This is a genomic window from Nocardioides sp., assembly GCF_036401255.1.
Lineage (GTDB): Bacteria > Actinomycetota > Actinomycetes > Propionibacteriales > Nocardioidaceae > Nocardioides.
In genome coordinates, this window is the sequence record NZ_DASWVI010000267.1 from 1 (window position 1) to 51,455 (window position 51,455).

Genomic DNA, 51,455 nt, shown 5'->3' on the forward strand with positions numbered 1-51,455 from the left:
TCGCCCCCGTCGCGCACCGGCTCACCTGGGCGCAGCTGGACCGCACCGTGGAGGCCGCCCGCGCTACGTTCGACCCGGTCGAGGCCGAGCACCGCCGGCTCCGGGCCGCGGAGAGCCGGTTCTTCGACGTCGACACCCACAACCCCTCCCTGGAGGGCACCACCACCGTGCGGGGCGAGCTGGATCTGGCCGACGCCCTCGACCTCGACCACGCGATCACCACCGGTGCTCAGCAGTTGGCGGACCTGGGCTGTGCTGAGACGTTGGACGTGCGTCGGGCGATGGCCGCCGGGGCGCTGGCCCGCGGCGACCTCATGCTCCCCGTGCAGAGTGGCGCAGAGCCGAAGCCGGCCCCGAAGCCCAGGCAGCTCGTGATCTACACCCACCTCTCCGAGGAAGCCCTGGCCGGGGTGGAGAACACCCGCTCCCACGTGCTCGTCGGCCAGGTCGAGGGCTGGTGCGCGTCCGCCACCGGCCCCGTCAGCCTCCGCCCCGTCGTCGACCTGGGCGAGCACCTCGAGGTGCCCGGCTACACGCCCTCACCCCGCCTGCGCGAACAGGTGATCCTCACCCATCCGACCTGTGTGTTCCCGGGCTGCACCCGACCATCGCGGTCCTGCGACCTCGACCACGTCATCCCGTGGGACCAGGGCGGCCCGACCTGTTCGTGCAATCTCGTGCCGGCCTGCAGATTCCATCATCGCTTGAAAACGCACGGCGGCTGGCGCCTCGAACGGACCGGGCACCGGCTCTTCACCTGGACCAGCCCCCACGGCCGCACCTACGCCCGACATACCTGAGGTCCCCACCCCGTCGGCCACGGCCGGCGGGGCCACACCCATGCCCGGACCCGGTCAGCACGCCGGCGGGTGTCACTCCAGCTTGTCGACCAGGTTCGAGGCGAGGTCGTCCATGGTCCGGCCATCGGTGAACACCTTGCCGTCGAGGAGGACGGTGGGGGTGCCGTCGAGGCCGGTGGCCAGCGCCGCCTTAGTCGCCGCGGAGACCCAGTCCGTGCCGCTGCCGTCCTCGAGGCCGCGGCGTACCTTCGCCTCGTCGGCGCCCGCCTCGACAGCGAGGGCGACGAGGTCGTCGTCGGACGGGAACGGCCCGGACTCGCTCGGCTGGTTCTCGTACAGCAGGTCGTGCAGCTTCTTCGCGACCTCGGGCCCGGAGGTGTCGAGCACCACGCCGAAGACGGCGGTCGAGCGCTCGGAGTAGTCACTGATCCGGGCGAGCAGGTTGAACGGGCGGTACTCGACGCGCACCTTGCCGTCGGCGGCGAGCCGCGCCAGGTCGGTGCGGCTCGCTGCCTCGAGCTCACCGCAGTAGGGGCAGAGGAAGTCCTCGTAGATCACGACATCGTGGGGCGCGTCCGCCGGCCCCAGGGTGACGCCGTGCTCGCCCTGCCCGGCACCCGGGGCGTTCACGTCGCCGGAGGTGTCGAGCCCCCGGGAGAGGAAGAAGCCGCCGACGACGATCACCAGCAGCGCGGCGACCACGCCGCCGACCATGCGGTTGCGGCGCCGCCGCTCCCACTGCTCCTGCTGGCGCATGGCGGCGGCCGCGCGCTCGGCGCGGTCGACGGGACGGTTCTTCTTCGACATCACGATCCTTCGGGCTCGGGGGCACGGCCGCCGGCGCGACCGAACAGCGCGGCGTCCAGCGCCAGGCGGGTCGAGGGGAGCCAGGCGACGAACAAGGAAGCGAGCAGGAGTACGGCGTCGCGGGCGATCTCCCACGGGTACTTCGAGGCCGCATCGGCGTCATACCCGCCACCGCCGAAGCAGCCGCAGTCGATGCTGATGCCGCGCGCCCACACCGACGCGATACCGATGATGAACGCGATGAACAGCAGCGCGGAGACGACCGCCGACCCCCGGGTGAGGAGGCCGAGCACCAGGGTCGCGCCGACCACGATCTCGAGCACGGGCAGCAGCTGTCCCACGGGCTCTGCCAGGTTGCCGGGGAGCAGCTGGTAGGCGCGCACGGCCGCGACGCTCTCCGCGGGGTCGAGCACCTTGGCGGCCCCGGCCACGATCCACACGCAGCCCGTCACGAGGCGCGCGAGCAGGCCCACCCACTCCTTCACGTGCCCGACCCTAGGACCAGCCCCTGAGCGCCGGCTGAGAGGCTCGGTCGGCGGGACACACTAAGGTGTCTGCGTGAACGAACGTTTGGTCTGGATCGACTGCGAGATGACGGGCCTGGACCTGAGAGCCGACGCGCTGATCGAGGTCGCCGCCCTGGTCACCGACTTCGACCTCAACGTCCTCGGCGACGGCGTCGACCTGATCGTCAAGCCGCCGGCGGCCGCGCTGGAGCAGATGAACGAGTTCGTCCGCGACATGCACGAGAAGTCCGGGCTGCTGCGCGAGCTCGACTCCGGGATCCCGCTCGACGAGGCCGAGGAGCAGGTGCTGTCCTACATCCGGCAGTTCTGCCCCGACGGCAGCCGTCCACCGCTGGCCGGCAACACGGTCGCCACGGACCGGGCGTTCCTCGCGCGCGACATGCCGACCCTCGAGACGTTCCTGCACTACCGGATCGTCGACGTCTCCTCGATCAAGGAGCTCTCCCGCCGGTGGTACCCACGCGCCTACTTCCAGGCGCCGGCCAAGCGAGGCAACCACCGAGCACTCGCGGACATCCAGGAGAGCATCGAGGAGCTCCGCTACTACCGCGAGGCGGTCTTCGTGCCCTCCCCCGGCCCGGACAGCGACACGGCCCGGGCGATCGCGGTGCGCCACGGCGGGTCGCTCACCGGGCTCTCCGCGGCCGACGAGGCCACCGCCGCCCCGGCACCGGTCTCCACGCCCGAGGCGGATTCGGCGGATCAGCCGTAGTTCCCCTACACTTTCCGTCGGTCCCGGCAGTCTCGGGGATCGTCCATGGTGGGTGTAGCTCAGCTGGTAGAGCACCTGGTTGTGGTCCAGGTGGCCGCGGGTTCAAGTCCCGTCACTCACCCCATGAGAAGGCCCTCCGCCCTCGCGAGAAGCGAGGCCAGGGGGCCTTCTCCCTCGTGTACGCGTCTCGCTACCGAACCCGCGGTGGACGAGACAGCCGCACCACGTTCGAGAACAGCGGCGAGACTGCCGCGCCCTTGAATGCCTGCACGCGCCACTCCACCGCCCGGCCCGGTCGCACCGCCACGGTGTCCGGCTCGCCGACCTCCAGCCAGTCGCCACCCACCGTCGCGTCGCGTCGCCACCACCGCACGCCGGTGGCTCCCAGCGCCCCCGACCACGTCAATCCCGTGGCGAGGCCATGCCGCAGCACCGGTGAGAGCGCCGGCGCGCTCGGCGGTCCGTTCACGACGCGAGGAAACACCTCCGGCGCCGACCCCAAACCGACCTCGGCCAACGCCTCCGCGACCGACCGAGCGATCTTCACCTCGCCCGTCGCCGACGGATGCGCAATGTCGTAGGTGTCGACATCGAGCACGAACACCTCGGCGGCGTCGGCAACCACCACCCGCGAGCTGGTCGTGTCGAGCTCGGACGCAACCTGCTCGAGCAGCACGTTGTACGCCGGCACCTTCGAGATCCACGTCTGCGGCTGCTGCACCAGCACGACATCCGCCGCCGGGTTCACCGCCCGAACCTCACCGACCCACCGACGCGCATCACCAGCCACCGTCTCGGGGTCCAGCCCCAACCACGTCAAGTCGTTCAACCCCAGATCAACGACGACCACGTCCGCTCCGTAGTCCTCGACCAGCTCAGCGGGCGGCTGGTCGGGGAACGACCAAGACATCCCCCACCGGGCCGCATGATCCGTGTCGAACCGGGGATCGGCGTAGGCCATCGCGTTGACCGAGTCCACGGCCGGATCCAACACCCCGACGTTCGGGCCGACGAAGTCCACGTCCGCGCCACCGGGGCCGGTCAGGTTGTTCCACAAGCGGTATCGCCACGTCCAGTCGCCGACCGATCCGTTCGTCACGGAGTCACCGATGATCAGGATCCGCGTCGGGTCGGTCGCCTGGTCACCCGCAGGGGCAACACCCGCGGCAGGACCGGCGAGCCCTGTCAGTGCCGCCAGCGTCACCAGCGTCCGAGACAGCACGCGCCCATGATGCCCCGGTTCCCGCGAGTGGTGTGGGTCTTCGCGGTGATCGACGCTCGTCGCTGCTCAGCGCCGGTCAGCCGTGGGTGTGCGTCGGCTCCTGGTGGACGGCAGCGACGGTGTTCCAGCCCGACGCGCCGAGCGTGACGACCGCGACCGGGAAGATGCCGAGGTTCTCCTTGTCGATGTGCGTCGAGAGCTCGGCCAGGAGCTCGTCCACGCGCGTCTCGAGGTCGGCGTCATCCAGCCCGAGGTCGGAGAGCAGCTCGTCGAAGTCGGCGTGCTCGCCCTCCAGCTCGGCGACCGCGTCGCCGAAGTCGCCCTGGTCCTTCAGCGCCTGGAACAGGCCGCGCTCCTCGCGGTCGACGTGGTGGCCGAGGTCGTGGGCGAGCTGCGCGAGCAGCTGCCACGCGCCGCGTCGGTCCCCGGTCTCGAGGTGGCGCCGGATCTCGCCGCCGAGGTCGAGCAGCGCGAGGTGCTCGTCCATCAGCTGCGCGATCGGCTCGACCCCGCGGCACCCACAGTGCTCACACACGGGTGCGCTCCCAACCGCGCCGGGGGCTGTGGCTGCCGAGCTGGTCCTCCCGGCTGCGGTAGACGATGTAGGGCCGGGTGAGGTAGCCGACCGGTGCGCTGAACACGTGCACCAGCCGCGTGAACGGCCACAGCGCGAAGAGACCGAACGCCACCATCGCGTGCAGCTGGAAGCCGATCGGCGCGTCCGCCATCAGCGAGGCGTCGGGGGAGAACGCCAGGAACGAGCGGTACCAGACCGAGACGCCCTCGCGGTAGTTGTACTCACCGCCGATCGTCATGATCGACCCGGCGATCGTGTTCCACATGCCCAGCACGATCACGGCGGCGAGGAAGGCGTACATCACCTTGTCCATGACGGTGGTCGCGGAGAAGACCGGGCCGACGGTCCGGCGGCGATAGATCAGGATCACCATCCCGACCACCGCCATCACGCCGGCGATCATGCCGCCGGTGACCGCGACGACGTGGTAGGCCTCGTGGCTGATCCCGACCGCATCGGTCCACGACTGCGGCACCAGCAGGCCGATGATGTGGCCGCCGACCACCCCGAGCATGCCGAAGTGGAACAGCGGCGACCCCAGGCGCAATAGCTTGTCCTCATAGAGCTGCGAGGACCGCGTGGTCCACCCGAACTTGTCGTAGCGGTAGCGCCAGAAGTGCCCGACCACGAACGTCGCGAGGCACAGGTAGGGCACGATCACCCACAAGAAGGTGTCCATGTCAGGCTCCTCGTCCGGACGGGGTGGCGGAGGGCATGGCCGGCAGGCCCAGGTCGACCGGTGTCGGCCGGCCCGCCGGTCGGTAGGTGGGGTCGGTCAGGGCGGCGTCGAAGCCGGGGGCGCCGTACGGCGTCAGGCCGACCTCCTCGTCCGGCGGCCCCTCGGCGGCGAGCTTGGCCACCAGCTCGAGGTCATCGCCGCTGACCGGCGGCAGGCCGGCGCAGACCGCGGTGACGACGTCGGCGTACGGCGAGCCGAGGTCGGTGAGCGAGAGACGGAGCAGCTCCAGACCCGCGCGATGGTCGAGCAGGAGCCTGCGGCCCTCCTCGAGATCGGCGGTGGCGGCGAACTCCAGCACGACGGCGAGGTGGTCGGGCAGCTCCGTGTCCTCGAGCTCGAGGCCCGCGGCGAGGTAGGTCTGCTTGAACCTCAGCAGCGCCATCCCGCGCTTGCGGGTGTCGCCGTGCAGGAAGTAGGTGAGGAACAGCGTGCAGCGGCGCCGCGTGTCGAAGGTCTCGACGTACTCGGCCTGGAGGTCGCCGAGCGGGGTGCCGCGGCGATGCTCCAGGAATCGGGCGAGCGGCGACCGGACGACCTCGGGCAGTGCGGCGATCGCCTTGGCGACGACGTCGAGCGGCTGGGACTCGTCGGGGTAGTCGATCAGCAAGGAGGCGACCTGCCAGGTGGCGCGGACCGCGGCGTCGTCCAGCGCGGTCGTCGAGCGACGGCTGCGCAGCAGCGGGGCCATCAGCCCTTCCCCCGTCCCGAGTCCTCCCCCGGCCGGTCGCCCGGCGGGTGGGAGCCCTGGCCGCCGGTGCCGCCGGTCAGCCCCGCGTCGGGCACGTCGGGCTGCGCGTCGGGACGAGGCGGGAACAGGCCGGTGGGCACGCCCTTGCCGTCCCAGTTGAGCAGGTTCACCCGCGTCGACTTGTCCTCAGGCGCCGCGAGCGTGTCCGACGTCTGCCGATCCTTCAGCATCTGGAAGTTCTCCACCGCGACCGGCACCGGCCGGCCGGAGCCCTCGCCGAACGGTCCCGAACCGTACATGCCTGGGCCGCCCTCGAAGTCCAGCGAGCACTCGGTCGCCAGCTCCTCCAGCGAGTGGGCCTGCTCGGCGTGGGCCGGCGGGATCACGTAGCGCTCCTCGTACTTCGCGATGGCCAGCAGCCGGAACATGTCGTACATGGTCTCGCCGTCCATGCCGACCTTGGCGGGGATCGACTCGTCCGGGTCACGGCCGAGGTTGATGTCGCGCATGTAGGCGCGCATCGCGGCCAGCTTGCGCAGCACGCGGTCGACCGGAGCCGGGTCGCCCGCCGTGAAGAGGTTCGCGAGGTACCCGACCGGGATGCGCAGCGCCTCGATCGCCGCGAAGAGGTTGCCGTGGTCCTCGGCGTCGTGACCGGTGTCCTTGATGACGTCCACGACCGGCGAGAGCGGCGGGATGTACCAGACCATCGGCATCGTGCGGTACTCCGGGTGCAGCGGGAGCGCCACCTCGTACTTGTTGATCAAGGCCCACACCGGCGAGCGCTTCGCGGCCTCGACCCAGTCGTAGGGGATGCCGGCCGCCTCGGCGGCGCGCTGGACCTCGGGGTCCTCCGGGTCGAGGAAGCAGGCACGCTGCGCGTCGTACAGCGCGTGGTCGTCCTCGACGGAGGCCGCCTCGAGCACCTTGTCGGCGTCGTAGAGCACCAGGCCGATGTAGCGCAGCCGGCCCACGCAGGTCTCCGAGCACACCGTGGGGATGCCGACCTCGATCCGCGGGTAGCAGAACGTGCACTTCTCGGCCTTGCCCGTGCGGTGGTTGAAGTAGACCTTCTTGTACGGGCACCCGGAGACGCACATCCGCCAGCCGCGGCAGCGGTCCTGGTCGACGAGGACGATGCCGTCCTCGGCGCGCTTGTAGATCGCGCCGCTGGGACACGACGCCGCGCACGACGGGTTGAGGCAGTGCTCACAGATGCGTGGCAGGTAGAACATGAAGGTCTCTTCGAACTCCATCTTCACCTTGTCCTCGATGCCCTTGAGCATCACGTCGCGCGACGCGTGCTCGCGCGAGCCACCGAGGTCGTCGTCCCAGTTCGCGGACCACTCGATGTTCATGTCCTTGCCGCTGATCAGCGACTTGGGCCGCGCGACCGGGAAGTTGTCGGTCGCCGGGGAGTTCGTGAGGGTCTCGTAGTCGTAGGTCCAGGGCTCGTAGTAGTCCTCGATCGAGGGCAGCTTGGGGTTGGAGAAGATCGTGGCGAGCTTCTTCCAGCGGCCGCCGGCCTTGAGCGTCAGCCGGCCGCGCTTGTTGAGCACCCAGCCGCCCTGCCACTCCTCCTGGTCCTCGTAGGTCCGGGGATAGCCCAGCCCGGGGCGGGTCTCGACGTTGTTGAACCAGACGTACTCGGTGCCGGTGCGGTTGGTCCACGCCTGCTTGCAGGTGACCGAGCAGGTGTGACACCCGATGCACTTGTCCAGGTTCATCACCATGGCCATCTGAGCCATCACGCGCATGTCTAGTACTCCACCTTCGCGGTCCGCTTGCGGATGGTCGTGACCTCGTCGCGGTTGTTGCCGATCGGGCCGATGTAGTTGAAGAAGTACGCCAGCTGCGCGTACCCGCCGATGAAGTGGTTGGGCTTCATCAGGATGCGGGTCAGGCTGTTGTGGATGCCACCGCGCTTGCGGTCCCGCTCGGTGAGAGGGACGTCGATGAGCCGATCCTGGGCGTGGTGCATGAACACCGTGCCCTCGGGCATCCGGTGGCTGACGATCGCCCGGGCCGCCACGACGCCGTTGCGGTTGACCATCTCGATCCAGTCGTTGTCCCGGACGCCGATCTTCTCGGCGTCGCGGTCCGACATCCACACCGACTGCCCGCCGCGAGAGAGCGAGAGCATGAACAGGTTGTCCTGGTACTCGGAGTGGATCGACCACTTGTTGTGGGGCGTCAGGTAGCGCACGGCCACGCCCAGCTCCCCCGTGGTCCCGATCTCGGGCTCTCCGAACAGCTGGGTCATGTTCAACGGCGGTCGGTAGACCGGCAGCATCTCGCCCATCCCGAGGAACCAGTCGTGGTCGACGTAGAACTGCTGGCGACCGGTCAGGGTGTGGAACGGCTTCTTGCGCTCGATGTTGATCGTGAACGGCGAGTAGCGGCGCCCGCCGGACTCCGAACCCGACCACTCCGGCGAGGTGATCACCGGCACCGGCTGGGCCTGGGTGTCCTTGAACGTGATCTGCTTGCCCTCGTGCTCGGCGGACAGGTCGGCGAGCTGCTGACCCGTGCGCTTCTCGAGGAACCGGAACCCCTGCGTGGCGAGGTGCCCGTTGGACACGCCCGCCAGATGCAGCATCGCGTCGGCCATGTGCACGTCGGTCTCGAGCTTGGGCTGCCCGTCGCCGGCGCCGCCACGGGCGACGCCGTTGCGCTTGCGCAGGATCTCGACCTCGCGCTTCACGTCGTAGGCGACACCCTTGGTGAGCATGCCGACGTTCTCCATCAGCGGCCCGATCGAGGTCATCTTGTCGTAGACGGCCGTGTAGTCACGCTCGGCGACCGCGATGACCGGCATCGTCTTGCCGGGGATCGGGTCGACCTCGCCGGTGCGCCAGTCCTTCACGACACCGTGCTCGGAGGCCATCGCCTCGGGCGTGTCGTGCCACAGGGGCTTGGCGACGACGTCCTTGCGGGTGCCGAGGTGGTCGACGGCGAGCTCGGAGAAGCGCTTCGCGATCGTCTTCCAGGCATCCCAGTCCGACCGGGTCTGCCACGGCGGCGCGATCGCCGGATTGAACGAGTGCACGAACGGGTGCATGTCGGTCGTCGACAGGTCGTGCTTCTCGTACCAGGTCGCCGCCGGCAGCACGACGTCGCTGAAGATCGTGCTGCTGGTCATCCGGAAGTCGATGGTCATCAGCAGGTCGAGCTTGCCCTCGGCGGCCTGGTCGGCCCAGTGGATGCTGCTCGGCCGCTGGTCGGGCGCCGCCTCCTGCGCGGTCGCGGCGCTGTCGGTGCCGAGCAGGTGGCGCAGGAAGTACTCGTTGCCCTTCGCGGAGCTGCCGAGCAGGTTGGAGCGCCACAGCGAGAGCACCCGCGGGTGGTTCTCCTCCGCCTCCGGGTCCTCGATCGCGAACTTCAGGCGCCCCTCCTTGAGCTCCTGCGCGACGTACGCCGGCACCTCCATCCCCGCGCTCGCCGCGTCGTCGGCCAGCTGCAGCGAGCTGCGGTCGAACGTCGGGTAGCTGGGGCTCCACCCCAGGCGTGCCGACTGGCTCAGGAGGTCCATCACCGACTTGCCGGCGAAAACGCCGGTGCCGGCGTCGAGGTCGTCGGCGGAGAACGTGTCGTAGCGGTACTGCGAGGTGTTGACGTACCAGTACGACGTCTGGTTCATGTGCCGCGGCGGCCGGTGCCAGTCGAGGGCGAACGCCATGTGCTGGAAGCCCATGATCGGCCGGATCTTCTCCTGGCCGACGTAGTGCGCCCACCCGCCGCCGTTGCGGCCCTGGGTGCCGGTGATCGTCGTGAGCAGCAGGATCGCCCGGTAGATCTGGTCGGAGTGGAACCAGTGGTTGACGCCGGCGCCGAGCAGGATCATGCCGCGGCCCTCGGTGTCGATCGCGTTCTGCGCCCACTCCCGCGCCAGGCGGGTCACCTGGGCGGCCGGGACACCGGTGTGCTGCTCCTGCCAGGCCGGCGTGGCGGGCACGGACGGGTCGTCGTACGACGCCGGCCAGACGCCGGGCAGCCCGTCGCGGTGCACGCCGTACTGGGCGAGCAGCAGGTCGAGCACCGTCGTGACGAGCCGGTCACCCACCCGCGCCACCGGGACGCCGCGCCGCTCGTGCGCGACCTTCCCGTCGGCGCCGTCGAAGCGCGGCAGCTCGACCACGACGCTCTCGCTGACGCCGCCCTCCGCGGTCGGGTACATCGTCAGGGCGGGGTCGATGTCACCGAGGTCGAGGTTCCACTGCCCCATGCCCTCCTCGCCGAAACGATGGCCGATCGAGCCCCGGGGGATGCGGACCTCACCGGTGGCTGCGTCGATGACCGCGGGCTTCCACATCTGGTTCTCGCTGCCACCCTCGGAGTGGCCGATGTCGCCGGCCACGAGGTACTTGCCCGGACGGTAGGTCGCCTCCCCCTCCGCACCGTCCCCGCCGCTCGGCTCGAGCGTCACGAGGTAGGGCAGGTCGGTGTACTGCTTGTTGTAGTCGGCGAAGAACTGCGGCAGGGAGCCGGTGAAGTACTCCTTGAGGATGACGTGGCCCAGGCCCATCGCCAGGGCGCCGTCGGTGCCGGGCGCGGGGTTGACCCACTCGTCGGCGAACTTCACGTTCTCGGCGTAGTCGGGGGCGACCGCGACGACCTTCTGCCCGCGGTAGCGCGCCTCGGTCATCCAGTGCGCGTCGGGGGTGCGGGTCACCGGGACGTTGCTGCCCCACATGAACAGGTAGCCGGCGTCCCACCAGTCGCCGGACTCGGGGACGTCGGTCTGGTCGCCGAACATCTGCGGCGAGGCATTGGGCAGGTCGGCGTACCAGTCGTAGAACGAGAGCATCGGGGCGCCGATGAGCTCGAGGAAGCGGGCTCCGGAGGTGTAGGAGACCGGTGACATGGCCGGGATCGGCGAGAACCCGGCGATCCGGTCGGGGCCCCAGCGCTTGACGGTGTAGACGTGCGCGGCCGCGACGATCTCCGCCGCCTCGTCCCAGGTGGCGCGCACGAGTCCGCCCTTGCCGCGGGCGGACTTGTAGCGCCGCGCCTTGTCGGGGTCCTGCACGATCGAGGACCACGCCACCACCGGGTCGCCGTACTGCCGCTTGGCCTCGCGGAACATCTCGAGCAGCACGCCGCGGATGTAGGGGTAGCGCACGCGGGTCGGCGAGTAGGTGTACCAGGAGAACGCGGCGCCGCGTGGGCACCCGCGCGGCTCGTACTCGGGCTTGTCCGGACCCGCCGACGGGTAGTCGGTCTGCTGGGTCTCCCAGGTGATGATCCCGTCCTTGACGTAGACCTTCCACGAGCACGATCCGGTGCAGTTGACGCCGTGGGTGGAGCGCACGACCTTGTCATGGCTCCACCGGTCCCGGTAGAAGTCGTCGGCCTGGCGGCCGCCGGTCTTCGTCAGGGTGCGCAGATCGTCCGAGACTGTCCCCCGGGTGAAGTAGCGCCGACTTCGCACGAGTGCGTCGCTGAGTGCTCCGTCGAGTCCGGGTTGGGAGGTGCCCTCGATCGTCACGCAGGAATCCTCTCGCTGTTGTGGGCGGCCGCGGTCCGGCGGACCACGGTCAGGGTGAGCAGGAGCGTCAGGGCCGCCGTCACCGACAGCATCCACAGGCCGATCGCGTAGGAGTCCGTGCGGCCGTAGACGTAGCCCATCACCAGCGGCGGCGCGAACCCGCCGAGCCCGCCGGCGGCGCCGACCAGACCGGTCACGCCACCGACCCGCGAGGGCTCGGTGACCTTGGCGATCAGCGCGAACGTCGCACCGCTGCCCGAGCCGAGCGCGGCAGCCATCGCGAGGAACACGACCGTGCCGAGGCCGTGCAGCGGCGGGGTGCCGGCGGCGATGCCGGCGCAGACCACGACGACGCCGTAGCCGGCGGCCAGCACGGGGATCGCGCCGAACCGGTCGGAGAGCCAGCCCCCGATCGGGCGCATCAGCACGGCGATGACCACGAAGCCGGCCATCCGGTTGGAGGCGTCGGCCGGGGTGAGGCCGTGGGCGGTCTTGAGGTACGCCGGCAGGTAGACCGAGAACGCGACGTACCCGCCGAACGCGACGGCGTAGAGGATGCAGGCCTGCCAGGTGATCGACAGCTTGGAGTTGGCGGCCAGGCGCGAGGCCAGGGAGGTCGTCGGGACGGTGCGGCCCGGCGCGTCGCGCAGGATCACCCAGGCCGCCACCGCGTAGACCGCCAGCGCCCCAGCCGTGATCAGGAACGGCGCGGTGTCACCGACGTTCTTGTAGAGCTTGACCGTGGTCAGCGCGCTGATCGCGGTGCCGCCCATGCCGGCACCGAAGATGCCGACCGCGAGGCCCCGCTTCTCCGGCGGGAACCAGGCGTTGACGAACGGCACACCCACCGCGAACGCGGTGCCGGCGATGCCGAGGAAGAAGCCGCCGACCAGGATCAGCGCGTAGGAGTCGAGAGCGACGAAGGCCAGGAACAGGATCGGAACGATCGTGACCGCCGAGATCAGCGGGAACATCACGCGCCCGCCGTACTTGTCTGTCAGTGCGCCCACGATGATCCGGCCGAGCGAGCCGACGACGACCGGCACCGCCACCATCAGCGCGACGTCGGACTCGCTGAGCGTGCCGAGCCTGCCGTTGTCGCGGAAGAGCGGTCCGAGCGGGCTGATCAGGGCCCAGGCCCAGAAGTTCAGCGCGAACCCGAGCGTCGCCATCACGAGCATCGTCCACGGCCCTGCTGCGCGCCCTCGGTCTGCCACCTGGTCTCCCTCAGTCGCGGTCGCCCTCGGCCTCTCCGAGCTCGAATCCACGACAACCTTCTCCGAAATCCTTGGCCTTGCCAACTGAGGATCCTCCGAGTCACGTGGCTACCCGATGGTAGCCCTCCGGGGCGTTTTACTACACTGGACTCCGTGGAAAACAGGGGCAGTTGGTCCTCAGGTCCCGGCCCTCGTCCGGGCTCCGGACACCACCCCCTCTCCGCCTCCAGGCAGGCGATCCTCGACCACCTGCGCGACCAGCCGCAGCCACTGACGCTGGCCGCCCTGGCCCGGATCACGGGGCTGCACGCCAACACCGTCCGCGAGCACCTGGACGCGTTGGTACGCCGCGGCCTGGTCCGCCGGCTGACCGGCCGGCCGCGCGGCCGGGGCCGACCGGCGCACCTCTACGAGCACGTCGACGACGGGCACGGCGAGTACGCGCGGTTGGCGGTCGCGCTGACCGATGCCCTGACACTGAGCAGCACCGACCCGACGGCCCACGCGGCCACGGTCGGCGAGCAGTGGGGGCACGAGCTCGCCCGGGAGCGCCGGGTCCGTGCTTCGTCGGCGACGGAGGCCCGGACGGCGGTCGTCGGCCTGCTCGACGACCTCGGGTTCGCTCCCCAGCCGGGGTCCGGCGACGCCGAGGTGCTGCTCACGCGATGCCCGCTGCTCGCGGCGGCGCACCGATCGCCGGGGGTCGTCTGCGGCATCCACCTGGGGATCGTCCGCGGCGTGCTCGAAGAGCTCGGCGCCGACGCGGAGGGCAGCGCACTGGAGCCGTTCGCGGCCCCCGGCCACTGCCGCCTGGTGGTGCCCCCGGTCTGACGCCTCGACGCGAGGACCATTCACTGACTAGAGTCAGCGAATGGCCCTCGACCAGGATGCTCGCCACACGGAGACCCTGCGCCGCTTCAACCGCACCTACACCCAGCGCATCGGCGTGCTCGAGGAGTCGTTCCTCGGCACCGGCCGCCCGCTCGCGGTCTCCCGGCTGCTCTTCGAGGTCGGCCCAGACGGCGCCGGCGTCCGCGAGCTGCGCGAGCGCCTCGACCTCGACTCGGGCTACCTGACCCGGCTGCTGCGCCGGCTGACCGACGACGGGCTCGTCGAGCTCGTGGCCGACCCCGCCGACCGGCGCCGGCGTACCGCCCGGCTCACCGCGGCCGGGCTCGAGACCTGGCGCGACCTCGACCGCCGCTCCGACGACCTCGCCCGCACCCTCGTCGCGCCGCTGACCCCGCGGCAGCGCGACCGGCTCGCCGACGCGCTCGCCACCGCCGACCTGCTGGTGCGAGCGGCGACGATCACCGTGCGCGAGGTCCCCCCGGACGACCCGGTGGCCCGCGACGCGGCCGGGCGCTACTTCGCCGAGCTCGACCGGCGCTTCCCGCGCGGCTTCGAACCGGGCGCACCGGACCACGCGGGCACGTTCCTGGTGGCCACCAGCGCCGGCCGGCCGGTGGCGTACGGCGGGGTGCGAGGGCTGAGCGCCGACACCGGGGAGATCAAGCGGATGTGGGTCCACGACGACTGGCGCGGGGCTGGACTCGGGTCTCGGATGCTGCGCGAGCTCGAGGCGCTGGCCCGGCGGCTGGGACACCGACGGGTCGTGCTCGACACCAACCGCACGCTCACCGAGGCGGTCGCGCTGTACGCCCGGGCCGGCTACACGGAGATCGACCGTTACAACGACAACCCCTACGCCGAGGCGTGGTTCGAGAAGGCGCTGGCGTAGCTCAACCGATGCTCAGGCCGGGATGTGCCCGAACCGACCGGACTGGAAGTCCTCGTAGGCCTGCATGACCTCGGACTTGGTGTTCATCACGAACGGACCGGCCCAGGCCAGGGGCTCGCGGATCGGCTGCCCGCCGACCACGATCACGTCGAGCTTCGGCGACCGGCTCTCCTGGCGCGCGGCCGCGGCGATCGTGAGGTAGTCGCCGGCGCCGAGCACCGCGGCCTGGCCGGTGTGGATCGGCCGGGCATCGGTGCCGACCGTGCCGGACCCATTGAGCACGTAGACCAAGGCGTTGAAGTCGACGTTCCACGGCAGCTCGAGGCGGGCGCCCGGCTCGATCGTGGCGTGCACGAGCGACATCGGGGTGTACGTCGCGCCGGGGCCGGCGTGACCGGCCACGGTGCCGGCGATGACGCGGACCAACGCACCGGCGTCGGCGCTCGTCAGCAGCTGGACGGACCCGGAACGGATGTCCTGGTAGCGCGGATCGTTCATCTTCGCGTCGCGCGGCAGGTTCACCCAGAGCTGGATGCCGTGGAACAGGCCACCCTGCTGGACCAGCCACTCCGGCGGGGCCTCGATGTGCAGCAGCCCCGAGCCGGCGGTCATCCACTGGGTGTCGCCGTTGGTGATCGTGCCACCACCACCGTGGCTGTCCTGGTGGTCGAAGACGCCGTCGATGATGTAGGTGACGGTCTCGAAGCCCCGGTGCGGGTGCCAGGGCGTCCCCTTGGGCTCGCCGGGCGCGTACTCCACCTCGCCCATCTGGTCCATCATGATGAACGGGTCGAGGTGCTGCAGGTCGATGCCCGCGAACGCACGGCGCACCGGGAAGCCCTCACCCTCGTAGCCCTGGGGCGCGGTGCTGACCTGCCACACGGGACGCGGCTGATCGCCCAGCCCGGGAACGGGCAGCCGGGGCAGGACGGTGAGGTCGTCGACGGTCACGGCGGGCATCGGGCGGCTCCTGGCTGGGCGCGGGCGGGGGCACCCGGCTCAACGGTCGTTGAAAGTTGGATATTCCGCCGGCCGTCAGGGTGCCGTCAAGGCCGGCAGGTGCACCCGGAAGGTCGTGCCCTCCCCCGGCGCGGACTCGACGGTCATGGTGCCGCCGTGCTTCTCGACGATCGCATGCGCGATCGAGAGCCCCAGGCCACTGCCGGGGATCGCCTGCTCCTGGGCGAGCGTGGAGCGGAAGAACCTCGTGAACAGTCGCTCCTGCTCCTGGTGGGGGATGCCGATGCCGGTGTCGCTCACCTCGATCAACGAGCCGTCGGGGCCGTGCCGCAGGACCACCCGCACCCGGCCATGCTCCGGGGTGAACTTCACGGCGTTGCCGACCAGGTTGATGACGACCCGCTCGAGCATGTCGCGGTCGCCGAGGAACGGGATCGGCTCGTCGGGGAGGTCGACGGTGAGCTCGAGCGACCGCCGCTCCAGCGTCGGCGCCACGACCCCGGCACCGGCCGCCACCAGGGTGCGCAGGTCGAAGACCCGGTCGACGAAGCCGATCGCGCCCTCCTGCACGCGCGAGAGCGTCAGCAGGTCGTCGATGAGCGAGAGCAGCCGGGTGCTGTTGGCGGCGACCCGGCGTACGGCGTTGAGCTGCTCGATCCGCAGGTCGCCGTACACGCCGTCCTCGAGCAGCTCGATGTAGCCGAGGATGCTCGTGATCGGGGTGCGCAGCTCATGGCTGACGCTGGACACGAAGGCGTCCTTGACCTGGTCGACCTCGCGCAGCCGCTCGACCGCCTGCCGCTCGGCCTCGAGCGACTCCTCGAGACGGCGCTGGGCCTCGACCCGCTCGGTGATGTCCTCGGAGGTGCTCACGTAGCCGAGCACCTGTCCGCGGTCGTCCTCGATGCGGTTGAGCGACATCGAGTGGCTGCGTTCCTCGCCGTCCTTGCGCACGAAGCGCATGTCGGTGGCGCCCTTGCCGATCACCGCCGCCGCCACCGCGGTGAAGTCGTCGGCCACCCCCAGCTCGGCGGCCTTCTCCGAGATCGCCTCGGCGGAGTGGAACTGCCGGGTCAGCTGGCCGAGCACCTCCTCGGCCCGGTATCCCAGCAGCCGTTCCGCGCCGGGATTGAACAGCGTGATCCGGCCCAGCTCGTCGGTGCCGATGATCGCGACGCCGGCGGCGCCGTTGACGATGTTCTGCACCCGGTCCCGCTCGGCGGCGGTCTGGCGGGCGTGCTCGAGCTGCTCGCCCACCGTCAGCACCAGCGGGATCACCACGAGCGCGCAGACCGTGCTGTACGTCGCGAGCAGGACGCCCTGGCCCTCGACGGAGATCCCGTGGCGGCCCCCGGCGTTGGCGAACGGCCCGTGACCCCAGGTCGTCAGCACGATCGCGAACCCCAGCACGGCCAGCAGCTGGGCCACCGCCTCGTAGGGGCTGCTGCGCATCCCGCCCCACACGAGCACCGGGATCACGAGGAACACCATCGAGGGGGAGTCCTGCGGCACGAAGACGACCGGGGTGATCGTGAGGATCAGGACCCACTGGGCCAGCCGCTCCCCGGGCCGCGCGACCGGGGCGTGGTTGCGCAGCCGGCAGAACAGCGGCACCACCGTCAGCTGCGCACCCAGGTGTGACGTGCCGACCGCCAGCGCGAGCATCCAGGGGTCGCCCCAACCGGTCACGAGACTGGTCAGCCCGGTGACCCCGGCGACCGACACCGCGCCCGCGAACCCGCTGCCGAGCCACCGCGCCAGGTCCGAGCTCGTGCGCAGCATCGGGCGCTCGCGCCTGCCCTGCGCGACGACTCGCCACGTCACCCAGACGCCCAGCGCGATCCCGGCGCCGAGCCCCACGGCGACGTCGAGGTCCCGGCCCCCGACCCAGATGCTGAGCGCCGCCAGCACTCCGATGACCCCCACGAGCACCGGGGTGCGTGGGCGCGGCGCCACGAGCAGACACGCCGTACCGAGCCCGGCCGGCCAGATGCCGACCGCGTGCCCACCGTCGGGCGCACCGCGGACCGCGGTGACGCCGATCAGCGTCATCAGCGTGAGCAGGGCGACGACGCGCGCATGCCCCGACCTCGCCACTGACCCACCTCTCTCGAGCGCGCACCCGCACTCACCGTCGCCGGGTACATCTTGGCGCTGCCGTGCCCCGCGTGCAGGAAGACCGGTCAGACTCGCACTACGTTGGTGCGGTGACTTCGTCGAAGAGCAGCTATGACGCGGTGGTCGTCGGGGGCGGGCACAACGGCCTGGTCGCCGCCGCCTACCTCGCCCGCGCCGGCCTGTCGGTGCTCGTCCTCGAACGCCTCGACCACACCGGCGGTGCGGCGGTCTCGGCGCGCGCGTTCGCCGGCAGCCCCGTGCGGCTGTCGCGCTACTCCTACCTCGTCTCGCTGCTGCCCGACCAGCTGATCGCCGACCTCGGGCTCGACCTGCGGCTCGCGTCGCGCTCGGTGGCGTCGTACACCCCGACGCTGCGCGGCGGCCGCCCCGACGGCCTGCTCGTGCAGCGGCCGGCCGGCCCTGAGACGGCCGAGTCGTTCCGCCGACTCACCGGTGGCGACGCCGAGTACGCCGCCTGGGAGCGGTTCTACACCGAGGTCGGCACGCTCGCCGAGACCGTCGCGCCGACGCTGCTCCAGCCGCTGCCGCTCGAGCGCGAGATCCGCGAGCGCGTCGACCCGGCGGTGTGGACCGACGTCGTCCAGCGCCCGATCGGCGAGGCGATCGAGGCCCGCTTCGCCGACGACACCGTGCGCGGCGTCGTGGCGACCGACGCGCTGATCGGGACGTTCGCGTCCCTGCACGACCCTTCGCTGGTGCAGAACCGCTGCTTCCTCTACCACCTGATCGGCAACGGCACCGGCGAGTGGCGGGTGCCGATCGGCGGGATGGGCGCCGTCACCGACGAGCTCGCCCGGGTGGCCCGCGCGGCGGGCGCGGAGATCCTCACCTCGGCCGGCGTGAGCGCGATCCGCGCCGGCGAGGACCGGGCCGAGGTCAGCTGGGACGACGCCGCCGGCCGGCACACCGTCACCGCCCGGCACGTGCTCTCCAACGTCGCACCGTGGGTGCTGCGCATCCTGCTCGGCGAGGGCGAGGAGCCCGAGACCAAGCCGCAGGGTTCGCAGCTCAAGATCAACCTGCTGCTGGACCGGCTGCCGCGACTGCGCTCCGGGGTGGACCCGGAGGTCGCGTTCGCCGGCACCCTCCACGTCGCCGAGGACCTCAGCCAGCTGGAGGCGGCGTACGCCGACGCGGCGGCCGGCCGGGTGCCGAGCACGCTCCCCGGGGAGGTGTACTGCCACTCGCTCACGGACCGCTCGATCCTCGGTGACGCGCCGGCCGGCACCCACACGCTGACCTACTTCGGCGTCCACACGCCCGCGTCGCTGTTCGAGGCCGACCCGGTCGGCGCGAAGGAGACCGCGGTGGCCCGCGCGCTGGCAGCGCTCGACGAGCACCTCGCGGAGCCGATCGAGTCCTGCCTGGCCCGCGACGCCGACGGGGCGCCGTGCATCGAGGCCAAGACACCGCAGGACATCGAGCGCGATCTGGCGATGCCCGGGGGCCACATCTTCCACGGCGACCTCGACTGGCCGTGGGCGCCGAACCGGGCTCGGCTTGAGACGCCGGCCCAGCAGTGGGGCGTCCAGACCGACATCGGTTCCGTGCTCGTCTGCGGCTCGGGATCGCGGCGCGGCGGCGCCGTGTCGGGGCTCGGCGGCCACAGCGCCGCTCAGGCCGTGCTCGCCTCCCGCTGAGCCCGAGGCCCGGGCCACCCCACGATTTTTTCCACCGCTCGCCCGCTGGTAGAGTTCACGTCGCTTCACCGCACGCGCCATTAGCTCAATTGGCAGAGCAGCTGACTCTTAATCAGCGGGTTCGGGGTTCGAGTCCCTGATGGCGTACCACCCACGAAGGCCCCGGTCGCACCAGCGACCGGGGCCTTTCGCATGCGGACCCGGTCAGCGGCGGCGAGCCAGGATGATCGCGAAGTCGTCGTCGGGATCGGTCCAGGTGCGCGCCACCGCGAGGCCGGCGTCGTCGAGCTCCGCGCCGATCCGGTCGAGCCGGAACTTCGTGGAGATCTCGATGCGCAGCTCCTCACCCACGTGCAGGTCGAGCTCGAGATCGGCGCCGGGGATCCGCACCCGCTGCGGCATCTCGGCGCGCAGGCGCAGGTCCATCCGCTCCATCCGGGCGTCCCACAGCGGGGCGTAGCTGAAGCCGTCGGCGTCGAAGTCGGCGTCGAGCTCGCGGTTGAGCACCCGCACCGCGTTGCGCACGAACTCCTCGGTGACACCGGCCGCGTCGTCGTACGCCGCGACCAGCCGGTCGGCGTCCTTGACGAGGTCGACGCCGAGCAGCAGCCACTCCCCGCTGTCGAGGGAGTCGCCGAGCGCGCCGAGGAACGCCCGCCGCTCCTCGAGGTAGAGGTTGCCGATCGTGCTGCCGAGGAACGCGATCAGCCGGCGACCACGCCGCGGCAGGCGCCCCAGGTGCAGGGTGAAGTCGCCGACGACGGCCTCGACGGCCAGTCCGGGATAGCGGTCGGCGAGCGCGGTGGCCGCCTCGCGCAGCGTGCCCTCCGAGACGTCGACCGGGACGAAACGCTGCAGCCGGCCCGACCTGGCGAAGGCGTCGAGCAGCAGCCGGGTCTTCTCGCTGGTGCCGCTGCCGAGCTCGACGACCGTGGTGGCGTCGCACGCGCCGACGATGTCGTCGGCGTACGCCGTGAGGATCGCCCGCTCGGTGCGCGTCGGGTAGTACTCCGGCAGCCGGGTGATCTCGTCGAAGAGCCGCGAGCCCTCGTCGTCGTAGAGCCACTTCGGCGGCAGCCGTCGTGGGTGCGCGCCGAGGCCGCGTCTCACGTCATCGACCAACGACGTCGCCGCGCGCGCCGGGTCGAGCAGCACCGACACGACCGGCTCCACCCGGCTCATCCGGCGACCGCCGTGTCGCGGTGCCCGGCGGTCGGCGCGCCACCGTCGGCCAGCCGCACGCCGGTCAGCGCCCAGCGGGCGCCGTGGGGGAAGAAGTTGCGGTACGTCGCCCGGGCGTGGCCCGGGGGCGTCAACGCGCAGCCGCCGCGCAGCACCATCTGGTCGGACATGAACTTGCCGTTGTACTCCCCGATGGCGCCGGCCGGCGGGTGGAAGCCCGGATAGGGCAGGTACGCCGAGGAGGTCCACTCCCAGCAGTCCCCGTAGACCTGGCGGATCCGGCCGCCAGCCGGGGCTGCGCTCGCCGGCGCCGGGTGGAAGCTCTGCCGGTCGGCGAGGTTGCCGGCGGAGTGCACCGCGTCGGCCTGGCCGTCGGCGACGACCGCGTGCTCCCACTCCGCCTCGGTCGGCAACCGCTTGCCCGCCCAGGTCGCGTAGGCGTCGGCCTCGTAGCAGCTGACGTGGCTCACCGGCAGTCCAGGGTTGACCGGCCAGGTGCCGTGGAGCGTGTGCTCGAACCAGGTCCCGTCGTGCTGGGTCCAGTACAGCGGCGCCTGCCAGCCCTCCGAGCGGACCCGGCCCCAGCCGTCGGAGAGCCAGAGCTCGTGGCGCTCGTAGCCGCCGTCGGCCATGAACTCCAGCCACTCCGCGTTGGTGACCAGCCGGTCGGCGATCCGGTAGGGCTCCAGCCACTGGCGGTGGCGTGGCTGTTCGTTGTCGAACGCGAAGCCGTCGCCGTCGTGGCCGACCTCGACGAGGCCGCCCTCGACGTCGACCCATCCGAGCTCGTCTGGCTCGCAACGCGGCCGTGGCTCCCCGGCGTACGCCGGCTGCAGCGGGTTGCGCGACAAGACGTGCTTGATGTCCATGAGCAGCAGCTCCTGGTGCTGCTGCTCATGGTGGAAGCCGAGCTCGAGGGTCGGCCGCAGCTTGTGCAGCGTGCCGTCGTCGAGCCCGGCGACCAGGTCGCGCAGCCGGTCGTCGACGTTGCGTCGGTAGACGCCGACGTCGTGGGCACCGGGGCGGGTGATCACGCCCCGCTCCGGGCGCGCGTACCGCGGCCCCAGCGACTCGTAGTAGCTGTTGAACAGGAACCAGTAGGTGTCCTGGAACGGCGCGAACCCGGCCTCGTGGTCGGCGAGCACGAACGTCTCGAAGAACCACGTCACGTGCGCGCGGTGCCACTTGGTGGGCGAGACGTCGGCCATCGACTGCGCCGTCTGGTCCTCGTGCGACAGTGGGGCCGCCAGCGTCTCGGTGTAGGAACGGACCGCGTCGTACTGCTCGAGCACGGTCTTCGGGTCGGCTGCGACGGTCGTCATGCGGTACGCCCTTCCGAGAGAGGCGGAGCGACGGCGAACGTGCCGACGCCGAACATCCATGCCGCCGACCACCCTACGTGCGTCGGTCAATGCACTTCCTCAGCACCGCGGGGCCGCGACTTTCACCCTTTCGGGCGTAGCGCCAGACCGGCACCCGGAGCGCCGGGACCGACACCATGTGCACATGCCAGCGCAACCGACCCGGGTGGGGATCGTCGGCCACCAAGAGGTGCTGGCCAAGGGCTTGTTCGCCATGCTCGCCGAGCACCCGCAGCGGGTGGAGATCACCGAGCCGAGCGCCGCGGACGTCATCCTGTACGACGTCCTGGGGGTGCATCGCACGCGCGGCGAGGACCTGCAGCGGCTCGCCCGGGAGAACGCGGCCGTGATCCTCGCCGTCAGTCGCGACCTGCGCCCCGACCTGCGGGCGCGGGCCCTCGTGGCCGGCGCCCACGGCTGGATCTCGATGAGCGTGGGCTCCGAGGAGCTGGTGGCCGCCGTGGAGGCGGCCGCAGCCGGCACGGACCTGCCCGGCCAGGGCGATCGGCTGGGTCAAGACGTCGGGCTGACGCCGCGCGAGGTCGAGGTGCTCGCGCTGATCACCCAGGGCATGAGCAACCAGGAGATCGCCGAGCGGCTCTACCTCTCCATCAACTCGGTGAAGACCTACATCCGGTCTGCGTACGTCAAGATCGGTGCCACCTCACGCGCGCGCGCCGTCGCGTGGTGCCTGCTGCACGGCTTCGCTCCCCCGGACTGAGCGATCTGCGGCGGGGTGTCCTTTCGGACGGTGCGGGTACCCGGGCGGGACCACAGTCGTCTCGGGGAGGTCACCATGGATCCGAAGCAGATCGCGAAGGACGCCTTCGACAAGGTCGTCGCCGGTATCGCCGCCAAGGCCGCGGAGCTCGCAGAGCCGGCCGTGCCCGGCGCACCCGGCAGCGAGCCGCCCACACTCGAGGAGCCGACGCAGCCGCGCCAGCCGCTGCCGCCGACGCCCGACCAAACCGCGCCCCAGGTCCGCACCGCGACCGGTGTCGACACGGGCGCCGCGAGCGCCGACCGCGCGCAGCAGGGGGCCCACCTGACGACCTCGCAGGGCGCCCGGGTCCGCGACACCGACCACTCGCTCAAGGCCGGCGAGCGCGGACCGACGCTCCTGCAGGACCATCACCTGCGCGAGAAGATCACCCACTTCGACCACGAGCGGATCCCCGAGCGCGTCGTGCACGCCCGAGGCGCCGGAGCCCACGGCGTGTTCATCGGCTACGGCACCGCCGACACCGTGACGCGCGCGGGCTTCCTGGCCGAGGACGTCGAGACGCCGGTGTTCGTGCGCTTCTCCACGGTGCTGGGATCGCGGGGGTCGGCCGACACCGTCCGCGACACCCGCGGCTTCGCGACGAAGTTCTACACCGAGGAGGGCACCTTCGACCTCGTCGGCAACAACATGCCGGTGTTCTTCATCCAGGACGGCATCAAGTTCCCCGACGTGATCCACGCCGGCAAGCCGCACCCCGACCGGGAGATCCCGCAGGCCCAGAGCGCCCACGACACGTTCTGGGACTTCGTGTCGCTGCACACCGAGGCCCAGCACCACACGATGTGGAACATGTCCGATCGGGGCATCCCGCGCTCGTACCGGATGATGGAGGGCTTCGGGGTCCACACGTTCCGGTGCGTCAACGACGCCGGCGAGACGTCGCTGGTGAAGTTCCACTGGAAGCCGCGCCTCGGGGTGCACTCCCTGACCTGGGAGGAGGCGCAGCTCCTCGGCGGCATCGACCCCGACTTCCACCGTCGGGACCTGTACGACGCGATCGAGGCCGGCGCCTACCCGGCCTGGGAGCTGGGTCTGCAGGTCTTCCCCGACAGCGCTGACCAGATGTTCGGGGGCATCGACCTGCTCGATCCGACCAAGGTCGTGCCCGAGGAGCTCGCGCCGGTGCAGCCGGTCGGCCTGATGGTGCTGACCGGCAACCCGACCAACTTCTTCGCCGAGACCGAGCAGGTCGCGTTCCACGTCGGGCACCTCGTGACCGGGATCGACGTCACCGACGACCCGCTCCTGCAGGCGCGGCTGTTCTCCTACGTCGACACCCAGCTCACCCGGCTCGGCGGACCGAACTTCTCCCAGATCCCGATCAACCGTCCCCACGCGCCGGTCAACGACATGCTGCGCGACGGCCTGCACCAGCACGCGGACCACGTCGGCGTCGCCCCGTATCGACCCAACTCGCTCGACGGCGGCTGCCCCTTCCATGCGGGCGCGGACGACCGCGCGCTCGAGGACCTGGCGGTCCGCGTGGCCGAGTCGACCAAGGTGCGCGCCAGCCCGGCGTCGTACGACGACCACTACAGCCAGGCCCGGCAGTTCTGGCTGAGCATGTCGCCGGTGGAGCGCGAGCACATCGTGCGCGCCTACACCTTCGAGCTCGGCAAGTGCTACGAGCAGGCGATCAAGGAGCGCCAGCTCCAGTCCCTGGCCAACATCGACCCGGTGCTGTGCGCCGAGGTGGCCACCGGGCTCGGCCTGCCCGCTCCGGAGCCCACGATCCCTCTGGCCGACGCGGAGCCCAGCCCGGCCCTGTCCCAGGTGGGCGAGGCCTGGCCTCCGGACGGGCGGATCGTCGGCGTCGTGGTTGACCCCGACGGCGACCTCGCGGGTGTCGAGGAGCTGCGTGCGCAGGTGTTCGCGGCTGGGATGGTGCCGCTGGTGATCGGCCCGCACGGCGGCACGATCGGCGCCCTGACGGTGCAGCGCACGTTCGCGACTGCCCGCTCGGTCGAGTTCGACGCGGTCCTGCTGGCCGGGTCCCCCGCCCCGGCCCCGGACGCCCTCCCGGCACGCGACGCCAAGGCGGGTGCCGCCGCCACCACGGTCGACCCGCGCGTCGTCCTCCTCCTCGAGGAGTGCTTCCGCCACGCCAAGGTCATCGGCGCCTGGGGCGCGGGGACCGCGGCTCTCGATGCGGCCGGCTGTGGCCAGGAGGCAGGCATCGTCCGCGGCGAGTCGGCCGAGACCGTCTTCGCCGGCGCGCAGGAGCAGATGGCCTTCCACCGCGCCTGGGAGCGGTTCACCTCATGACGGGTGCCGGCCATCTCTTCCGTGCTCTCACCGGCCCCAGACCGCGCGTCGTGGCATGCCGGCAGGCCTCACGGGGCACCCGGGAGGAATGAGCAGCGACACCCGGGCCCGCGAGGCCAGGATCGACGAGGAGGGGCCGGTCGACTCACCGGCCGACCTCTCCCGGCGCTCCTGGATCTTCGTCGCCCGCAAGACCGTGCGGGAGTTCTCCGACGACCAGTGCACGGACTTGGCGGCCGCGCTCACCTACTACGCCGTGCTCGCGGTGTTCCCGGCCGCGATCGCACTGACGTCGCTGCTCGGCCTCGTCGGGCAGGGCACCAGCAGCGTCGAGACGCTGCTGGGCATCATCGAGGACCTCGGCGGGGCCTCGATCGTCGACAGCGTGCGGGACCCGCTGCTGGAGATCAGCCGTTCGCAGACCGCCGGGCTGGCGTTCGCCCTCGGCCTCGCCGGCGCGCTCTGGTCGGCGAGCGGGTACGTCGGGGCGTTCGGTCGCGCCATGAACCGGATCTACGAGATCCGCGAGGGGCGCCCGATCTGGAAGCTGCGCCCGATGATGCTCGCGCTGACCCTGGTGCTGGTCGTGCTCGCCGCCGCCGTCCTGCTCGCGCTGGTCGTCACCGGTCCGGTCACGGCCTCGGTGGGCGACGCCCTCGGCGTCGGGTCGACGCTCCAGCAGGTGTGGAACATCGCGAAGTGGCCGGCGATCGCCGCCGCGGTCGTCGTGATGGTCGCCCTGCTCTACTACGCGACGCCCAACGTGCGGCAGCCGCGATTCCGCTGGGTCAGCGTCGGCGCCGTCCTCGCGATCCTCACCTGGGCCCTGGTGTCGGTCGCGTTCGGCTTCTACGTCGCGAACTTCTCCTCCTACGACAAGACCTACGGGGCGCTCGGCGGCGTGATCGCCTTCCTGCTCTGGATCTGGTTGACCAACCTCGCGCTGCTCTTCGGCGCCGAGCTCGACGCCGAGCTCGAGCGCGGCCGCGAGCTGGAGTCCGGCATCCCGGCGGAGCGCGAGATCCAGCTGCCCCCGCGCGACACCCGCAACATCGACAAGGCCCGTGCGAAGGACGAGGACGACGAGCGGCGCGGCCGCACGATCCGGTTGCGCGCCCGGCGCTCGTCCGGCCGCAGGGGCCACTGACATGGCCCTCACCTCCGTGTGGCGCGACCGTCACCCGGTCGACACCGACGCCTCCGCCACGGTCGGCGGCGAGTGGGACGTCGTCGTGGTCGGCGCGGGCATCACCGGGCTCACCACGGCCGCCCTCCTCGCCCGGGCCGGCCGGTCCGTGCTGGTCGTCGAGGCCCGGCACGTCGGCGCCGGGACGACCGGTGGCAGCACCGCCAAGGTCAGCGTCCAGCAGGGCACGCAGTTCTCCCGCATCGCCCGTCGGCATCCGGCCTCGGTGCTGCGCAAGTACGCCGCGGCCAACCTCGAGGCGCTCGCCTGGGTCGAGCGGTTCTGCGCCGACCACGGCGTCGCGCTGCAGCACCGGCCGGCGTACACCTATGCGACCTCCGCCTCCGGGACCCGCTCGGTCCGTGCGGAGCTCGAGGCCCTGCACCGGGCCGGCATCGAGCAGGCGGCCTGGACCGAGGAGCTGCCGCTGCCGTTCCGGGTGCGTGGTGCCGTGCTCGTGCCCGACCAGGCCCAGCTCGACCCCCTGGAGCTGCTCGACGCCCTCGCGCGCGACGTTCGCGAGCACGGGGCCACGATCGTCGAGGGCGCGCGGGTGCACCGGGTGCACGGTCACGGGCCGCACCGGCTCGTCACCGACGTCGGCGACGCCGAGGCCGGGACCGTGGTGCTCGCGACGAACATGCCGATCCTCGACCGGGGCGGCTTCTTCGCGCGGGCCAAGCCGGCCCGCTCCTACGGACTGGCGTTCCGGACGCCGACCCAGGCGGTGGACGGCATGTACCTCTCCGCCGACGCACCGACCCGCTCGCTGCGCGACACCGTCGCCCCCGACGGCCGCGGCAGCATGCTCCTCGTCGGCGGCGAGGGCCACAAGACCGGAGCCGCGACCTCGGAGCTCGAGCACCTCGAGGGGCTGCGCCGGTGGACGCTGGACCACTTCCCGGAGGCGGTCGAGACCCATGCCTGGTCCGCCCAGGACTACGTGCCCCACCACGCCCTGCCGTTCGTCGGTCCGATCCTCCCCGGGACCGACGGGCTGCTCGTCGCGGGCGGCTACTCGAAGTGGGGCATGACCAACGGGGTCGCCGCCGCTCTGGCGCTGGCCGGCCGGATCCTCGACGGCCATCAGGAGTGGGCCTCGGCGTTCGACCCCTGGAGCACCCGGGAGCTCGCCGGCCTGCCGGAGAGCGCTCGCCTCAACGCCGAGGTCGCGATCGAGCTGACCACCGGCTGGCTGCGGCCGCTGCGCGGCCTCGGCGGCGCCACCCCGGCCGAGGGCGGTGGCGAGGTGCGGCTGGACCGCATCGGCACCCCCACGGCCGTGAGCCGGACCGACGGCGTCGACCACGCCGTGTCCGCGGTGTGCAGCCACCTCGGCGGCATCGTGCGATGGAACGACGCCGAACGCAGCTGGGACTGTCCCCTGCACGGCTCGCGCTTCGGGCCCGAGGGCCACGTGCTCGAAGGCCCCGCGACCTGCGGGCTGCGGCGCCGCTGACCCGTCCGAACCGGACCGTCGGCGCGACTTCCTCAAGACAGCCACAAGGTTCCTCCACGCTGCGGCAACGGTTCGTCCACGGACCCGGATCCGGCCGATCCGGCATGTCACGCTCCTCGGGTCACCCCGAACGACCCGAGGAGCCACCGTGCGAGCACGACTCGTCACCGCCGCGGCCGCAGCCGCCCTGCCCGCCGTCCTGGCGCTGGGCCCCGCGCCGGCGGTCGCCGACGCCGGCGGCAACAACGGCACGATCAAGGTCGCCGAGGTCGACCAGCTCGGCACCGAGAGCAACGACCCGCACGTCGGGTGCACGTTCGCCCTGGAGTGGTACGGCTTCGACGCCGGCGCCACGTCGGTCGTGAGCTTCGAGAGCCAGGACCACGACGTCGCGATCACCGGTGTGCACGGCGCGACGACCGTGCGGCTGGCCGACGACGCCGCCCAGGGCGGCAACGACCTCGACGGCCGGGAGATCTACACGCTCGAGTTCGCGGGCGACCCGCACCCCGAGCAGGGCTACCACGTGAAGGTCACCACGGACACCGAGGGCTCCCGCGGGGCCGACACCAAGTCGAAGACGTTCTGGGTCGGCCCCTGCGAGGACGGCGACGACGCCGGCGGCACCGGCACGCCCACCGGGCCGACCGAGACCGGCCCGGGCAGCACGACCCCGTTCTCGTGGGACTGGCGCTACGCCGACCCGACGTGCGACGCCCTCAGCGTGGCGTACCCGGCCGACCTCCCGAGCGGCCAGGCCAACGACGTCAACGTCCGCATCGAGACCGACCGCGGCCAGGTCACCTTGAACTTCCACAACAACGCCGGCACCTGGAGCGGCACCACGCTGTTCCCCTTCACGACCCACCCGGGCTGGCCGGCCGACGTGGCGTCGTACACCATCACCTGGGTCCAGGTCGGCGGCACCAACTACCACTGGCAGGGCGAGGTCGCCTGCGCCACCGACGGCGACCCGCTCACCCCGGACGTGCCGCAGGCCGTGACCGAGGTGTCCGGGTTCCGCACCGGCGCGCTCGGCCTCTCCCGCGGCGCGACCCCGCCGGCCGACGCGATCGAGGTCGAGCAGGCCGGGACCGAGACGGTGACCTTGGAGCGCTTCACCGGCGGCACCTGGCAGGCCGCGCGCACCGTGCGGACCACCGCCCGGGGCACCGCCCGGGTGACGTTCCCCCGGCTGACCGCCCGCGGGACCCACCTGTTCCGCCTCAGCGTGTCGCAGACGCTCCACAGCACCGGCGCCACCACGGGGACCCTCACCGTCCGGGTCCGCTGACCCGTCGCCGGACCGTCGAGGGCGTCACCCCCGCACGACGAACCTGCGCACGAGGTCGCGGCGGATCTGCGCGTCGGTCCACGCGAAGTGCACCCACTGCTTGCGCGAGAACATCCGCGTCTGGTCGGAGGAGTACGGCGAGCGCGGGTTCTCGGCCTGGCCGTAGGTCAGGATCGTGCGCGCGTCGACCCGCCCGCCCGGCAGGAACGAGATCGCCTGGATGTGCGACGAGCCGTAGGTGATCGGCCGGTAGCGGTCGGTGTTGTCCCGCGCCCACCGGGACGCGAGCGCGTTGGCGTTGCCGACCGCGTCGCCGGTGCCACCCCCGAGCGGGATCGGCGGCGCGCCCCGGTCGCCGGCGACCTGGAGCGACCCCCAGGTCGCGTCGAAGGGGATGCCCCGCTCGCGCAGCGACGCGATCGCGTCGGCCATCGCCTGCACCACCTGCGGGTTGGCGACGTCGAGGTCACGTGGGGTGTTCAGCGGGTCGGCCGGGTCGAACGGGGTGAGCCAGACCGGGTCGACCGCGTCGACGGGCAGGCTGGGCAGCCGGGCCACGAACTCCTCGAAGATGTGGGTGCCGACCGAGTCGGTGTTCGAGCGGCCGTCCCAGTCGTGCAGCACCTGGCAGGCCTCGGTCTCACCGGTGGCCGCGCAGACGGTGTCGAGCGCGCCGTTCGCGCGCATCACCTCGGCGGTCATCAGCCGGTTCTCGTGCTCGTGCCCGCGCAGGCTGCGTGGCGACTCCTTGGCGCCCGCGGCCAGCCGGTCCATGACGTAGTGGGAGACCATCCGGGTCCGCATCGTGCGCACGCAGCGCTCGCAGCCGATGATGCCGGCGTACCCCTCCAACGGCTGGGCCGGGTTGGGCAGCCAGTAGGAGTCGTTGGCGTTCATCACCCAGTCGCGGCGCACCTCCATCGGCAGGTTGGCCGGCCCGAAGATGCCGGGCCGCTCGGCGTCCGCGTCGGACCCCCAGGCGCAGCGCGAGTCCGCGAACGTGCCGTCGAGGCCGGGCAGACCCGCGACCTGGTCGAGGACCAGCCCGGTGGGGGTCATGCACTGCTGCGCCAGGGCATCGGGCACGTTGGGCACCACCGAGTGGTCGGCGTACAAGACGTTGCCGCGCCGGTCGGCGGCGGTGGTGTTGACCCAGGGCATGCCGCCGGCCGCGTCCTGGCGCCGGAGCAGGTCACGGACGCCGGTCGCCTTGCCCATGTCGAGGAACGTGTCGATCGTGCGCAGGTGCTCGGCGTTGGCGTCGCGGATCGCCCACACGCTGGCCGGGCTCCACGGCATCAGCAGCGCGGGCGCGTCGATCACGTACCCCTGCGGCGTGCGGTAGAGGTCCTCGGTGACGGTGCCGAGTGATCCGTCGTCCTTCTTGACCGTGACCTTCACGGTGTCGTGGATCAGGTCCTTCGGTCCCGCGTCGGTGAGGTAGGTGGTGCCGGGGCCGACGGTCTTGTACTCGTACGGCGTGAACCGGTACGCCGTCGACACCGTGTGGCTCCAGGCCACGTGCTTGTTCCAGCCGATGTTGACGACCGGCGAGCCGATCAGGGAGGCCCCGGCCACGTCGTAGCGCCCCGGGATCGTGAGGTGCTGCTGGGTGAAGTGGTAGCGGCCGCGCCACGGGAAGTGTGGGTTGCCGAGCAGCATGCCCTTGCCGGTCGTGGTCGCGGCTCCGCCGACCGCGGTGGCGTTGGAGCCGAAGGGCGCCTCGGGGTCGCGGCCGAGTCCCCTCAGCAGGGCGTCGCGGTCGACGTCCGCGGCCTGGACCGGCAGCTCCGGAAGCCCGGGGTCGGCGGCCGACGGCGGCGCCGCATCGACGATCTCCTTGACGAACACGCCGGCGGAGGCGAGCAGGTTGGCCAGGTAGACGCCGTACCAGAGGTCGAGCGCGGTCACGTTCGGCTTCAGGTACGGCGCGCCGGCGCAGGCCGGGTCGGTGACCTTGTTGCTCCGCAGCCACTCGTTGGCCCCCGCGACGTAGCCGTCGACCATCGCGCGGGCCTCGCGACCCGGCCCGCGGACCGGGTCCTTCAGCAGCCGCTCGACCACCCGGCGCTGGTGCAGGGACGCGACGAACGCGTCCACCTGCAGGTTGGAGGCCTGCAACGTGACCTGGTCGTTGTAGCGCTTGTCCGGGCCGAACCACCGCGAGCGCTCACCCCGCGCGGTCACCAGCGTGTCGGCCAACGTGCACACGGACGCGTCGGTGGCGGCGTACCCGGCCCCGAAGCCGAGGGAGCCGAAGTCGTCCGCAGTGATGTGCGGGATGCCGTGCTCGGTGACCTCGATCGTCGCGCGGTAGGTCCGCGCGCGGTCGCGCGCGGACCCGGGTGCCGCGTCGGCGGCGGGGAGCGCGACCGCGGCGAGCGGCAGCAGGGTCGCGGTGGCGGTGACGGCGATCAGGCGTCGGAGCATGCCCGCACAACGGGCGGGGTGAGTCGTGGGTTACGTGCTACAGGTAGAGGCCGGTGGCGCTGTCGCCGACCCGGTCGGCGGCGACGGCGTGCACGTCGCGCTCGCGCATCACGATGTAGAGCTCGCCGGCGACCTCGACCTCCGCCTTGTCCTCGGGCTCGAAGAGGACCTTGTCGCCGACCTCGACCGAGCGCACGTGCGGCCCGGCGGCGACCACCTTCGACCACGAGAGCCGGCGGGCTCCCATGGCGGCGGTCGCGGGGATCACGATGCCCCCGGACGAGCGGCGCTCGCCGGCCTCGCGGTCCACCTCGACCAGCAGCCGGTCGTGCAACATCTTGATGGGCGTCTTGTCCCCGCCCGGGCTGCTCACCTTCGCCACGGTGTCAGCGCACGACCTTGCGGACGACCACGAACAACGTGACGACTCCGACGACGATGCCGGCGGTCTTGAGGATGTTGTCGGTGCGCGGCTGCCCGGTCGCGGGGTCGACGAAGTGCGCCTTGATGCTGCTGACCTCGCGGCCGACGATCGTCTTCGGGCTGGCGCGGTAGAGGAGCTGGTCGATGGTGCTGGCCAGGCGTTCCCTGGTCTCCTCGATCTCGCGCTCGAGGGAGGACAGCTGGTTGTCCTGGCTCACGGGGCACTCCTCCGACGTCGGTGTCGGTTGGAGGCTATCAACCACGACGGTCCCGGGTCAGGACCGGGGCCCGGCCGTCCGCGGGTCGAATCCGAAGGGCAGCTCGAGCCGGTGGGCGCGCATCAGCTCGGCGTCGGTGAGCACGTCGTACGTCGACCCGTCGGCGACGACCGTGCCGCCGCTGAGCACCACGGAGCGGGGGCACAGCTCGAGGGCGTAGGGCAGGTCGTGGGTGACCATCAAGACGGTGACGTCGAGCGAGCGCAGGATGTCGGCGAGCTCGCGGCGGCTGGCGGGGTCGAGGTTGGACGAGGGCTCGTCCAGCACGAGGATCTCCGGCTCCATCGCGAGCACGGTCGCCACCGCGACCCGGCGGCGCTGGCCGAACGAGAGGTGGTGCGGCGGCCGGTCGGCGTACTCCTCCATGCCGACCTGCTCGAGCGCGCGGAGCACCCGCCGGTCGAGCTCGGCGCCGCGCAGGCCGAGGTTGGCCGGCCCGAACCCGACGTCGGCGCGCACGGTACCCATGAACAGCTGGTCGTCGGGGTCCTGGAACACCACCCCGACGCGACGGCGGATCTCCGTGAGGTTGGCCTTGTCGACGGGGAGCCCGCTGACCGCAACCGTGCCCGCACCCGCCGTCAGGATCCCGTTGAGGTGAAGCACCAGCGTGGTCTTGCCGGCGCCGTTGGGGCCGAGCAGCGCGACCCGCTCACCGCGGTGGACGTGGAGGTCGACGCCGTAGAGCGCCTGGTGGCCGTCGGGGTAGGCGTAGGCCAGGCCGCGGACGTCGAGCACGGGCGTGCTCATGCGCTCATCCCCTCGGTGTTCATCGGGGCATCCTGCCGGTGTAGCCGCGCGAGAGCATCGCCAGGTGCACCCGCTCGCCGCGCTCGTAGGAGCGGATGAACAGCGCGCCCGCCGAGCGGGCCAGCACCGGCCAGTGCCGCGGGTTGCGCGCGGAGAACCCGCGGGCCTCGCGGGCGATCCGCATCCGCTGCATCTCGCCGGTGACCACGTCGAGGTAGCGGACCATGAACGCCATGATCTGCACGAGCTGCTGGGGCACCCGGAGCCGCTCGAGACCGACCAGCAGGTCCTGCGGCTCGGTGGTCGCCGCGAGCGTGAGGCTGGCGAGCACGCCGAGCGTGCCCTTGACCAGCAGGGCGATGCCGGCCTCGAGGCCGTGCTCGCTGACGCTCACCCCGAGCACCTCGGTCTGCGGACCGGTCGCGACGAACGGCAGCAGCACCGCGAACACGACGAACGGCAGCTCGACCACCGTCCGCTTCAGCAGGTACGCCGGGGGCACCCGGCTCACGCCGATGACGAGACCGAGCAGCACGGCGTACGCCGCGAACACGGGGTAGGCGTCACCCGGCGTCGCGACCACGACGACCGCGAACGCCAGCAGCGCCAGGACCTTCAGGTGCGCCGGGGCGCGGTGGACCGGTGAGTGGCCGTGGAAGTGCAGCTTGTGGCCGTGTCCGGCGCCCACCTCAGGACTGCTCGTCTCGCGGACGGCGACGCCGCACGGCGTACGTGACCCCGCCGGCGAGCCCGAGGACCACGAGCACGCCGAGGACACCCGTCGCGCCGCTGTAGCCGCCGAGCAGGCCGTCGCGGCCCTTCTCGGTGTGGGCGAAGCCGTGGTCCTGGGAGACCCTGGTGAGGCCGTCGGGGTCACTGTCGGCGAACCGGCTCACGACGCCGGCCAGCACCAGGGCGAGGACCGCGATGCCGAGCACGACCCACCGGGTGGCGACCCTCCTCATGCGACGGCCGGCTTCTTGATGACGAGCTCGCGCCGAGCGAGCACCGGTCGCGCGCCGTAGACGAGATCGGGGCGGACGCCGATGATCGCGCCGACCGCCAGGCAGGTGATCACGCCCTCGCCGATGCCGATCAGCGTGTGCACGCCGAACATCGCGGTCATCAGTGTGTGGAACGCGATGTCCGCCGTGCCACCGACGGCGTAGAGCAGGACGAAGACCGAGGCGGCGACCGGCACCGACGCGAACGCGCCGATGCCCGCCTGCACCGGCGTGAGCGAGAGGCGCTTGGGGAGCACGGCCTGGAGGAGCCGGAACGCGATCCAGCCGACCAGCACCGTCGTGACGGCCATCAGCACGATGTTGGTGCCGAGCGCGGTGATGCCGCCATCGGCGAAGAGCAGCGACTGGACCAGGAGCACCACGCTGACGCATAGGACACCGGTCCACGGCCCGACCAGCACCGCCGCCAGGGCGCCGCCCATGAGGTGGCCGCTGGTGCCGGTACCCACGGGGAAGTTCAGCATCTGCACGGCGAAGATGAACGCGGCGACCAGCCCGGCCATCGGCGCGGTCTTGTCGTCGAGCTCGTTGCGGGCCTTGAGCAGCGCCACCCCCACCGCGGCGACCGCGACCGCGCCCGTGGCGGCGGAGGTCGGGGCGTCGAGGAACCCGTCGGGGACGTGCATGCACTCTCCTGCTCAGCAAGTAGGTTCGTCGTAGACCCGAGAACGTGCCCAGCCTACGCTATTGCACATTGCTTGCAACAAGGAGCCGATCGTGACCGAGCGCCTCTCCCCCGGCGACACCGCCCCCGAGTTCACCCTCACCGACGACACCGGCACGGAGGTCGCGCTGAGCGACTTCCTCGGCCGCAAGGTGATCGTGTACTTCTACCCGGCCGCGATGACGCCGGGCTGCACCAAGCAGGCCTGCGACTTCACCGACACCCTCGACTCGTTCCGGGCCGAGGGCTACGAGGTCCTCGGCATCTCGCCGGACAAGCCGGAGAAGCTGGCGAAGTTCCGCGCGCGCGACGCCCTGACGATCACCCTGCTCTCCGACCCCGACAAGTCGGTGATGCAGCAGTACGGCGCATACGGGGAGAAGAAGCTCTACGGCAAGACCGTCGAGGGCGTGATCCGCTCCACCGTGGTCGTCGACGAGGACGGCAAGGTCTTCCTCGCCCAGTACAACGTCAAGGCCACCGGCCACGTCGCCAAACTCCGCAAGGACCTCGCGCTCAACAACGCCGACGAGGAGCCGCGCTGACGCGGGTTTCACCGGTCGGCCGGTGAAACCCGCACGACACGCCGGGGCGCCTCGGCGTGTCGTGCGGGTTTCGGCTGCCAAGTCGCCGTGAGGGGCCGTGCGAGACTTCACCCGCGCGCCCGTAGCCCAATTGGCAGAGGCACCAGGTTTAGGTCCTGGCCAGTGCGAGTTCGACTCTCGCCGGGCGCACCCGCCTTCCCCAGGCTGGCTCAACCCTCCTCACGGAGCCGCGGCACGGTGGCGCCGTCGGGCTTGATGCCGGTCTTGTCGGCGTAGAACGCGCGGATCCGGTCCATGTCGGCGCGCACGTCGCCGCTGAGCTCGAAGGTCGGCCCCCACCCGACGGTCCGCGAGGGCGCGTCGAGGAAGGCCAGGGTCACCGGGATCCCGGTCTGCTGGGAGATCCGGTAGAACCCCGACTTCCAGTACTCCCCCTTGCTGCGGGTGCCCTCGGCCGCGATGCCGAGCAGGAACGCCTCGTCGGTCTCCGCGTCGGCCAGCAGCGCGCGGATCGTCGCTCCGGGGTTGGCCCGGTCGAGCGCGACGGCACCGGTGGCGCGCATGATCGGCGCCAGCGGCCCCTTGAAGAACGCGTCCTTGACCAGCAGCCGGATCTGCACGTTGCTGTCCCAGGCCAGGAGCATCGTCAGCACCCAGTCCCAGTTGGAGGTGTGCGGCGCACCGACCAGGATGCCCTTGCGCGGCACCGTCCCGACGGTCTTCCAGCGCGAGAGCCTGAGCAGCAGCCTGGCGAGGTTGCGGCGGAGGAAGAAGTGGCGCGTCATCCGAGGATCCGGGCCACGATCGGCGCCATCCGACGCAGTGCCCACCCGCGGTGGGAGATCGCGTCCTTGTCCTCGACGGTGAGCTCGGCGGTGGTCAGACCGGGACGGTCGTCGGCCACGAACAGCACGTCGTACCCGAACCCGCCGGTGCCCCGCGTCTCGTGGATCACCCGCCCGGGCATCACGCCGCTGGTCAGCTCCTCGCCGCCGTCGTGGCAGAACGCGACCGCGCACTGGAAGTGGGCGGTACGCCGCTCGTCGGGCACGTCGCCCAGCTGCGCGAGCAGCAGCTCGTTGTTGCGGGCGTCGCTCTTGGGCGGCCCGGCCCAGCGGGCCGACAGCACGCCGGGCATGCCGTTGAGCGCGTCCACGCAGAGGCCACTGTCGTCGGCCAACGACGGCAGCCCGGTCGCCGCCCGGCCGGCCCGTGCCTTGAGCAGGGCGTTGCCCTCGAACGTGGGCTGGTCCTCGACGGGCTCGTCGTAGTGGTCCACGTCGTCGATGCCGACGACGACGATCCCCGGGACGTGCTCGCGGAGGATCCGCTCCATCTCCTCGATCTTCTTGCGGTTGCGCGAGGCCAGGAACACCCGCGGAGCCGCGTCGCCCACCGGAGCCGTCACCGCGCCAACGCCTCCTGCTGGAGCCGGGTCAGGTCGGCGCAGCCCTTCTCGGCCAGCGCGAGCAGGGCGTCGAGTTCGGCCCGCTCGAAGGCCGCACCCTCCGCGGTGCCCTGCACCTCGACGAACTTGCCGTCGCCGGTCATCACGACGTTCATGTCGGTCTCGGCGCGCACGTCCTCGACGTAGGGCAGGTCCAGGCGGGGTACGCCGTCGATGATCCCGACGCTCACCGCGGCCACGGAGCCGGTGAGCGGCTCACCGGTCAGCGCGCCGGTCGAGCGCAGGTGGGCGACGGCGTCCGCGAGCGCGACGTACGCGCCGGTGATCGCGGCGGTGCGGGTGCCGCCGTCGGCCTGGAGCACGTCGCAGTCGAGCTGGATGGTGTTCTCGCCGAGCGCCTTGTAGTCGATCACGGCACGCAGCGACCGGCCGATCAGCCGGCTGATCTCGTGGGTGCGGCCGCCGATCCGGCCCTTGACCGACTCGCGCTCGGAGCGGGTGTTGGTGGAGGCGGGGAGCATCGCGTACTCGGCGGTCACCCAGCCGAGACCCGAGCCCTTGCGCCACCGCGGCACGCCCTCGGACGCGGAGGCGGCGCAGAGCACCTTGGTCCGGCCGAACTCCACCAGCACGGATCCGGCCGCGTGGTCCAGCCAGTGCCGGGTGATCGTGATCGGACGGAGCTCGTCGTCGGCCCGGCCATCGGCACGTGGGACTGCAGTCATGCGGTGACCCTAGCCCGGTCGGCGAGCGCCAGCCGCACCGCCCACGGACCGAGGTCGCGGGCCCGCCGCCCCACCCACGGCGCGCCCTCGGCGACCATCCAGACCAGGTCTCGCCGCCAGCTCGGCTCGAAGCCGCCCCCGAGCTCGAGCCCGGGCGGCTCGAAGACCAGGCCGTGTCCTGCCAACAGGTCGGCGTAGGCGCGGGCGAGCACCCGGTGTCCCAGCTCGGAGGGGTGCAGCCGGTCGACCGACCAGAACCGACGGCTGGTCACCTCCGGCCGGCTCGCCAGGTCGAGCCGCAGCCCGCCGTACGCCTCGTGGATCTCGTCGTAGACCTGGTTGACCGCCTCGATCCGGGCGGCCAGCGGGCGTCGGAGCACACCGGGGAGCCCGAAGACCGCGCCGTGGTCGTGGAACCGCGCCGTCAGCAGCAGCGCACCGGAGGCGTGCAGCGCCTCGGCGCAGGTCATCAGGTCCGCGCGGATCAGGGCGGGGTCCCAGCTCGAGCGCATCGTGTCGTTGATGCCGACGATCAGCGAGGCCACGTCGGGGCGGTGAGCCAGAGCATCACCGAGCTGATCCGCCCGGGTGCTCGCAGCCGTGGCGCCGGAGACAGCGACGTTGCAGAACGAGGTGTCGTACGCCGTCCCGAGGGCGTCGGCCAGCAGCCGGGCCCAGCCCCGCCAACCGCCGGGCACCGGATCGCCGATCCCGTACGTCGTGCTGTCACCGAGGGCCGCGAGCCGCAGGTACATGCCTCAACGGTGTCGCGAGCCGGTTCGGCACCGTCGCCGAGAGATGACGTGTCGCGCAACCCTGCGTGACTACTTCACCTCGGCCCGCAGCACCCGCCAGATGCCCCACGCCAACGGGACGCCCAGCCAGACGACACCCGAGACCACGAGCTCGGCCCAGGCGCGCCCGGAGGTCGACCAGTCCCAGATCGCCTCCTGCGCGACCTGGAAGTCGACCCACGGGCGCAGGTGGTCGAACCAGTCCATCAGTCCGGCGCCGAGGGCGAACAAGCCCGGCAGCACCCACTTGTAGATGAAGAAGACCACGATCGCCGCAGGCGTGTTGAGGAACAGCGCGGCCAGCGCGAACCCCCCGAACATGGCGAGGATCTGGGTGATCGTGAACGCCGCGAAGTCGCTCCACCCGAACGTCCAGTCCACGTGCCCCTCGATCAGGCCGTACAGCGCGTTGCAGACCGCGCCGATGACGGTGGAGACGACCACCGTGGCCAGCGTGAGCACCACGCCGACGAGGGCCTTCGCGGCGATCACCCGCGGCCGCCGGGGCTCGAGGGAGAACGTGACCATCGCGGTGCGCTGGCTCCACTCGGTGGTGAGCACCATGATCCCGAGGACCGGGAGCAGGAAGGACGTCAGGAACGCTGCGGTGCCGACGAAGTCGCCGAACTGCATCGCCTCGTCCTGCACGGTCGTGACCGACAGCGCGATCACCTCCGCCGCGAGCACGAGCAACCCGATCGAGATCAGCAGCCACAGCCCGGCGCGGGTGTCGTAGGACTTGCGCAGCTCGACCCGGAGCAACCGGGCGAACGGCGTCGGCGTGCTGCCCCTGAGGTCGAGGGTCGCCGTCGTCACCTCACTTCACCTCGGCTCGCAGCACCCGCCATACACCGATGCACAGCGGGAGGACCAGCCAGATGAAGCCGGAGGTGGCGAAGTGTGCCCAGTCCTTGCCCGTCATCGTGGCGTCGACCAGCGGCCCCTGGGCGAAGTTGAAGTCGATCCAGGGCTGGAGGTCCTCGAACCATCCGATCAGCGCCGCCCCCAGGCTGAACAGGCCCGGCAGCACGAACGAGTAGACCATGTAGATCACGATCGCGGCCGGGGAGTTGAGGAGCAGGGCCGCGAACGCGAAGCCGGTGAGCATGCCGATCAGCTGCAGCAGGACGAACGCGCCGGTCTGCGCGAAGCTCGCGTCCCAGGTGACGGTGTCGCCCGAGAGCGGTCCGTAGAGGGCGTTGCAGACCGTCGCCAGGACGAGCGCCACGAGGACCGCGGCGAGCGCGAGCCCGACGCCGACGACCAGCTTGGAGACGATCACCAGCGGTCGGCGCGGCTCGAGGGAGAACGTGACCATCGCGGTGCGCTGGCTCCACTCGCTGGTGAGCAGCAGGATCCCGAGGATCGGCAGCAGCACCGCGACCGAGAAGTTCGTCGAGGTCAGGAAGTCGTTGTAGGTGACGGTGATGTCCTGGACGACGACCACCGAGAGCTGGATGACCATCACGACCGCGGTCAGCGCCGCGATGGACAGCAGCAGCCAGAAGCCCGCCCTGGTGTCCCAGGTCTTGCGGAGCTCGACGCGCACCAGCCGCCCGAACGGCGTGGGCTGGGTGCTGGAGATGTCGAGGGAGTGCCCGAGCGCGGGCACGGCTCCCGAGCTGATGCTCATGCCACACCCTCCCGCTGGGTGTCGGAGGTGAGCTCGAGGAACAGGTCCTCGAGGGCGCCCTCGGCCGCGCGCAGGTCGGTGAGCACGATCGCGTTCTCAGCCGCCGCGCGGCCGACCTCGACCGGCTCGGCCTCCACGCGCAGGCCCTCCCCCGCGCTGGTGACCGTGATGCCGCGGGACTTCAGGGCGGCGGCGAGCGCCTCGTTGTCCAGCGCGGTCACGAACGTCGTCGCCGTGCCCTGCACGTCCGCGAGGAGCGACTTCTTGTCGCCCTGCGCCACGATCCGGCCGTGGCCGATGAGGATCATCTCGTCGGCGATGAGCTCGACCTCGTTGAGGAGGTGGCTGGAGAGCAGCACGGTGCCGCCGCGCTCGGCGTACCCCTTGAGGAGCCCGCGCATCCAGCGGATGCCGGCCGGGTCCAGGCCGTTGGCGGGCTCGTCGAGGATCAGCACCGACGGGTCGCCGAGCAGGGCGTGGGCGATGCCCAGGCGCTGCTTCATGCCGAGGGAGTAGTTGCGCAGCCGGCGCTTCGCCTCGGCGGGCGTGAGCGAGACCAGCTCGAGCATCTCGTCGACCCGCTGCGAGGGCAGCCCCATCGTCCGCGCGCCGATCTCGAGGATCTCGCGACCGGTGCGGCCGGCGTGCTGCGCGCCGGCGTCGAGGAGTACGCCGACGTGGCGGCCCGGGTTGGGGATGTCGGTGTAGACGTGCCCGCCGATGGTGACGCGGCCCGAGGTGGGCGGGGTCAGGCCGACCATGACCCGCATCGTGGTCGTCTTGCCGGCGCCGTTGGGGCCGAGGAAGCCGGTCACCCGCCCGGGCTGGCAGACGAAGCTGACGTTGTCCACCGCGGTGAACGAGCCGTACTTCCTGGTGAGTCCTTCGACCGTGATCATGGGGCCCACCCTGCCCGACCACGGGCTCGGATCGCATCGGCCACGCGGATCGACGCCGATGACCAAAGTAGGGGTCCCTCGCGACCGCTGCATCGTCCGGACGGGATCCCGGCGACACTAGCCTGGCGGCGTGGACCGTCCGACGCCCGAGGAGTACCAGCCGCCGCTGCGCGCCTGGAGCCACGTGTGGCGGATGGTGCTGATGCTCGCGATCAGCGCGATCACGTGGCTGCCGGCGTGGGAGACCGAGGCCGACCACAGCGACCTGTGGTGGATCGCCGACATCCTGATCGGCGTGGGCGCGTACGTGCTGGTGTTCTACCGTCGTCGCCACCCGCTGACCGTGGCGGTCGTGACCTCGCTGGCCGGGGGTGTCTCCGGCATCGCCGCCGGCCCCGCCGTGCTGGCCTCCGTCTCGGTCGCCACCCACCGCCGTTGGCGCCAGCTCGCCGTCGTCGGATCGCTGGGCTTCGCCTGTGCGCAGCTCTACAGCACGCTCACCCGCACCGACGAGGACCCGATCTGGATCATCGTCATCGCCAACGCCGTCGCGACCGCGGGCATCTTGGGCTGGGGCATGTACATCGGGTCCCGGCGCGAGCTGATCTGGACCCTGCGCAGCCGCGCCGAGCGCGCCGAGGCGGAGCAGGAGCTGCGGGTCGCGCGGGCGCGCAGCAACGAGCAGGCGCGCATCGCCCGCGAGATGCACGACGTGCTGGCCCACCGGATCTCCCAGATCTCCATGCACGCCGGGGCGCTGGCGTTCCGCGACGACCTGACCGCCGACGAGATGCGCTCCAGCGCGGCGGTGATCCAGGAGAAGGCCCACGAGGCGCTCACCGACCTGCGCGGCGTGCTCGGAGTCCTCCGCGACGACGCGACCGGCGCCCGGCTGCGGGTCCCGCAGCCGACGTACGGCGACCTCCGCGAGCTGGTCGACGAGGCCCGCGCGTCGGGTCTGCGGATCGAGCTGCAGGACCTCGTCCAGGGCGACCCGCCGGACGCCGTCGGACGCACGGTCTACCGGATCGTGCAGGAGGGACTCACGAACGCCCGCAAGCACGCCCCCGGCGCGGTGGTGACCGTCCAGGTCAGCGGCTCTCCCGACGACGGCGTGGACGTGCTGCTGCGCAACCCGATCGGCTTCGGCCGCTCGAGCACCCCCGGCGCCGGCCTGGGACTGGTCGGCCTCGCGGAGCGCGCCGAGCTGCGCGGCGGCCGGCTCGAGGCGGGTCGGGACGGGTCGACGTTCGTCCTGCACGGCTGGATACCGTGGGCCGCATGACCGAGCCGACGACGGTGCTGCTCGTCGACGACGACCCGCTGGTGCGCTCGGCGCTGTCGTTGATGCTCGGCGGCCAGGCCGACCTCCACGTGGTCGGCGAGGCGGGCGACGGGCTCGAGGCGGTGCGGCTCGCCGCCGAGCTGCGTCCCGACGTGGTGCTCATGGACATCCGGATGCCCCGGCTCGACGGGCTCGGCGCGACCCGGGAGCTGCACGCGCACCCCGACCCCCCGCGGGTCATCGTGCTCACGACGTTCGACGCCGACGAGCACGTGGTCGAGGCGCTCGCCTCGGGCGCCGACGGCTTCTTGCTCAAGGACACGCCGCCGCCCCAGATCATCGACGCGATCCGCAAGGTCGTCGACGACGAGCCGATGCTGTCGCCCTCGGTCACCCGCACGCTGATCCGCCGGCTCCGCGACGAGCCCGACGCGGGCGAGGACCTGGTCGCGATCCGCGCCGCCGACGCCCGGGCCCGGCTCGACCTGCTCACCGACCGCGAGCGAGATGTCGCGCTCGCGGTCGGCCGGGGCCTCAGCAACGCCGAGATCGCCCGCGACCTCTATCTCTCGGTGCCCACCGTCAAGGCGCACGTCTCCCGGCTCTTCGACAAGCTCCAGGTGACCAACCGGGTCCAGATCGCCATCTGTGTCCACGACGCCGGGCTGAGCTGATCGCTCGTCGAGACACCACAAGTGGTCGTCTCGGCCGCCGAGGACCAGCCACTTCTGGTGTCTCGACGGGAGAGAGCCGCTGCCGAGAGGCCGCCTACAGCTCGTACGTCGCGCCGGGGCGCGCCAGCTCCACGGGCCCGTCGTAGACCGCGACGGCCTCCGCGAGCGCGTCCGCGGGGTCATGCCAGGGCGGGACGTGGGTCAGCAGCACCCGGCGGGCACCGGCCCGGGCGGCCACCTCGCCGCCGTCGGTGCCGGTCAGGTGCAGGTCCGGGGGGTTGTCGTCGCCGTCGCGGAACGACGCCTCGACCAAGAACACGTCGACGTCGCGGGCCAGGTCGTCGAGCTCCGCGCACGGTCCGGTGTCGCCGCTGTAGGCGAGCGTCACCCCGCCCGCGGTGACCCGCAGGCCGTACGCCGGCACCGGGTGGTTGACCGCGACCGGTTCGACGGTGAACGGACCGATCCGCTCGACGCCGTGCCACTCGCGGAAGTCGAACTCGTGGCGCATGCCGGGGTCGGTCGGCAGGTCGTAGGCGCGGGCCATCCGGTCGGCCGTGCCGGTCGGGCCCCACACGGGGATCGGCGGCTGCGGGCCCCGCGGGTGGTACTTGCGCAGCACGTAGTACCCGGTGAGGTCGAGGCAGTGGTCGGCGTGCAGGTGGCTGAGCAGGACGGCGTCGACGGCCAGCGGGTCGGCGTGACGGTGCAGCGCGCCGAGCGCGCCACTGCCCAGGTCGAGCAGCACCCGCCAGGTGCGCCCGTCGCCGTCCTCGTCCTCGAGCAGGTAGCAGCTGGCCGGCGACTCCGGCCCCGGGTAGGACCCCGAGCATCCCACGATCGTGAGCCGCACCTAGACCACCGGCCCGCCGCCGTGAGGTGCGCGTGCGTCGTACGCCGCCGCGCCGGCCGGCCACGGGCGCGGCGCGCCGGGACACACCGCGGCGATCATGGGAGGGCGCACAGCACGCAAGGCTAGAACCTCCCGCCCCCGCGCGCATGGGCACGCGACCGACGTCACGGGAGACGACGGTCACGGCGGGTACCGTCTGGTGCGTGCCTCGGACCCGTCTCCTCGCCGCGCCCGCCCTCGTCCTGGCGACCGCTCTCGCGGTCGCCGGCTGCTCCACGGACGCACCGCCGCGGGCCGACGCCCGGCTGTCCGCCGCCCCCACGGCCGCCTCGCCCACCCCGGCCCCGACCGCCCACGTGCTGGCGATCTCGGTCGACGGGCTCAACACCGAGGCGATCGAGCGGCTCGGCTCGGACGGCGCGCCGACGTTCCACCGGCTGCTCGGCGAGGGCGCGGGCACGCTCAACGCCCGCACGGAGTACGAGCTCACCGTCACGCTGCCCAACCACACGAGCATGATGACCGGGCGCCGCATCGACGCCGCCAAGGGCGGCCACGGCGTGACGTGGGACCACCATCGCCCGGGCTCGACCGTGCAGCAGGCGGCCGGCCACGGTGTCGCCTCGGTCTTCTCCACCGTGCACGCGTCCGGTGGCAGCACCGCGCTCTACTCCACGAAGTCGAAGTTCTCCCTCTACGAGCGCTCCTGGCCCCGCGGCATCGACACGTTCACGGTCCGCAAGGACCAGCGCCGGCTGGTCGGCCTCGCGCGGGCCGACCTGACCGACGGCGCCCCGACGTTCACGTTCCTGCACGTCTCGCTGCCCGATCGGTTCGGCCACGAGTACGGCGGCATGTCCGATCGCTACCTCGCCGCCGTGCACCGCACCGACACCCAGCTCGGCTCGGTCGTCCGGGCCGTCCAGGACGACGACGTGGTGGTCGTGCTCACCGCCGACCACGGGTTCGCGACCGGCACCACCAGCCACTCGGTCAAGCGCAACGTCGAGAACTACCGCATCCCGTTCCTGGTGTGGGGCCCCGGCGTGGCCGCCGGAGACCTCTACGCGATGAACGCCGACCGCACCGATCCGGGCGCCAGGCGGCCGTCGTACGCCGGGAGCCAGCCGGTGCGCAACGGCGACGTCGCCAACCTCGCGACCGGCCTCCTCGGGATCCGCGACGTCAAGGGCAGCACGATCGGGGCGGACGACCCGCTGGTCGTCACCGACTGATCAGTCGAACAGACGGGGCTGCGGCGGCCCGAGCGACGGGTCGACCCCGTCGAAGAGGCTGCTGACGGACTCCCCCGCGTGGATCCGCTCGATCGCCTGGGCGAACAGGTCGGCGACGGTGCGCACCTCGAGCTCCGGCCAGTCGACCGGCGGCGGCACGGTGTCGGTGGTGACGACCTCGGTGATCATCGGGTGTCCGCGCAGCCGCTCGATGGCCTTGCCGACGAACAGGCCGTGGGTGCAGGCGATCGCGGCCTCGGTGCAGCCCTGCTCGGCCAGCCGGTCGAGCAGCTCGACGATGGAGCCGCCGGTGGCGATCTCGTCGTCGAGGACGATCGCGCGCCGACCGGCGACGTCGCCGACGATCGCGTCGATGACGACCTGGTCGTCGGCCAGCCGCTTCTTGCTGCCGGCGGCCACCGGCACGCCGAGCAGCCGGGCGAACTGGCTCGCGGTCTTGGCGTTGCCGAAGTCCGGGGAGACCACGACCGTCTCGGCGGGGTCGGCGCCCTGGAAGTGGTCGGCGAGCACGCCGAGCGCGGTGAGGTGGTCGACGGGCACGGAGAAGAACGCGTGCACCTGCGGGGCGTGCAGGGTCATCGTGATCACCCGGTCGACGCCCGCCGCGCCGAGCAGGTCGGCGACCAGCCGACCACCGATCGAGAGCCGCGAGGCGTCCTTCTTGTCCGACCGGGCGTAGGCGTAGTACGGGATCACCGCGGTGATCTGGGCCGCGGAGGCGCCGCGCGCGGCATCGACCATCAGCAGCAGCTCCATGAGGTGCTCCTGGGTCGGCGGCGACAGCGGCTGCACGATGTAGACGTCACGCTGGCGGCAGTTCTCCTGGAGCTGGGCCTGCAGGCAGTCGTTGCTGAACCTGGTCATCGCGACCGAGGACAGCGGCACTCCGAGGCCGTCGCAGATCGCCGCCGCGAGAGACCGGTGGGCACTGCCGCTGAAGACGACGATCTCGCGCAAGTGGTGCTCCTGACGGCGACCGGACCGGTGCGGGCTCACCGTAACCCCTGGCCGGTCGCCGCGGGGAGGCATCCCCGGTTTCGGCCGGTCCCCGGGCCGGTCAGGCCCAGAGCTGTCCCTCGAGGCGGTCCTCGGCCTCGTCGACGGTGCCCTCGTAGGCGCCGGTGGAGAGGTACTTCCAGCCACCGTCGGCGACCACGAACGCGATGTCGGCGCGCTCCCCGGTCTTGACCGCCTTGGCGGCCTGCCCGAGCGCGGCGTGCAGGATCGCACCGGTCGAGATGCCGGCGAAGATGCCCTCGAGCTCGAGCAGCTCGCGCACCCGGCGTACGGCGTCGCGCGGGCCGACCGAGAACCGGCTGTCGATCAGGTCGGCGTCGTACAGCTCCGGCACGAAGCCCTCGTCGAGGTTGCGCAGGCCGTAGACGAGCTCGCCGTACCGCGGCTCGGCGGCGACGATCCGCACGTCGGGCTTGGCCGCCCGGAAGAACCGCGAGACGCCCATGAGCGTGCCGGTGGTGCCGAGCCCGGCGACGAAGTGGGTGATCGAGGGCAGGTCGGCGAGCAGCTCGGGGCCGGTGCCCTGCTCGTGGGCGAGCGCGTTGGCGGCGTTGCCGTACTGGTAGAGCATCACCCAGTCGGGGTGCTCGTCGGCGACGCGCTTGGCGACCCGGACCGCCTCGTTCGACCCGCCTGCGGCCGGTGAGGAGATGATCTCGCCGCCCCACATGCGCAGCAGCTGGCGCCGCTCCTCGGAGGTGTTCTCGGGCATCACGCACACGATGCGGTAGCCCTTGAGCTTGGCCGCCATCGCCAGCGAGATGCCGGTGTTGCCGGAGGTCGGCTCGAGGATCGTGCAGCCCGGACGGAGGGTGCCGTCCTTCTCCGCCTCCTCGATCATCCTCAGGGCCGGACGGTCCTTGATGGAGCCGGTGGGGTTGCGGTCCTCGAGCTTGGCCCAGAGGCGTACGTCGGCCGACGGGGACAGCCGGGGCAGCCCCACGAGCGGCGTACCGCCGACCGAGGCGAGGAGGTTGTCGTAGCGGGTCACGTGAGGAAACGCTCCGGATCGAAGTCGGCCAGCGGGATGATCCGGACGCGAGGCAGTGGCTGGGTGAACGCCTTGACGTCGTCCTCGAGGTCGTAGAGAGGCAGGCCGAGCGCCGTCAGCTGGGTGCTCATGAACTCGCGGAAGCCGACCAGACCGACCCGTCGATGGCCGTCGACCAGGCCGGCGAGCTGCTGGACGAAGTCGGCGTCGTGGCTGACGAGCAGCACGTCGGCCTCGTCGTGGCCGGCCAGCGCCACGAGCGTGCGCTGGATCCCGATGTCGACGACCTTCTCCTCGGCCGTGCCGGCCAACGGGACCGGGCGGTAGTCCATCGCCAGCAGCGCCTGCACGAACGACTGCGGCAGGCTGCCGCTGGAGGCGTTGAGGAAGAACAGCCCGGTGACCTGCTGGTCGAGGACCTGGGCGGCGAACGCCGTGACCCGCTCCCAGCGCGGCCGCTCGTCGGGGCTCGGCCGACGCCCGAGCAGCGCATTGCCGAGCGTCGCGTCGATGTTCTCGCCGTCGACGAGGACGAAGGTCCGACGCGCGCCCTCGCTCATGGGGTCAGCAGCCGCCGGCGACGGCCGGCAGCACGACGACCTGGTCACCGTCGCTGAGCTCGGCCTCCAGCCCGCCGATGAACCGGACGTCCTCGTCGTTGACGTAGACGTTGACGAAGCGGCGCAGGTCGCCGTCCTCGATCAGCCGGTCCTTGATGCCCGGGTGGTTGACCTCCAGGTCGTCGATCAGCGCGCTCAGGCTGGCGCCCTCGGCGGTGACCGCCTTCTCGCCGCCCGTGTAGGTGCGCAGGATGGTCGGGATCCGGACCTCGATGGCCATGCGTGTGACTCCTCAGTTGCTTTCCGGCAGCTCGTCGACCACGGTGACCTCTTCCTCGGTCACCTCGCCGTCGACGATCCTGTAGGACCTGAACTCCACGGGTCCCTCGTTATTCCCACCCCCGGCATCGGCCCAGTCGCGGGTGCTGACGAGCACGTAGTGCGCGTTGGGCTCGCTCGCCAGGCCGATGTCCGTGCGGCTCGGGTACGCCTCGGTCGCGGTGTGCGAGTGGTAGACGATCACCGGCTCCTCGTCGTTCGCGTCCATCTCCTTGTAGAGCTGGAGCAGGTCCGTGGAGTCGAACTCGTAGAACGTCGGCGACCCGGCCGCGTTGACCATCTCGACGAGCCGCTCGGGGCGATCGCTGCCCTCGGGGCCCGCGACGACCCCGCACGCCTCGTCGGGGTGGTCGCGCAGGGCATGCGCGACGATGGCGTCGTACGTCGCGCGGGCGATGGTCAGCACCGCACCAGCGTAGGTCGTCAGTGGCGGAACCTGGCCGCGGTCTCATCGGCGAGGACGTCGTCGATACGCTCGCGCAGCCAGTCGCTCATCGGCGGCAGGGCGGCCACCGGCCACCAGCGCACGTCGGTGTTCTCGTCGTCGCCGACGCGGGCCTCGCCGGACAGCCACGTGCAGGAGAACGTGAGGTCGAGGTAGACGCCGAGGTCGCCGTTGCCGTGCACCACCTGAGGGCTGGCGCCGACCGAGGCGAGCCGGTCGACCCGAACTTCGACGCCGGTCTCCTCCAGCGCCTCCCGGGCCGCGCCGACCGCCGGCTCCTCGCCGGGGTCGAGGATGCCCGTGACCGGCGCCCATTCGCCGTTGTCGACGCGCCGGGTGAGCAGCACCTCGGGTCCCTGTTCGCCGGTGCGCAGCACCACCGCGGTCACCGCGGGCAGCCAGAGCTCGCGGGTGCCGACGAGGCGGCGCAGCTCGGCGACGTACGGCGGGATCGGCACGGGTGCTCCTCGCTCAGCTGCTCAGGGCGTGCACGAGGGTCTCCTGCAGGTAGCCGACCCACTCGTAGATGTCGTGCGCCTGGGCTCGGGGGTCGTCGTCGGGCAGCGCGTGCCAGTAGGCCTCGTCGCCCTCCTCGACCCCCAGCCGGGTGGCGAGCGCGAGCCGCAGGTCGGTGAAGGACCGCAGCCACGTCTCCGCGGTCGGCTCGTCGAGCTCGACGTCGATCATCAGCCCGTCGCCGGTGAGCTCCGGGGGCAGCCCGGCGTCCTCCAGGACGTCGATGATCGTGACGGCGGCGGCGGCCTTGCCGTCACGCAGCGACCCCTCGGTGAACCGCCGGAACTCCGCGGCGGCCTCCGGGTCGGCGGGATAGGCGGTCGGGAACAGCCGCGCGAGCACCGGGTCCTCGGGCTCCTGGGTCGGTCCCGTGAAGTCCATCATCGCCTCGAACGGGTCGAGGTCGTCGCGCGGCACGGCCGCCTCGTTGCGCAGCAGCTCCACGAGCTGGCCGGCCAGCGAGCGCAGCAGGTCGGCCTCGAAGCCGGTGAAGTTCGCGATGATCAGCTTGCTCCGGCGGTGGCGCTGGAAGCCGCTCACATCACTCCTGCTTGTCCATCGTGGCCCACAGGCCGTACTCGTGCATGGCCTGCACGTCGCGCTCCATCTCCTCGCGGCTGCCGGAGCTCACCACCGACTTGCCGTCCTCGTGCACCTCCATCATCAGCTTCTCCGCCTTCTTCTTCGGATAGCCGAAGTACTTCTGGAAGACGTAGGTGACGTAGGACATCAGGTTCACGGGATCGTTCCACACGATCGTCACCCACGGCTTGGCGGTCTGGGTGATCTCGTCGGGAGTGAGGGTCGGCTCGACCTCGACGGGCGCGGACACGCAACCCATGTTGGCACACTGTGGGACGTGGCCCACTCCCCCTCGCCCAGCCCCACACCCAGCACCACACCCAGCACCGCGCTCCTGACCGACCACTACGAGCTGACGATGCTGCAGTCGGCGCTGCGCGCCGGCACGGCGGACCGGCGGTCGGTGTTCGAGCTGTTCCCCCGGCGGCTCCCCGAGGGCCGCCGGTACGGCGTGGTGGCCGGTGTCGGCCGGGCGCTGGACGCGATCGAGCGGTTCCGGTTCGACGAGGAGACGCTGGCGGTCCTCACCGACGTGGTGGACGAGCCGACCCTGGAGTGGCTCGCGGCGTACCGCTTCTCCGGGGACGTGTGGGGCTATCCCGAGGGCGAGATGTACTTCCCCTACTCCCCGCTCGCGATCGTCGAGTCGACGTTCGCCGAGGCGGTGCTGCTCGAGACCCTGCTGCTGTCGATCTACAACCACGACTCCGCGATCGCCTCGGCCGCCTCGCGGATGACGCTGGTGGCCGCCGAGCGCCCCTGCATCGAGATGGGCTCGCGGCGCACGCACGAGGAGGCGGCGGTCGCGGCGGCGCGCGCGGCGTACGTCGCGGGGTTCGCGACCACCTCGAACCTCGCCGCCCGCCAGCGCTACGGCGTGCCGAGCGCGGGCACGAGCGCGCACAGCTTCACGCTGCTGCACGACTCCGAGGCCGACGCGTTCCGGGCCCAGGTGACCTCGCTGGGCACGGGCACGACGCTGCTGGTCGACACCTACGACGTCGCGGAGGCGGTCCGGCTCGCCGTGGAGGTCGCCGGACCCGGGCTCGGCGCCGTGCGCCTCGACTCCGGCGACCTCGGCGTGCTCGCCCACGAGGTGCGTGCCCAGCTCGACGGGCTCGGCGCCACCGGCACCCGGATCATCGTCACCAGCGACCTCGACGAGTACGCGATCGCGGCGCTGGCCGCCGCGCCCGTCGACGGGTACGGCGTCGGGACCGAGCTGGTCACCGGCAGCGGCCACCCGACGTGCGGCTTCGTCTACAAGCTGGTGTCGCGGGCCGACGACGCCGGCGAGATGGTCTCGGTCGCCAAGCGCAGCACCGACAAGATCTCGGTCGGCGGGCGCAAGTACGCGCTGCGGCGCCGGTCGCCGTCCGGGGTGGCCGAGGCGGAGGTCGTCGGCATCGGCACGCCACCGCTCGACGACGGTGACGACCGCCCGCTGCTGGTGCCACTCGTCGCCGGCGGGGAGGTCGTCGGCCGGGAGCCGCTCGCCGAGGCCCGGGCCCGCCACCTCGCGGCACGCGCCGAGCTGCCCGTCGCGGTCCAGCAGATGTCACGCGGCGAGCCGGTGATCCCCACCCTCCACGTGTGAGCCGTCGCGCTCGAGCGGAGCGAGAGGGCTGCGACGCGAAGAGGTCGGGCGAGCCCCACGGGTGGGCCCCGGCGAGTCCCACGCGCCCCCGGCGTACCACTTGTCGGCCGAAACCCGCGCGACACGCCGTGGCCCCTCGGCGTGTCGTGCGGGTTTCACCGGTCAGCCGGTGAAACCCGCCGCCCGGGCCAGCTGCGCGGCGAGCGACGGGGCGGTCGGCAGCCGGGTGAGCAGCGTGGCCTGGTAGGCGTGGTAGACGTCCGGCTTGCCGGACCAGACCCCGGTGGTGGGGCGGTTGTCCGGGCCGAGCTCGTGGAACCAACTGCCGGCCCCGGGGAGGTCATCGACGAAATGGCGCTCGACGAAGCCCCACCAGCGGCGCTCCCAGGCGGCGTACGCCTCCTCGCCGGTACGCCGGGCCAGGGCGGCTGCGGCACCGAGCGCCTCGGCCAGGACCCAGTGCATCCGGTGCCGCACGACGGGACGGTCCTGCCAGTCGGTGGTGTAGACGATCCCCGGGGCCCCGTCGACGTCCCAGCCGATGCCGACCGCGCGGTCGAACAGGGCCCGGGCGTCGTCGAGCAGCCAGCCGGGTGCGTCGTCGCCGAGCGCCGACTCGATCTGGAGCAGCAGCCGCGCCCACTCCAGCAGGTGGCCCGGGGTCACGCCGTACGGGCGGAACTGGTCGGTCGGCCGGTCCGCGTTGTACTCCGGCAGCGGCGTCCAGGTGGTGTCGAAGTGCTCGGGGATCCGGTGCCCTCGCTCGGCGGCCACCTCGTGCACGAGGTGCCGCGCGATCTCCAGGGCGCGCCGGTGCCAGCGCGGGTCGCCGAGCACATCGCCCACAGCGAGCGCGGCCTCCACGGTGTGCATGCTGCTGTTCGCACCCCGGTAGTCCTCCGGCACACCGAGGTCGCGCGGGTAGCCGTCGACGACCCGGCCGGTCTCGTCGAGGGCGTACCGCTCGAACGTCGCCAC

At 71.8% G+C, this 51,455-nt stretch carries 51 protein-coding genes, 3 tRNA genes and 1 pseudogene; 18 read left to right on the forward strand and 37 right to left on the reverse strand.

Features of this window, described 5'->3' with window-relative positions; all coding sequences use genetic code 11:
* Positions 1–800: pseudogene (locus VGD85_RS12180) on the forward strand (HNH endonuclease); the annotation flags it as partial.
* Between the two features lie 72 nt (positions 801–872).
* Here the strand turns inward: VGD85_RS12180 and VGD85_RS12185 are convergent.
* Entirely contained in the window at positions 873–1,607 is a 735-nt protein-coding gene (locus VGD85_RS12185) for a DsbA family protein (protein WP_331063712.1), read from the reverse strand.
* A complete protein-coding gene (locus VGD85_RS12190; RefSeq protein ID WP_331063713.1) occupies positions 1,607–2,092 on the reverse strand; it encodes a MauE/DoxX family redox-associated membrane protein in 486 nt (161 codons plus the stop codon). Before VGD85_RS12190 ends, VGD85_RS12185 begins: the two co-directional genes overlap by 1 nt.
* 73 nt (positions 2,093–2,165) lie before the next feature.
* On the opposite strand from VGD85_RS12190, the gene orn reads away from it, so the two are divergent.
* Positions 2,166–2,846: an oligoribonuclease gene (orn, locus tag VGD85_RS12195; RefSeq protein ID WP_331063714.1), complete on the forward strand. Its 681-nt coding sequence runs from the start codon at positions 2,166–2,168 to the stop codon at positions 2,844–2,846.
* A 48-nt stretch (positions 2,847–2,894) separates the two neighbouring features.
* A tRNA-His gene (locus VGD85_RS12200) sits at positions 2,895–2,970 on the forward strand.
* Positions 2,971–3,036: 66 nt separating this feature from the next.
* Here the strand turns inward: VGD85_RS12200 and VGD85_RS12205 are convergent.
* The 7 genes from VGD85_RS12205 to VGD85_RS12235 form a co-directional block, all read right to left on the reverse strand.
* Positions 3,037–4,068 carry a hypothetical protein gene (locus VGD85_RS12205; protein WP_331063715.1) on the reverse strand — a complete coding sequence of 344 codons (1,032 nt, stop codon included), beginning with the start codon at positions 4,066–4,068 and terminating at the stop codon, positions 3,037–3,039.
* 76 nt (positions 4,069–4,144) lie between these two features.
* Positions 4,145–4,603: a hemerythrin domain-containing protein gene (locus VGD85_RS12210; protein WP_331063716.1), complete on the reverse strand. Its 459-nt coding sequence runs from the start codon at positions 4,601–4,603 to the stop codon at positions 4,145–4,147.
* A complete protein-coding gene (gene narI, locus VGD85_RS12215) occupies positions 4,596–5,324 on the reverse strand; it encodes a respiratory nitrate reductase subunit gamma (RefSeq protein ID WP_331063717.1) in 729 nt (242 codons plus the stop codon). The genes VGD85_RS12210 and narI overlap by 8 nt, the downstream gene beginning before the upstream one ends.
* A gap of 1 nt (position 5,325) precedes the next feature.
* A complete protein-coding gene (gene narJ, locus VGD85_RS12220) occupies positions 5,326–6,072 on the reverse strand; it encodes a nitrate reductase molybdenum cofactor assembly chaperone (RefSeq protein ID WP_331063718.1) in 747 nt (248 codons plus the stop codon).
* On the reverse strand, positions 6,072–7,829 hold the full coding sequence (gene narH / locus VGD85_RS12225; RefSeq protein WP_331063719.1) for a nitrate reductase subunit beta: 1,758 nt from the start codon (positions 7,827–7,829) through the stop codon (positions 6,072–6,074). The genes narJ and narH overlap by 1 nt, the downstream gene beginning before the upstream one ends.
* A gap of 2 nt (positions 7,830–7,831) precedes the next feature.
* Positions 7,832–11,554, reverse strand: a complete 3,723-nt coding sequence (locus tag VGD85_RS12230) for a nitrate reductase subunit alpha (protein WP_331063761.1) — start codon at positions 11,552–11,554, stop codon at positions 7,832–7,834.
* A 2-nt stretch (positions 11,555–11,556) separates the two neighbouring features.
* Positions 11,557–12,777, reverse strand: a complete 1,221-nt coding sequence (locus VGD85_RS12235) for an MFS transporter (protein WP_331063720.1) — start codon at positions 12,775–12,777, stop codon at positions 11,557–11,559.
* A 153-nt stretch (positions 12,778–12,930) separates the two neighbouring features.
* Here VGD85_RS12235 and VGD85_RS12240 point away from each other — a divergent pair, with 153 nt between their 5' ends.
* Together VGD85_RS12240 and VGD85_RS12245 are read left to right on the forward strand one after the other, a co-directional pair.
* Positions 12,931–13,608: a helix-turn-helix transcriptional regulator gene (locus VGD85_RS12240; protein WP_331063721.1), complete on the forward strand. Its 678-nt coding sequence runs from the start codon at positions 12,931–12,933 to the stop codon at positions 13,606–13,608.
* 40 nt (positions 13,609–13,648) lie between these two features.
* Positions 13,649–14,518 (forward strand): GNAT family N-acetyltransferase, encoded by an 870-nt coding sequence (locus tag VGD85_RS12245; RefSeq protein ID WP_331063722.1) that lies wholly within the window; start codon positions 13,649–13,651, stop codon positions 14,516–14,518.
* 12 nt (positions 14,519–14,530) lie between these two features.
* Here the strand turns inward: VGD85_RS12245 and VGD85_RS12250 are convergent, their stop codons facing one another.
* Positions 14,531–15,478, reverse strand: coding sequence for a pirin family protein (locus VGD85_RS12250; protein ID WP_331063723.1), 948 nt, complete (start codon positions 15,476–15,478; stop codon positions 14,531–14,533).
* 75 nt (positions 15,479–15,553) lie between these two features.
* Positions 15,554–17,575 carry an ATP-binding protein gene (locus VGD85_RS12255; protein WP_331063724.1) on the reverse strand — a complete coding sequence of 674 codons (2,022 nt, stop codon included), beginning with the start codon at positions 17,573–17,575 and terminating at the stop codon, positions 15,554–15,556.
* A gap of 110 nt (positions 17,576–17,685) precedes the next feature.
* On the opposite strand from VGD85_RS12255, the gene VGD85_RS12260 reads away from it, so the two are divergent.
* Both VGD85_RS12260 and VGD85_RS12265 read left to right on the forward strand, forming a co-directional pair.
* Positions 17,686–19,257: an NAD(P)/FAD-dependent oxidoreductase gene (locus VGD85_RS12260; protein WP_331063725.1), complete on the forward strand. Its 1,572-nt coding sequence runs from the start codon at positions 17,686–17,688 to the stop codon at positions 19,255–19,257.
* Between the two features lie 74 nt (positions 19,258–19,331).
* A tRNA-Lys gene (locus VGD85_RS12265) sits at positions 19,332–19,407 on the forward strand.
* 54 nt (positions 19,408–19,461) lie between these two features.
* Here the strand turns inward: VGD85_RS12265 and egtD are convergent.
* The gene (egtD, locus tag VGD85_RS12270) at positions 19,462–20,439 is read right to left on the reverse strand and encodes an L-histidine N(alpha)-methyltransferase (RefSeq protein WP_331063726.1); all 978 of its coding nucleotides are present in this window, start codon (positions 20,437–20,439) and stop codon (positions 19,462–19,464) included.
* The gene (gene egtB, locus VGD85_RS12275) at positions 20,436–21,761 is read right to left on the reverse strand and encodes an ergothioneine biosynthesis protein EgtB (protein WP_331063727.1); all 1,326 of its coding nucleotides are present in this window, start codon (positions 21,759–21,761) and stop codon (positions 20,436–20,438) included. The genes egtD and egtB overlap by 4 nt, the downstream gene beginning before the upstream one ends.
* A 184-nt stretch (positions 21,762–21,945) precedes the next feature.
* Here egtB and VGD85_RS12280 point away from each other — a divergent pair, with 184 nt between their 5' ends.
* From VGD85_RS12280 to VGD85_RS12300, 5 genes are all read left to right on the forward strand, one after another.
* Entirely contained in the window at positions 21,946–22,521 is a 576-nt protein-coding gene (locus VGD85_RS12280) for a response regulator transcription factor (RefSeq protein WP_331063728.1), read from the forward strand.
* A 75-nt stretch (positions 22,522–22,596) separates the two neighbouring features.
* Positions 22,597–24,849, forward strand: a complete 2,253-nt coding sequence (locus VGD85_RS12285) for a catalase (protein ID WP_331063729.1) — start codon at positions 22,597–22,599, stop codon at positions 24,847–24,849.
* Between the two features lie 88 nt (positions 24,850–24,937).
* Complete coding sequence (locus VGD85_RS12290; RefSeq protein WP_331063730.1) at positions 24,938–25,996, forward strand: YihY/virulence factor BrkB family protein; 1,059 nt, start codon at positions 24,938–24,940, stop codon at positions 25,994–25,996.
* 1 nt (position 25,997) lies between these two features.
* Positions 25,998–27,494: an FAD-dependent oxidoreductase gene (locus VGD85_RS12295; RefSeq protein WP_331063731.1), complete on the forward strand. Its 1,497-nt coding sequence runs from the start codon at positions 25,998–26,000 to the stop codon at positions 27,492–27,494.
* Positions 27,495–27,642: 148 nt separating this feature from the next.
* The gene (locus VGD85_RS12300; RefSeq protein WP_331063732.1) at positions 27,643–28,788 is read left to right on the forward strand and encodes a hypothetical protein; all 1,146 of its coding nucleotides are present in this window, start codon (positions 27,643–27,645) and stop codon (positions 28,786–28,788) included.
* 24 nt (positions 28,789–28,812) lie between these two features.
* Here VGD85_RS12300 and VGD85_RS12305 read toward each other — a convergent pair whose 3' ends face one another.
* From VGD85_RS12305 to VGD85_RS12335, 7 genes are read right to left on the reverse strand one after another with little or no spacing between them, the layout of a single operon-like run.
* Positions 28,813–31,218, reverse strand: coding sequence for a penicillin acylase family protein (locus tag VGD85_RS12305; RefSeq protein WP_331063733.1), 2,406 nt, complete (start codon positions 31,216–31,218; stop codon positions 28,813–28,815).
* A gap of 37 nt (positions 31,219–31,255) precedes the next feature.
* Positions 31,256–31,555, reverse strand: a complete 300-nt coding sequence (locus tag VGD85_RS12310) for a co-chaperone GroES (RefSeq protein WP_331063762.1) — start codon at positions 31,553–31,555, stop codon at positions 31,256–31,258.
* Between the two features lie 49 nt (positions 31,556–31,604).
* Positions 31,605–31,859, reverse strand: coding sequence for a DUF3618 domain-containing protein (locus tag VGD85_RS12315; RefSeq protein ID WP_331063734.1), 255 nt, complete (start codon positions 31,857–31,859; stop codon positions 31,605–31,607).
* Positions 31,860–31,916: 57 nt separating this feature from the next.
* On the reverse strand, positions 31,917–32,669 hold the full coding sequence (locus tag VGD85_RS12320; RefSeq protein ID WP_331063735.1) for an ABC transporter ATP-binding protein: 753 nt from the start codon (positions 32,667–32,669) through the stop codon (positions 31,917–31,919).
* 19 nt (positions 32,670–32,688) lie between these two features.
* On the reverse strand, positions 32,689–33,357 hold the full coding sequence (gene cbiQ, locus VGD85_RS12325) for a cobalt ECF transporter T component CbiQ (protein WP_331063736.1): 669 nt from the start codon (positions 33,355–33,357) through the stop codon (positions 32,689–32,691).
* 1 nt (position 33,358) lies between these two features.
* Positions 33,359–33,634, reverse strand: coding sequence for a PDGLE domain-containing protein (locus VGD85_RS12330; protein ID WP_331063737.1), 276 nt, complete (start codon positions 33,632–33,634; stop codon positions 33,359–33,361).
* Positions 33,631–34,320, reverse strand: a complete 690-nt coding sequence (locus tag VGD85_RS12335; RefSeq protein ID WP_331063738.1) for an energy-coupling factor ABC transporter permease — start codon at positions 34,318–34,320, stop codon at positions 33,631–33,633. Before VGD85_RS12335 ends, VGD85_RS12330 begins: the two co-directional genes overlap by 4 nt.
* 91 nt (positions 34,321–34,411) lie before the next feature.
* On the opposite strand from VGD85_RS12335, the gene bcp reads away from it, so the two are divergent.
* A complete protein-coding gene (gene bcp / locus VGD85_RS12340) occupies positions 34,412–34,903 on the forward strand; it encodes a thioredoxin-dependent thiol peroxidase (RefSeq protein ID WP_331063739.1) in 492 nt (163 codons plus the stop codon).
* A gap of 115 nt (positions 34,904–35,018) precedes the next feature.
* Positions 35,019–35,092: transfer RNA gene (locus tag VGD85_RS12345), tRNA-Leu, on the forward strand.
* Positions 35,093–35,112: 20 nt separating this feature from the next.
* Here the strand turns inward: VGD85_RS12345 and VGD85_RS12350 are convergent.
* The 7 genes from VGD85_RS12350 to VGD85_RS12380 form a co-directional block, all read right to left on the reverse strand.
* Positions 35,113–35,688, reverse strand: a complete 576-nt coding sequence (locus tag VGD85_RS12350) for a 1-acyl-sn-glycerol-3-phosphate acyltransferase (protein WP_331063740.1) — start codon at positions 35,686–35,688, stop codon at positions 35,113–35,115.
* Positions 35,685–36,311, reverse strand: coding sequence for an RdgB/HAM1 family non-canonical purine NTP pyrophosphatase (gene rdgB / locus VGD85_RS12355; RefSeq protein WP_331063741.1), 627 nt, complete (start codon positions 36,309–36,311; stop codon positions 35,685–35,687). The genes VGD85_RS12350 and rdgB overlap by 4 nt, the downstream gene beginning before the upstream one ends.
* Positions 36,308–37,036 carry a ribonuclease PH gene (rph, locus tag VGD85_RS12360; protein WP_331063742.1) on the reverse strand — a complete coding sequence of 243 codons (729 nt, stop codon included), beginning with the start codon at positions 37,034–37,036 and terminating at the stop codon, positions 36,308–36,310. The genes rdgB and rph overlap by 4 nt, the downstream gene beginning before the upstream one ends.
* Positions 37,033–37,791 (reverse strand): SGNH/GDSL hydrolase family protein, encoded by a 759-nt coding sequence (locus VGD85_RS12365; protein WP_331063743.1) that lies wholly within the window; start codon positions 37,789–37,791, stop codon positions 37,033–37,035. The genes rph and VGD85_RS12365 overlap by 4 nt, the downstream gene beginning before the upstream one ends.
* Before the next feature lie 69 nt (positions 37,792–37,860).
* Positions 37,861–38,646 (reverse strand): ABC transporter permease, encoded by a 786-nt coding sequence (locus VGD85_RS12370; RefSeq protein WP_331063744.1) that lies wholly within the window; start codon positions 38,644–38,646, stop codon positions 37,861–37,863.
* 1 nt (position 38,647) lies between these two features.
* A complete protein-coding gene (locus tag VGD85_RS12375) occupies positions 38,648–39,463 on the reverse strand; it encodes an ABC transporter permease (RefSeq protein ID WP_331063745.1) in 816 nt (271 codons plus the stop codon).
* Entirely contained in the window at positions 39,460–40,362 is a 903-nt protein-coding gene (locus VGD85_RS12380; RefSeq protein ID WP_331063746.1) for an ABC transporter ATP-binding protein, read from the reverse strand. The genes VGD85_RS12375 and VGD85_RS12380 overlap by 4 nt, the downstream gene beginning before the upstream one ends.
* Positions 40,363–40,492: 130 nt before the next feature.
* On the opposite strand from VGD85_RS12380, the gene VGD85_RS12385 reads away from it, so the two are divergent.
* Both VGD85_RS12385 and VGD85_RS12390 read left to right on the forward strand, forming a co-directional pair.
* Positions 40,493–41,647 carry a sensor histidine kinase gene (locus VGD85_RS12385; RefSeq protein ID WP_331063747.1) on the forward strand — a complete coding sequence of 385 codons (1,155 nt, stop codon included), beginning with the start codon at positions 40,493–40,495 and terminating at the stop codon, positions 41,645–41,647.
* Positions 41,644–42,321 (forward strand): response regulator transcription factor, encoded by a 678-nt coding sequence (locus VGD85_RS12390; protein WP_331063748.1) that lies wholly within the window; start codon positions 41,644–41,646, stop codon positions 42,319–42,321. The genes VGD85_RS12385 and VGD85_RS12390 overlap by 4 nt, the downstream gene beginning before the upstream one ends.
* Before the next feature lie 94 nt (positions 42,322–42,415).
* Here VGD85_RS12390 and VGD85_RS12395 read toward each other — a convergent pair whose 3' ends face one another.
* Positions 42,416–43,174 (reverse strand): MBL fold metallo-hydrolase, encoded by a 759-nt coding sequence (locus tag VGD85_RS12395; RefSeq protein WP_331063749.1) that lies wholly within the window; start codon positions 43,172–43,174, stop codon positions 42,416–42,418.
* Between the two features lie 203 nt (positions 43,175–43,377).
* Between VGD85_RS12395 and VGD85_RS12400 the strand changes: the two genes are divergently transcribed.
* Positions 43,378–44,409, forward strand: coding sequence for an alkaline phosphatase family protein (locus tag VGD85_RS12400; protein WP_331063750.1), 1,032 nt, complete (start codon positions 43,378–43,380; stop codon positions 44,407–44,409).
* On the opposite strand, the gene VGD85_RS12405 is transcribed toward VGD85_RS12400, so the two are convergent.
* The 8 genes from VGD85_RS12405 to clpS form a co-directional block, all read right to left on the reverse strand.
* Positions 44,410–45,387: a ribose-phosphate diphosphokinase gene (locus VGD85_RS12405; protein ID WP_331063751.1), complete on the reverse strand. Its 978-nt coding sequence runs from the start codon at positions 45,385–45,387 to the stop codon at positions 44,410–44,412. It abuts the gene before it with no gap.
* Between the two features lie 100 nt (positions 45,388–45,487).
* A complete protein-coding gene (locus VGD85_RS12410) occupies positions 45,488–46,438 on the reverse strand; it encodes a PLP-dependent cysteine synthase family protein (protein ID WP_331063752.1) in 951 nt (316 codons plus the stop codon).
* Complete coding sequence (locus tag VGD85_RS12415; RefSeq protein WP_331063753.1) at positions 46,435–46,998, reverse strand: NYN domain-containing protein; 564 nt, start codon at positions 46,996–46,998, stop codon at positions 46,435–46,437. Before VGD85_RS12415 ends, VGD85_RS12410 begins: the two co-directional genes overlap by 4 nt.
* A gap of 4 nt (positions 46,999–47,002) precedes the next feature.
* Positions 47,003–47,278 (reverse strand): MoaD family protein, encoded by a 276-nt coding sequence (locus VGD85_RS12420; RefSeq protein ID WP_331063754.1) that lies wholly within the window; start codon positions 47,276–47,278, stop codon positions 47,003–47,005.
* A 12-nt stretch (positions 47,279–47,290) separates the two neighbouring features.
* Entirely contained in the window at positions 47,291–47,743 is a 453-nt protein-coding gene (locus VGD85_RS12425; RefSeq protein ID WP_331063755.1) for a M67 family metallopeptidase, read from the reverse strand.
* Between the two features lie 17 nt (positions 47,744–47,760).
* Positions 47,761–48,240 (reverse strand): NUDIX hydrolase, encoded by a 480-nt coding sequence (locus VGD85_RS12430; RefSeq protein WP_331063756.1) that lies wholly within the window; start codon positions 48,238–48,240, stop codon positions 47,761–47,763.
* Positions 48,241–48,253: 13 nt separating this feature from the next.
* Positions 48,254–48,838, reverse strand: a complete 585-nt coding sequence (locus tag VGD85_RS12435; RefSeq protein WP_331063757.1) for a DUF2017 domain-containing protein — start codon at positions 48,836–48,838, stop codon at positions 48,254–48,256.
* Between the two features lies 1 nt (position 48,839).
* Positions 48,840–49,139 carry an ATP-dependent Clp protease adapter ClpS gene (gene clpS, locus VGD85_RS12440; protein WP_331063758.1) on the reverse strand — a complete coding sequence of 100 codons (300 nt, stop codon included), beginning with the start codon at positions 49,137–49,139 and terminating at the stop codon, positions 48,840–48,842.
* An 18-nt stretch (positions 49,140–49,157) separates the two neighbouring features.
* Between clpS and VGD85_RS12445 the strand changes: the two genes are divergently transcribed.
* A complete protein-coding gene (locus tag VGD85_RS12445) occupies positions 49,158–50,477 on the forward strand; it encodes a nicotinate phosphoribosyltransferase (RefSeq protein ID WP_331063759.1) in 1,320 nt (439 codons plus the stop codon).
* A gap of 162 nt (positions 50,478–50,639) precedes the next feature.
* On the opposite strand, the gene VGD85_RS12450 is transcribed toward VGD85_RS12445, so the two are convergent.
* The coding region (locus VGD85_RS12450; protein WP_331063760.1) for an AGE family epimerase/isomerase at positions 50,640–51,455 on the reverse strand (816 nt) is incomplete at its 5' end.

Coding starts and splice junctions, on each gene's coding strand:
- VGD85_RS12185 (WP_331063712.1), bottom strand. CDS start 1,607: ATGTCGAAGAAGAACCGTCCCGTCGACCGCGCCGAGCGCGCGGCCGCC.
- narI (WP_331063717.1), bottom strand. CDS start 5,324: ATGGACACCTTCTTGTGGGTGATCGTGCCCTACCTGTGCCTCGCGACG.
- narJ (WP_331063718.1), bottom strand. CDS start 6,072: ATGGCCCCGCTGCTGCGCAGCCGTCGCTCGACGACCGCGCTGGACGAC.
- narH (WP_331063719.1), bottom strand. CDS start 7,829: ATGCGCGTGATGGCTCAGATGGCCATGGTGATGAACCTGGACAAGTGC.
- VGD85_RS12245 (WP_331063722.1), top strand. CDS start 13,649: ATGGCCCTCGACCAGGATGCTCGCCACACGGAGACCCTGCGCCGCTTC.
- VGD85_RS12250 (WP_331063723.1), bottom strand. CDS start 15,478: ATGCCCGCCGTGACCGTCGACGACCTCACCGTCCTGCCCCGGCTGCCC.
- egtD (WP_331063726.1), bottom strand. CDS start 20,439: ATGAGCCGGGTGGAGCCGGTCGTGTCGGTGCTGCTCGACCCGGCGCGC.
- egtB (WP_331063727.1), bottom strand. CDS start 21,761: ATGACGACCGTCGCAGCCGACCCGAAGACCGTGCTCGAGCAGTACGAC.
- VGD85_RS12280 (WP_331063728.1), top strand. CDS start 21,946: ATGCCAGCGCAACCGACCCGGGTGGGGATCGTCGGCCACCAAGAGGTG.
- VGD85_RS12285 (WP_331063729.1), top strand. CDS start 22,597: ATGGATCCGAAGCAGATCGCGAAGGACGCCTTCGACAAGGTCGTCGCC.
- VGD85_RS12290 (WP_331063730.1), top strand. CDS start 24,938: ATGAGCAGCGACACCCGGGCCCGCGAGGCCAGGATCGACGAGGAGGGG.
- VGD85_RS12295 (WP_331063731.1), top strand. CDS start 25,998: ATGGCCCTCACCTCCGTGTGGCGCGACCGTCACCCGGTCGACACCGAC.
- VGD85_RS12305 (WP_331063733.1), bottom strand. CDS start 31,218: ATGCTCCGACGCCTGATCGCCGTCACCGCCACCGCGACCCTGCTGCCG.
- VGD85_RS12310 (WP_331063762.1), bottom strand. CDS start 31,555: ATGTTGCACGACCGGCTGCTGGTCGAGGTGGACCGCGAGGCCGGCGAG.
- VGD85_RS12320 (WP_331063735.1), bottom strand. CDS start 32,669: ATGAGCACGCCCGTGCTCGACGTCCGCGGCCTGGCCTACGCCTACCCC.
- VGD85_RS12330 (WP_331063737.1), bottom strand. CDS start 33,634: ATGAGGAGGGTCGCCACCCGGTGGGTCGTGCTCGGCATCGCGGTCCTC.
- VGD85_RS12335 (WP_331063738.1), bottom strand. CDS start 34,320: ATGCACGTCCCCGACGGGTTCCTCGACGCCCCGACCTCCGCCGCCACG.
- VGD85_RS12350 (WP_331063740.1), bottom strand. CDS start 35,688: ATGACGCGCCACTTCTTCCTCCGCCGCAACCTCGCCAGGCTGCTGCTC.
- rph (WP_331063742.1), bottom strand. CDS start 37,036: ATGACTGCAGTCCCACGTGCCGATGGCCGGGCCGACGACGAGCTCCGT.
- VGD85_RS12365 (WP_331063743.1), bottom strand. CDS start 37,791: ATGTACCTGCGGCTCGCGGCCCTCGGTGACAGCACGACGTACGGGATC.
- VGD85_RS12375 (WP_331063745.1), bottom strand. CDS start 39,463: ATGAGCATCAGCTCGGGAGCCGTGCCCGCGCTCGGGCACTCCCTCGAC.
- VGD85_RS12380 (WP_331063746.1), bottom strand. CDS start 40,362: ATGATCACGGTCGAAGGACTCACCAGGAAGTACGGCTCGTTCACCGCG.
- VGD85_RS12390 (WP_331063748.1), top strand. CDS start 41,644: ATGACCGAGCCGACGACGGTGCTGCTCGTCGACGACGACCCGCTGGTG.
- VGD85_RS12415 (WP_331063753.1), bottom strand. CDS start 46,998: ATGAGCGAGGGCGCGCGTCGGACCTTCGTCCTCGTCGACGGCGAGAAC.
- VGD85_RS12420 (WP_331063754.1), bottom strand. CDS start 47,278: ATGGCCATCGAGGTCCGGATCCCGACCATCCTGCGCACCTACACGGGC.
- clpS (WP_331063758.1), bottom strand. CDS start 49,139: ATGGGTTGCGTGTCCGCGCCCGTCGAGGTCGAGCCGACCCTCACTCCC.